General features: G+C 37.5%; 43 protein-coding genes, 1 tRNA gene and 1 pseudogene. 17 read left to right on the top strand and 28 right to left on the bottom strand.

Features of this window, described 5'->3' with window-relative positions:
- The first annotated feature begins 170 nt into the window (after window positions 1–170).
- Together ON15_RS05265 and ON15_RS05270 are read left to right on the top strand one after the other, a co-directional pair.
- Entirely contained in the window at window positions 171–452 is a 282-nt protein-coding gene (locus tag ON15_RS05265) for a DUF1827 family protein (protein ID WP_010580437.1), read from the top strand.
- 32 nt (window positions 453–484) lie between these two features.
- Window positions 485–1513: a MucBP domain-containing protein gene (locus ON15_RS05270; RefSeq protein WP_010580438.1), complete on the top strand. Its 1029-nt coding sequence runs from the start codon at window positions 485–487 to the stop codon at window positions 1511–1513.
- A gap of 105 nt (window positions 1514–1618) precedes the next feature.
- Here ON15_RS05270 and ON15_RS05275 read toward each other — a convergent pair.
- The 7 genes and pseudogenes from ON15_RS05275 to rlmD all read right to left on the bottom strand — a co-directional run bounded on the left by ON15_RS05275 (window position 1619) and on the right by rlmD (window position 9308).
- Window positions 1619–3195 (bottom strand): annotated as a pseudogene (locus ON15_RS05275) (peptide chain release factor 3).
- A 33-nt stretch (window positions 3196–3228) separates the two neighbouring features.
- The gene (locus tag ON15_RS05280) at window positions 3229–4206 is read right to left on the bottom strand and encodes a hemolysin family protein (protein WP_010580440.1); all 978 of its coding nucleotides are present in this window, start codon (window positions 4204–4206) and stop codon (window positions 3229–3231) included.
- 22 nt (window positions 4207–4228) lie between these two features.
- Window positions 4229–4486 (bottom strand): hypothetical protein, encoded by a 258-nt coding sequence (locus tag ON15_RS05285; RefSeq protein WP_010580441.1) that lies wholly within the window; start codon window positions 4484–4486, stop codon window positions 4229–4231.
- 76 nt (window positions 4487–4562) lie between these two features.
- Window positions 4563–5981 (bottom strand): ATP-binding cassette domain-containing protein, encoded by a 1419-nt coding sequence (locus tag ON15_RS05290; protein ID WP_010580442.1) that lies wholly within the window; start codon window positions 5979–5981, stop codon window positions 4563–4565.
- Window positions 5982–6060: 79 nt separating this feature from the next.
- Window positions 6061–7182, bottom strand: coding sequence for an AI-2E family transporter (locus ON15_RS05295; protein WP_026049501.1), 1122 nt, complete (start codon window positions 7180–7182; stop codon window positions 6061–6063).
- 79 nt (window positions 7183–7261) lie between these two features.
- Window positions 7262–7810 carry a DUF402 domain-containing protein gene (locus tag ON15_RS05300; protein WP_010580444.1) on the bottom strand — a complete coding sequence of 183 codons (549 nt, stop codon included), beginning with the start codon at window positions 7808–7810 and terminating at the stop codon, window positions 7262–7264.
- A 106-nt stretch (window positions 7811–7916) separates the two neighbouring features.
- Window positions 7917–9308 carry a 23S rRNA (uracil(1939)-C(5))-methyltransferase RlmD gene (rlmD, locus tag ON15_RS05305; protein WP_010580445.1) on the bottom strand — a complete coding sequence of 464 codons (1392 nt, stop codon included), beginning with the start codon at window positions 9306–9308 and terminating at the stop codon, window positions 7917–7919.
- 85 nt (window positions 9309–9393) lie between these two features.
- Here rlmD and ON15_RS05310 point away from each other — a divergent pair, with 85 nt between their 5' ends.
- Window positions 9394–10179: a RecX family transcriptional regulator gene (locus ON15_RS05310; RefSeq protein WP_010580446.1), complete on the top strand. Its 786-nt coding sequence runs from the start codon at window positions 9394–9396 to the stop codon at window positions 10177–10179.
- A gap of 6 nt (window positions 10180–10185) precedes the next feature.
- Here the strand turns inward: ON15_RS05310 and ON15_RS05315 are convergent, their stop codons facing one another.
- From ON15_RS05315 to map, 4 genes are all read right to left on the bottom strand, one after another.
- Window positions 10186–11091 (bottom strand): YihY/virulence factor BrkB family protein, encoded by a 906-nt coding sequence (locus tag ON15_RS05315; protein WP_010580447.1) that lies wholly within the window; start codon window positions 11089–11091, stop codon window positions 10186–10188.
- Window positions 11092–11116: 25 nt separating this feature from the next.
- A complete protein-coding gene (locus tag ON15_RS05320; protein ID WP_010580448.1) occupies window positions 11117–11659 on the bottom strand; it encodes a LysM peptidoglycan-binding domain-containing protein in 543 nt (180 codons plus the stop codon).
- Window positions 11660–11807: 148 nt separating this feature from the next.
- Entirely contained in the window at window positions 11808–12680 is an 873-nt protein-coding gene (galU, locus tag ON15_RS05325) for a UTP--glucose-1-phosphate uridylyltransferase GalU (protein ID WP_010580449.1), read from the bottom strand.
- A 74-nt stretch (window positions 12681–12754) separates the two neighbouring features.
- Window positions 12755–13543 carry a type I methionyl aminopeptidase gene (map, locus tag ON15_RS05330; protein ID WP_010580450.1) on the bottom strand — a complete coding sequence of 263 codons (789 nt, stop codon included), beginning with the start codon at window positions 13541–13543 and terminating at the stop codon, window positions 12755–12757.
- Window positions 13544–13686: 143 nt separating this feature from the next.
- Between map and ON15_RS05335 the strand changes: the two genes are divergently transcribed.
- Entirely contained in the window at window positions 13687–14148 is a 462-nt protein-coding gene (locus ON15_RS05335) for a flavodoxin (RefSeq protein ID WP_010580451.1), read from the top strand.
- 42 nt (window positions 14149–14190) lie between these two features.
- Here the strand turns inward: ON15_RS05335 and ON15_RS05340 are convergent, their stop codons facing one another.
- On the bottom strand, window positions 14191–15471 hold the full coding sequence (locus ON15_RS05340) for an O-acetylhomoserine aminocarboxypropyltransferase/cysteine synthase family protein (protein WP_010580452.1): 1281 nt from the start codon (window positions 15469–15471) through the stop codon (window positions 14191–14193).
- Between the two features lie 411 nt (window positions 15472–15882).
- Here ON15_RS05340 and ON15_RS05345 point away from each other — a divergent pair, with 411 nt between their 5' ends.
- From ON15_RS05345 to ON15_RS05355, 3 genes are all read left to right on the top strand, one after another.
- Window positions 15883–16722, top strand: coding sequence for a YitT family protein (locus tag ON15_RS05345; protein ID WP_010580453.1), 840 nt, complete (start codon window positions 15883–15885; stop codon window positions 16720–16722).
- Window positions 16723–16817: 95 nt separating this feature from the next.
- A complete protein-coding gene (locus ON15_RS05350; RefSeq protein ID WP_010580454.1) occupies window positions 16818–18494 on the top strand; it encodes a glycoside hydrolase family 13 protein in 1677 nt (558 codons plus the stop codon).
- A 10-nt stretch (window positions 18495–18504) separates the two neighbouring features.
- The gene (locus ON15_RS05355) at window positions 18505–19476 is read left to right on the top strand and encodes a LacI family DNA-binding transcriptional regulator (protein WP_010580455.1); all 972 of its coding nucleotides are present in this window, start codon (window positions 18505–18507) and stop codon (window positions 19474–19476) included.
- 75 nt (window positions 19477–19551) lie between these two features.
- Here the strand turns inward: ON15_RS05355 and icd are convergent, their stop codons facing one another.
- The 13 genes from icd to ON15_RS05420 form a co-directional block, all read right to left on the bottom strand.
- Window positions 19552–20826, bottom strand: coding sequence for an NADP-dependent isocitrate dehydrogenase (icd, locus tag ON15_RS05360; RefSeq protein ID WP_010580456.1), 1275 nt, complete (start codon window positions 20824–20826; stop codon window positions 19552–19554).
- A gap of 89 nt (window positions 20827–20915) precedes the next feature.
- Window positions 20916–21995, bottom strand: a complete 1080-nt coding sequence (locus ON15_RS05365) for a citrate/2-methylcitrate synthase (RefSeq protein WP_010580457.1) — start codon at window positions 21993–21995, stop codon at window positions 20916–20918.
- Window positions 21996–22018: 23 nt separating this feature from the next.
- Window positions 22019–24631 carry an aconitate hydratase AcnA gene (acnA, locus tag ON15_RS05370; RefSeq protein ID WP_010580458.1) on the bottom strand — a complete coding sequence of 871 codons (2613 nt, stop codon included), beginning with the start codon at window positions 24629–24631 and terminating at the stop codon, window positions 22019–22021.
- A gap of 281 nt (window positions 24632–24912) precedes the next feature.
- Window positions 24913–25824, bottom strand: a complete 912-nt coding sequence (locus ON15_RS05375) for a Gfo/Idh/MocA family protein (RefSeq protein WP_010580459.1) — start codon at window positions 25822–25824, stop codon at window positions 24913–24915.
- Window positions 25825–25945: 121 nt separating this feature from the next.
- Window positions 25946–27052: a histidinol-phosphate transaminase gene (gene hisC, locus ON15_RS05380; protein WP_010580460.1), complete on the bottom strand. Its 1107-nt coding sequence runs from the start codon at window positions 27050–27052 to the stop codon at window positions 25946–25948.
- 20 nt (window positions 27053–27072) lie between these two features.
- The gene (locus ON15_RS05385; protein WP_010580461.1) at window positions 27073–28344 is read right to left on the bottom strand and encodes an aspartate aminotransferase family protein; all 1272 of its coding nucleotides are present in this window, start codon (window positions 28342–28344) and stop codon (window positions 27073–27075) included.
- Window positions 28345–28373: 29 nt separating this feature from the next.
- Window positions 28374–29114 carry an amino acid ABC transporter ATP-binding protein gene (locus ON15_RS05390; protein ID WP_010580462.1) on the bottom strand — a complete coding sequence of 247 codons (741 nt, stop codon included), beginning with the start codon at window positions 29112–29114 and terminating at the stop codon, window positions 28374–28376.
- A gap of 14 nt (window positions 29115–29128) precedes the next feature.
- A complete protein-coding gene (locus tag ON15_RS05395) occupies window positions 29129–29815 on the bottom strand; it encodes an amino acid ABC transporter permease (RefSeq protein ID WP_010580463.1) in 687 nt (228 codons plus the stop codon).
- Window positions 29816–29839: 24 nt separating this feature from the next.
- Window positions 29840–30667: a transporter substrate-binding domain-containing protein gene (locus tag ON15_RS05400; RefSeq protein ID WP_010580464.1), complete on the bottom strand. Its 828-nt coding sequence runs from the start codon at window positions 30665–30667 to the stop codon at window positions 29840–29842.
- A gap of 15 nt (window positions 30668–30682) precedes the next feature.
- Entirely contained in the window at window positions 30683–31522 is an 840-nt protein-coding gene (locus ON15_RS05405) for a dimethylarginine dimethylaminohydrolase family protein (RefSeq protein WP_010580465.1), read from the bottom strand.
- Window positions 31523–31526: 4 nt separating this feature from the next.
- Window positions 31527–33170 carry a peptidase M20 gene (locus ON15_RS05410; RefSeq protein ID WP_010580466.1) on the bottom strand — a complete coding sequence of 548 codons (1644 nt, stop codon included), beginning with the start codon at window positions 33168–33170 and terminating at the stop codon, window positions 31527–31529.
- Window positions 33171–33516: 346 nt separating this feature from the next.
- On the bottom strand, window positions 33517–35304 hold the full coding sequence (locus tag ON15_RS05415) for an ABC transporter ATP-binding protein (protein ID WP_010580467.1): 1788 nt from the start codon (window positions 35302–35304) through the stop codon (window positions 33517–33519).
- Window positions 35297–37039, bottom strand: a complete 1743-nt coding sequence (locus tag ON15_RS05420) for an ABC transporter ATP-binding protein (RefSeq protein WP_010580468.1) — start codon at window positions 37037–37039, stop codon at window positions 35297–35299. The genes ON15_RS05415 and ON15_RS05420 overlap by 8 nt, the downstream gene beginning before the upstream one ends.
- A gap of 314 nt (window positions 37040–37353) precedes the next feature.
- Between ON15_RS05420 and ON15_RS05425 the strand changes: the two genes are divergently transcribed.
- The 8 genes from ON15_RS05425 to ON15_RS05460 all read left to right on the top strand — a co-directional run bounded on the left by ON15_RS05425 (window position 37354) and on the right by ON15_RS05460 (window position 46074).
- The gene (locus tag ON15_RS05425; protein WP_010580469.1) at window positions 37354–38775 is read left to right on the top strand and encodes a sugar porter family MFS transporter; all 1422 of its coding nucleotides are present in this window, start codon (window positions 37354–37356) and stop codon (window positions 38773–38775) included.
- Between the two features lie 53 nt (window positions 38776–38828).
- Window positions 38829–39941 carry a glycosyltransferase gene (locus tag ON15_RS05430; RefSeq protein ID WP_010580470.1) on the top strand — a complete coding sequence of 371 codons (1113 nt, stop codon included), beginning with the start codon at window positions 38829–38831 and terminating at the stop codon, window positions 39939–39941.
- 123 nt (window positions 39942–40064) lie between these two features.
- Window positions 40065–40772, top strand: coding sequence for a DUF554 domain-containing protein (locus ON15_RS05435; RefSeq protein WP_010580471.1), 708 nt, complete (start codon window positions 40065–40067; stop codon window positions 40770–40772).
- Window positions 40773–40920: 148 nt separating this feature from the next.
- Window positions 40921–41364: an Hsp20/alpha crystallin family protein gene (locus tag ON15_RS05440; protein ID WP_010580472.1), complete on the top strand. Its 444-nt coding sequence runs from the start codon at window positions 40921–40923 to the stop codon at window positions 41362–41364.
- Window positions 41365–41643: 279 nt separating this feature from the next.
- The gene (locus tag ON15_RS05445) at window positions 41644–42258 is read left to right on the top strand and encodes a TetR/AcrR family transcriptional regulator (protein WP_010580473.1); all 615 of its coding nucleotides are present in this window, start codon (window positions 41644–41646) and stop codon (window positions 42256–42258) included.
- Window positions 42259–42280: 22 nt separating this feature from the next.
- Window positions 42281–44008 carry an ABC transporter ATP-binding protein gene (locus tag ON15_RS05450; protein WP_010580474.1) on the top strand — a complete coding sequence of 576 codons (1728 nt, stop codon included), beginning with the start codon at window positions 42281–42283 and terminating at the stop codon, window positions 44006–44008.
- Window positions 44009–45853, top strand: a complete 1845-nt coding sequence (locus ON15_RS05455; protein WP_010580475.1) for an ABC transporter ATP-binding protein — start codon at window positions 44009–44011, stop codon at window positions 45851–45853.
- Between the two features lie 148 nt (window positions 45854–46001).
- Window positions 46002–46074: transfer RNA gene (locus tag ON15_RS05460), tRNA-Ala, on the top strand.
- 343 nt (window positions 46075–46417) lie between these two features.
- Here ON15_RS05460 and ON15_RS05465 read toward each other — a convergent pair.
- Complete coding sequence (locus ON15_RS05465; protein ID WP_010580476.1) at window positions 46418–46729, bottom strand: hypothetical protein; 312 nt, start codon at window positions 46727–46729, stop codon at window positions 46418–46420.
- Window positions 46730–47676: 947 nt separating this feature from the next.
- Here ON15_RS05465 and ON15_RS05470 point away from each other — a divergent pair.
- Entirely contained in the window at window positions 47677–48021 is a 345-nt protein-coding gene (locus ON15_RS05470; RefSeq protein ID WP_010580477.1) for a hypothetical protein, read from the top strand.
- A gap of 161 nt (window positions 48022–48182) precedes the next feature.
- Window positions 48183–49937 carry a thiamine pyrophosphate-dependent enzyme gene (locus ON15_RS05475; protein ID WP_010580478.1) on the top strand — a complete coding sequence of 585 codons (1755 nt, stop codon included), beginning with the start codon at window positions 48183–48185 and terminating at the stop codon, window positions 49935–49937.
- A 31-nt stretch (window positions 49938–49968) separates the two neighbouring features.
- On the opposite strand, the gene ON15_RS05480 is transcribed toward ON15_RS05475, so the two are convergent.
- Both ON15_RS05480 and ON15_RS05485 read right to left on the bottom strand, forming a co-directional pair.
- Window positions 49969–52584: an AAA family ATPase gene (locus ON15_RS05480; protein WP_010580479.1), complete on the bottom strand. Its 2616-nt coding sequence runs from the start codon at window positions 52582–52584 to the stop codon at window positions 49969–49971.
- The gene (locus tag ON15_RS05485) at window positions 52575–53693 is read right to left on the bottom strand and encodes a metallophosphoesterase family protein (protein ID WP_010580480.1); all 1119 of its coding nucleotides are present in this window, start codon (window positions 53691–53693) and stop codon (window positions 52575–52577) included. Before ON15_RS05485 ends, ON15_RS05480 begins: the two co-directional genes overlap by 10 nt.
- Window positions 53694–54088 lie beyond the last annotated feature (395 nt).

The raw sequence follows: 54088 nt of genomic DNA on the forward strand, positions 1-54088 counted from the left end.
CAGGAACTAAAATTTGAAGCTTTGTTTGTATTGGCTTGCTGCTTGATAATTACTTTCTCAAAAATTCCACTTTTAAAAAAATATCATTTATTACAAATATTCTTAACTTTTTAGTACAATCACCTGTTATTTTTAGCTATAATGAAACTAAGGAATGGAGGATGAGAATTATGCATTTAGTTGATGTTAGTAATAGTTATTCACGTAAAATCAAACGTGAGCTTGAAGTTTCCACGGCACATTTCATCAAGATTTATACTTTAGGCAATACTCGGGTTGTTTATAAACGAAAGGCTCAAACCGATGAATTGCTAGTTTCAAATCGTTTGCGTCCAGTTTCTGACCAGGAAATTGATTTTGTTTTAAAGAAATTGGTAAATTTGACGCAAAAAGATGTTCAAATTACTCGTACAAAGACACTGGTGGACATTCTACTACCAGCTAATCAGTAATTCCAGTCAATTTTTTAAAGTGGTGATGTTAATTGTCTTTTAAAGATTTTCTGCAGAAAATCTTTTCCTTTAGAGATCAAAATGATCAATTTCAAAATAAAGAAAGATTTTCAAACTCAGATACTTTTTTAACAACTCATCACGATCTAACTCCTCAAAAGGAAGCAGTTGCTGACTTGCAAGTTCAGCATAGCACTCAAGATGCTTTGGTTTTAGTTATTTATCAGGATGATCACCAAAGAGAAATTGCTCGCCCACAACTGATCAGTGGCAAGCTTGGAGAAATGATCAATTTCAAACTACGACCTTTACCAAATTATGATTTAATTAACATTCACGGCTTTAGTCGGACTTTTTTCTCACAATATGCTATTACCGTTTTCATCTATCGAAAACAAGACGGTGCACCAATTTTTGTCAACTTTATTGACTTTGAAAAAAGCTCTCAACTGCATAAGCCGTTATTCCTACGGGGAAAAATAGGTGAAGCTTTTCAAATTTATCCTCCTGAATTCAACGGCTACAAACTTGCTTCAGTTGCAGGCAAAATAAAGGGATTTTATACGTCAAGCATTCAGTTTACTACTATTTATTATCAAAAAAAAGATTGGGAGTCAGTTAAGGTATTTACTGCCTTTTTAAAAATTAAGAAGTTTACACCTGCTTTTAAACACGTGGAGGATCACAACTCTTTTTTAAATCTTCATCCCAAAACCACTTGGAAAGTTTTTAAACGTTTACTTAAAAATAATCATGAAATTTGGTTGGATTTAGGCTCATTTTGGGTCAAATATCAAAAGGATCAAATGTTTTTAGAAACTGAGCTGCTCTCAACAATTAAATTGCCTCAAAAAGCTAAGCTAATTGCCCTCAATCAAACGGCTAGGATTAGTTTTGTAGCAAATAAAAAGGTGAGTTTTTTCGATATTCCTAATGGCAACTTAATTGGTCGGCTCAAAGATGGTCAGCAAGTTATTGTTTCTGCAAAAATATTGGTTGATAAAACCGATTGGTATAAGCTTATTGGTTATGGTTGGATTCCCGGATATTATTTAAGCTAACTAGCCAAGCTCTCAATGAGTAATTAATTTCGAAGTGCAATAGAACTGCTAATAAAACATTATTAAGATGGTTGAAATAAAAAAGCTGGAATTTTCCAGCTTTTTTTATAATTTGGCAGTTAACGCAACGTGTGGATACTTATCCTTAAACCAGCGCTCAGAAAACTCATTTTCAAATAAAATAACGGTAGGCCTTGGCGGTCCTTAACTAAAAGATTCCGTGAAGATGACATTTTTTCATCAAGTTGCTCAGGGTTTATCCAACGGGCAATTTTATGTCCCATTGATGTCATAATCACATCAGAATGGTATTCATTTTTCATTCGAAATTGAAAAACTTCAAACTGAAGTTGTCCAACTGCCCCTAAAATATAATCTCCTGTGGAATAGCTTTGATACAACTGGACCGCGCCTTCTTGAACTAATTGTTTAATCCCCTTGTGAAAAGATTTTTGCTTCATAACATTCTTTGCCGAAACCTTGACAAAAAGTTCAGGTGTAAACTGCGGCAATTTTTCGAACTGTAAGGCCTGCTTGCCAGTATAAATCGTATCACCAATTTGAAAATTTCCCGTATCATATAGGCCAATAATGTCCCCTGCAACTGCTTTTTCAACAGTTTCACGCGTATCAGCCATAAATTGCGTTGAATTTGCTAGCCTGATTTTTTTACCTGTTCGTTTTAGATAAACATCCATGCCACGTTCAAATTTACCAGAACAAATTCTAACAAATGCAATTCGATCACGATGATTAGGATTCATGTTGGCTTGAATTTTAAAAATAAATCCCGAAAATTCTGGATTAACTGCCGAGATAGATTGACCATCAACTAATTGATGGCTGCCGGGAGCTGGGGCAAACTGAAGATAGGCATCTAGAAAAGTCTTGACACCAAAATTAGTTAAGGCTGAGCCAAAGAAAACTGGCGTCATTTCGCCAGCGGCAACTCTTTGGGGATCCAACTGATTGCCAGCCAGCTTCAACAACTCAATTTCCTCTAATACCTGACGATAAATGCTCTCTTCTTTTAACGGATGATCTTCGGCCAGCTTGCCAGTCTGATCTAATTTTAGGAAAGTTTCCTCATGATCTTCTTTCCGGTATAATTCGATGCGCTGATTATAAAGGTCATAGATTCCTTTTAATCCTTTGCCCATGCCAATTGGCCAATTCATTGCATAAGCATCAATCTTCAAAACCTCTTCTAATTCATTAATCAAATCTAATGGTGATCGTCCATCACGATCTAACTTATTCATAAAGGTAAAGATTGGGATTCCCCGCATACGACAAACCTGAAATAATTTTTTAGTTTGCGGCTCAATTCCTTTTGCTGAATCAATTACCATTACCGCTGAGTCGACTGCCATCAGTGTTCGGTAAGTATCTTCCGAAAAATCTTCATGTCCTGGAGTATCCAAAATATTGATCCGTTTGCCTTGATAATTAAATTGCATCACCGAACTAGTGACCGAAATTCCACGTTTTTTCTCAATTTCCATCCAATCTGATTTAGCAAAACTGCCAGATTTTTTTGCCTTGACTGTTCCTGCTTTGCGGACGACGCCACCAAATAAAAGCAATTGTTCCGTAATTGTCGTTTTCCCTGCATCTGGATGGGAAATAATTGCAAAAGTTCTTCGTTTATTAACTTCTTTGGCCAAATCTATGTCGCTCATCAATCATCTCTCACTTTCAAATAATTTAAATTTTTACTTCAGGTTAAGTTTATTCTTGGGAGGTAAAATCACTCTTATTTTTAAAATTCTTCCTTCGCTAACCTGCTCAGTAACCAGCTTCATATTAGTCATTTTAACTTCGACATGTGAATCATCTGCTGGGATCTCTCCATAGCAAGCTATTAAATACCCGGCAATTGTATCTATATCATCTTTTTGTAAGTTAGTTTTAAACTTTGCATTAAATTCATCCAACGGCAACCGTCCTTCTACCAAAAACTCATAATTAGAAATTTGTTGGTACTTAGGCTTAGGCTGATCAGATTCATCACTGATTTCACCAACAATTTCTTCAATCAAATCCTCCAAAGTAACCAAACCAACTACTCCGCCGTATTCGTCGAACAAAATTGCCATTTGATTACGTGTCTTTTTAAGCTTGATCAGAGCCTTATCAACCGGTAAGGTTTCTGGAATAAATAAAGCTGGTTGCATTACCCGTCTAATTTTAATATGTTCAAAGCCCTCTTCCCGGGCTGCATAAAGAAGATTTTTAATATGAACAATTCCCACAATATTGTCTTTACTCTCACTAAAAACTGGAACTCGGGAATATGGCAATTGTACAATGGCATCAATATTTCGATCATTGTCATTTTTTATATCGATCATAAAGGCATCTGTTCTGGCAACCATCACTTCTCGCACAATTTTCTGCTGAAGTGAAACTACACCCTTTAGCATTTGAAAAGTACCCTCATTAAATTTACCTTGTTGGTCAATGATTTCTTTTAAAAAAACCGCCGATGTTTTATTTTGCCCTTCTTCTGGTATTGATTTTAAACTTTTTCTCAAAAATATCTTGGATATCTTTTTGGTCAACCAAATTATCGGTCCAGAAAATTTTAAACTAAGTTTCGTCCATTTACCGCAATAAGTCAAAAATTTTTGAGGATCATTTTTAACTAATTGCTGAATGATCTCATTCAGAATTGCTAGCAAAAAGCCCACCAGTAGCAAAAACCACCACCAATTATTTTGCCAAAAAAATATGATTATTAAAAATTATTCCCAAAATTATCAGACCAACCGTGAAATTCCAAGTTGCTATAATCCGCAAATCAGTTGATCGTTCAGTAAAGTTAACCTGATCAAGTTGAGCTTTTTTAAGTAAGCTAACTGGTCGGTCCAGTAAATTAACAGCTACTGTCATTCCGCTACAAATTGCTGCATTAGTTAGTAAGCAAAGACTTAATAACACTAAAACAGCTGAAGCAGGATCTGGATTCATTAAACTTCAACTCCAATATTTAAATTTATCAATGCAAACCTGATACGCTTAAATAACTTTAGACACACCTCACTAATTATTTGGGAACCTTGATTATCGAACCAGCTTTTAGATCACTTTCCGAAGAAATATTATTTAACTGTTTAATTATATCAACTGTTGTTGCATATTTTTGTGCCAGTCCTTCTAAAGTATCACCTGAATTGACATTGATCGTCTGCGTTGCAATTGAAGACGAAGAAGCCGATGAGGATGATGAGGATGATGACGAGCTAGCAGATGAAACTGAGCTTGACTGCGAACTGTTTGAACTTAGTGAAGAACTATTTTTAGCTTGACTAGTTACTTTCTTTGCTTGACTTGAATGATGATTTTTCCCCTTCTTATTTTTGGTCGAAGTGGTCAAATGCTTGGTCGTTGAAGTTGTTTTAAAGGATGGCAATAAGGTGGTGAGCGATTCACCTGAAATTATTAAGTAGCCACCAAAGCCAATCACAATTAAACAAACCAAAGCTAATAAGAGCTTTAACCAGCCTTTTCTCTGAAAAGCACTTTGCTTTGGCTGCGGCTTACTAACCTGCTGATGAGGAACAGCAAGTGGATCAGCTCCTCGATCCTTAAAAAAGGCACGGCGCATTTTGGGCTCGTCTTTGCGCGTGAAACCATTTTTAAATTGCTCGACTTTAAACTCTTCATAGACTTTTTTGACATCAAACCGTAATTGTTCTGCCTGGCGGTCAGCTAAATATTGATTTTTTTCTGGCAAAGTCAGTTTCCTGATCCAATCTTGAAAATATTCAAATTGTAACATTACATCAGCAGTTGGTCCCAAAGCCTGGACGTGACCGAACTGTAACCAAAGCGTCCTTTCGCAAAAACGTTCAATATTAACTAAATTAGTATCAGCAATTACAAAAGCCACTCCGCTATCCTTCAAAGCTTGGATTTTACGATTTACGCGTTGACTAAAAGGAATATCAAGTACATTTAAAACACTATCAATTAAAACTAACTGGGGATTGGCAAAAAGTGCAATGGCTAATGATAAACGAGCGTAGAGACCGCTTGAGTATTCTGCAACCGGTCGACGAAGCCATTCTCCTAATTCACAGAAATCAGTAACACCATTGACCAAATGACTAACTTTAAATTCATCTGTCTCCCTTTTTTCAAGCAAGCGTTGGATATTTTCCAGACCAGTCGCTTTTTCATCAAGTCCTTTGCAACTGCTAGCATAGTTAACATTCCCATCGATTGTTCTGAAACCAGTTGTTTGCTTAAGTCGACCTGCCAAAATCTGCATTAACATACTTTTTCCCGCACCATTGATTCCGATCAGTCCAACTGCCTCACCTGGGATTAGTGACAATGAGATCCCACGTAAGGGCCAAAATGAGTCCGGCTTTTCGAGCGAACCGTTTTGAGAGCTTGGTTCTTTTTTTTCTTTAACCAGAGATAATTCTTTAGTTATATATTTAATCTCAATTTTTTCCATATATTAACACCTATCTATCAAAAACTTTCGAGTACCTAATTACTAAAACTAAGGCCTAATCTGCTAGACTAACAAGACATTAACTGTTTTTCTCATGCTGCAGTTGATAAATATCATAAATATACTTAAGTACCACCTTTAAAACCGCATAAACAGGCACCGCTAAGATCATGCCTAATAAACCCGCAAGATTTCCAGCTACCAATAACAGTAAAATAATCGTTAAAGGATGAATCTTCAAAGTTTTACCAATTACATTTGGATAAATCAAATTCCCATCAATCTGTTGAACAACAATGCAAACTACAATTACTAAAATCGCCATTTTAGTTGAGATAGTTGCCCCCAAGATCAATGCCGGAAAAATTCCAATATACGGCCCCAAATAAGGAATAATATTGGTCATCCCAGCAAAAACCCCTAATAGAAAAGCATATGGCATTCCAATGATCCAGTAGCCTAATGAAATAAAAGTTGCAACAAAAAGGCATTCGATCGCCTGCCCAGCAATATACTTTGATAAAGTCTGACTCATTTTGTTAAATAGATCTGCAACTTGGTCTTCATGTTTGGATGGAAAAATCTTTTGAATATTTGGAACAAGATGCTTACCATCCTTTAACATGTAAAATAAAATGAACGGAACTGTAACAATTGTAATTGTAATACTTGTGATTGTACTGATAAATGAACCAAGACTCATTGTTAAATTACCCGCCATCTTTTTTAACCAAGCTAAAAAATTGGTTTGCAGCTCTGTTAAATATTGATCAACTTTCAATTGTTTGAACCAACTCAATTGATCTACGCGCCGATAGTAATGATTCCCCAAATGCTGCAAGGTTTTTAAATAGTCAGGCATTTGCACGATCAATGCCCCAATTTGAGAAACTAATAAAGGAATAATAATTGCCCCTGCAATTGCTACCAAGGCTGTCAAAATTAAAAAAACAACCGCAATTGACCAAGTTCGTGATAAATTTTTTCCTCGCACTTTAATTCTCATCAGCAATCTAACAACTGGATCAAATAGATAAAATAAAAAGCCAGCAATTAAAACCGGTGCAAAAAGCGTGGAAATAAAAGTACCTAATGGAGTGAAGATAAAACCGATCTGCGAGCAAACCCAAATCAGCGTTGCCACTAGTAAGCATTCGATTGTCAACCACATAATTTTATTCTTAGAAATTTTTTCAAACATTTCAATCATCCTTTGAAAACAAGAGGCTGTCAGCAAAATAATTGCTGCAGCCCCAATTTGGTTATAAACATCGACTTTGTTACTGTACTCGGCGTGATAATTCAAGGTAACGACTATACCAAATATCTACGTATTTTTTTGAAAAAGGTCCTTTACCATTTTCAATCCAATCGACGAGAATCAAGACATTATGCTTTAGAATCCGATCAATGTCGCTTGAATAATGCCACTGGGCACTGTGTGATTTATATTCATCAACATCTAAAAGCTTCTTTTCACCATTTGGATAAACTTTAACATCTAGATCATAATCAATATACTTTAATGCCTCGCGATCCAAAATTGCTGGTGAAGCTAAGTTGCAATAGTATGAAATCCCATTATCACGGATCATCGTTACAATATTAAACCAATAGTGTTTATGAAAATAAACTAGAGCCGGTTCACGCGTTACCCATCGTCGACCATCATCTTCTGTAACGAGCGTATGATCATTGCAACCGATCAAAGAATTTTCACTTGTCTTTAACACCATTGTATCACGCCAGGTTCGGTGTAAACTTCCATCATGTTTATAACTTTTGATGGTGATAAAATCACCTTCTCTTGGTTCTTTAGACTGACGCATGGAAAAAACCTGCTTTCTAAACAAGACAGGTGTAACTTACACCGATATCATTTTTATTATAGCAAATTAATCCCCTAAAGCCCACGAATTTTTTGAATTAATCAACTTAATCATCAGTTCGTAAGCTTAACTTAACCAATACTTCAATTCGAGCAGTCTGTGGAAACATATCAATTGGCAGTAAATAAGCAATTCGATACTTCCTTGCCAGCCAAACTAAATCACGTGCTAAAGTTGAAGGATTGCAAGAAACGTAAACTAGCTTTTTAATTTTTGACTGGATGATACTAGAAATTAACTTTCGATCAAGCCCTGTACGCGGTGGGTCAACAACAATAGCATCAGCAGCAAATCCCATTTTTTGCCAGTGCGGAATGATTTGTTCTGCTTTGCCGCACTCATAATGTGTATTGAAACAATGATTCAATTTAGCATTTTGTCTGGCATCAGCAATTGCTGCCGGAATAATATCCATCCCTCTAACTTGCGCTACCTGATCAGCTAAATAAATTCCAATTGTTCCAGCTCCACAATAAGCATCGATCAGGTTTTCTTTCCCCGTTAAGTTAAGCGCATCAGCAATTGCTTGATACAGTTTCAGCGTTTGAGCCGAATTCAATTGGAAAAAAGCTTGGGCTGAAAGTTGGTATTTTTTATCAGCAATTTTTTCGGTTATCTGCTGCTGACCGTATAATCGTTTTGTCTTTTTTCCCCAAATCAGCGACGTCTTGCCTGGATTATAATTTTGCATTAATGAAACTACTTCCGGCAAATCATGAATAACACGTTCAACAAATGACCGCTGCTGAATAAACTTTTCAGAATTAGTCACAATCGTCACCTGGACTTGACCAGTCGCCATTGATTCACGAACAATCAAAGTTTTAATGATTCCAGCAGCTTGTTTTTCATCATAAACTGGCAGCTGTAACTCTTCAATTATCCGGCATAATTGGCGCATAACTTTCATGGTTGCCGGACGCTGAGTACTAAATGTTGGCAAATCAACTAACTGATGGCTTCCACGTCGATAAAGACCGGCTATGACCCGGTCGTTGACTTTTCTGACTTGAAATTGAGCCTTGTTTCGATAATAATAAGGTTCACTCATTCCCAGCATTGGCCTAAGTTGATAACTTTTATAACCCGTTGGACGATACTTTTTCAAAGCTTGCTTAACAATATCTCGTTTAAACTCTAATTGCTTAGGATAAGCCAAATGCTCTAATTCGATCCCACCAACATCATATTGATCTCTTTTAGTGACACGATCAGGGCTCTTTTGGCGAATTCGATGAATTTTTGCACTCGCAAAGCGCTTGGCAATTTGGGTTATTTCAGCTACTACCACTTCGCCTGGCAATGCACCAGTTACAAAAACAATTTTATGTTTGTAATATCCAATTCCCTCACCATTGATTCCCAAACGTTTGATTGTCAAAGGAATCCGCTGACCAACTGTTAATTTAACTAAATGTTGCGGCTGATTTTTAATCATGTTCGATACTCCTCAATAATTTCATTTCATAATGATTGCGTTATAATAAAAATCACAGACAAATAAATCACTGGAGGTGCTGTAGTTGATTATTACCAACATTCAAACGCAAAAGCAAAAAAATCGTTTTAATCTTTTTGTTGATCAAAAGTTCGTGATGGGAATCAGTGAAGATACTTTGATCGCTCACCAATTATACAAAGGTAAAAATATCACTGATAAAGAATTAACTCAGTTAGTTGTTAGTGAAGAGCTTGCGCAAGCCAAAAATTCTGCTTTAAACTATCTTTCATTTCAAATGCGCAGTTGCTTTGAAATCAAGCAATATTTACAAAAGAAGGGATTCAGCGAACAGGTCGCTACCGAAGCTGTTCAAAAGTTGCAGGCAATAAATCTTCTGAATGATTTGCAGCTAGCCAATAATTATCTCAAAACGATGCAGCAAACCTCTGACAAGGGACCACTGGTAATTAAAAAAAAGCTCCAGCAAAGAAAAATCTCCCCAGAGCTAATTGCGCAGGCCTTTGCCACTTATGATTTTCAATTAGACAAACAACGTCTCAGCAAACTTGTGATGAAGTATTTTCAGCATTATCATCGTGACTCCTTTAAACAACGCTTAAATAAAGTTAAGCAGCGTTTACTAACCAAGGGCTTCTCGGGCAATGCAATCGATGAAATTCTTAACACAATCCCGGCAACCGATGAACAAACTGAGCAAGCAATTTTAACACAACAACTTGATAAACTTTCAAAACGTTACTCGCAGCTACCGCTTAGTAAACGTCGCCAGAAATGTCTCCAAGCAATGATCCGCAAAGGATTTGCCTTTGCGGATGTTCAACAAGCTCTTAACGAACTTAAAGAATGAGCTTAATTATTTTCGAATTCTGTGCAATAAATAACGATTAATTCGATCCTTTCGCGGTCTGATTTGATGGTAAATTGTTTCTTCAAGTGCAGCATTTAAAACCGCACCTAACATAACGACCCAGGCGGAATAGTTTAACCAAAATAATAAAACGATGAAAGTTCCCAACGTCCCGTAACCAAGGACTGATTTAGTAAAATAGCGCACATAAAATGAAAATCCTTGAGCTAATAAAAGCCAGCTGGCCGAAGTAATCAGTGTTCCCGGAAGGATTAACCAAAAATGGACTTTAGCATTTGGTAAAAAATAATACATTGCTCCTAAAATCAGAACCAAAAAGGCCAAAGTAATTGGCCATTTAACTTTTCCAAAAATTCCATTTAAATCACGAGACAAGTTTAATATCGGTGTTAAATAATCTAAAACTGATTGTCCAAAACTGAATACCATAATGATGATTGCCAGCATAACAATAAACAAAAAAGTAACTAAAATCGAAATCATTCTCGTAACAAAAATATTTTGCACATTTTCGACCCCATAAGCTGTATTAAAAGCTAATTTGAGTGAATTAATACCGCGACTAACCGCCCATAATGCAACTAGCGCACTGATTGAAATTAGTCCTCCATTCCCATGATCAAGAAAAGACAAGATAATCGGTTTAAGCGTCTGATAAACAGTTTTAGGAACAGCTGTTTCCAAATAGGTTAAAATAGTTGATGCTTTCAAATTGATCAAAGGAAGTAAATTACCAATTAAAATAATCATTGGAACGATTGCCAGTAAAGCATAATAAGCAATTACGATAGCGGCATTATTAATATTAATTGCTGCTACTTTTTTTAAAATTTTAGCTACTAACCGTTTGACAAAAGCAAATTTATTTTTTTTCAGGTTCTGAGCCTCCATTTAAATAGACTAACTAAAATTCAATTTATCTGCTGCTTGAACTCGTCGAAGATGATGGAATCTTTAAAGTTGTTCCAGCTGAAATTGAATTACTTGACAAATCATTTGCTCTAATAATTGCTGAAGTCGTTGTTCCATATCGACTAGCAAGGCTCGAAAGCGTATCTCCCGATTCAACTACAACTCTGCGATACGACGATGTCGAGCCATTTGAGCTGCTTGTACTGCTATAATAACTGTCACTTGATCTTTTGCTATCTTTCGTTGAACCAGCAACCGAATTATCAACTGATGAAGTCGTTGTTTTACTACCAGCATGTTTCGAGCTTGAACTGGAAACTGTTTTTTTCTCCGTATCCGTTGCTGAACCATATTTTTGCTGGGCTAACTTACGCTGACGTTGATATTCGCTTTTTTGCGCTGATCGATTATCACCAAAAAAACTATGAATTCGACTTTGAACAGTACTACTTTTTAGTCCCAAAATAATTAGGAAACTAATGATAAATATTCCAACCATCCAGGTAATTGTTTTTTTTAAAATGCCGTTCTTTTTTCTCCGTGACATTTTTAAACCTCCAGAATTTACTTAAATTTATATCATAATTATCTGATAAGCTAAAGATAAATTCAAGCTATGTTTAATTTTTCATTTAATTGCCTAAAAAAAAGCCATGGCAAGTTTTCTTCAAGCCACAGCCACGTGAAATCAGCTATTATTTCAATGTTTTAGCTAGTTCCTTAATATAATTTTTTAAATCATCTTTGACTTCTGGATGATCCAAACCAAATTGAATCGAAGTCTTTAAGAAACCAAATTTGTAGCCCACATCAAATCTTTCACCTTTAAACTCATGAGCAAAAACTCGTTGAATCTTATTCAAACGATCAATTGCATCAGTTAATTGGATCTCATGACCAGCGCCTGGTTTTTGTGTTTCCAACATATCAAAAATCTCAGGTGTTAACAAGTAGCGACCGATAATTGCCAGGTCACTAGGTGCCTTATCAACTGCCGGCTTCTCAACGAACTTCTTAACGTCGTAAAGTCCTTGGCTAACCTCAGTTCCAGGATCAATTACCCCATACTTATAAACCTGATCATGTGGTACTCGCATAACTGCTAAGGTTGAAGCATGAGTTTGATCATAACGATTAATCAACTGTTTAGTCAACGGAACTTTATCACGCATCAAATCATCACCAAGCATAACCACAAATGGTTCATTGCCCACAAAATCCTTAGCCATCAAAACAGCATCACCAAGGCCACGAGGATGCGACTGACGAATGAAATACAAATTAATATCAGTCGTTTGTTGAACTAATTTCAACAAATCATTCTTGCCTTTTTCTTTTAAATTCTGTTCCAATTCAGGAACTGAATCAAAGTGATCTTCAATCGGTCGCTTGCCTTTACCTGTCACAACTAAAATATCTTCAATTCCAGACTTTTTTGCTTCTTCAACAATGAACTGAATCGTTGGTTTATCAATAATCGGAAACATTTCTTTAGCTAAAGCTTTAGTTGCTGGAAGAAATCTTGTCCCTAATCCAGCAGCTGGAATAACTGCTTTTCTTACTCTCATTTTTAAGCTCCTTTAAACAATAACGATTTAACAAAATTATTGTACCATGAATTCGATTTCCTGAAAAATTTTTATCACGATAACAAATATTTTTGATCTGAAATTGGATCCTGCGACGTTAAAATTTTAGGACCATCATTCGTAATTGCCAGTGTATGTTCATACTGACAAGATAAACTGCCATCAGCCGTCCGCGCTGTCCAGCCATTTGGATCGTCCATTTCAGCCTTCCAAGTTCCCATATTGATCATTGGTTCAATCGTAATTGTCATCCCGGCTCTTAAACGCAACCCGTGACCAGCTTGACCATAATGCGGCACATTGGGGCTCTCGTGCATAGTTGGCCCAATACCGTGACCGATAAACTCACGAACATCGCCATATCCATGCTCATCTTCTGTATAATGCTGAATTGCCGCACCAATATCTCCAATTCGATTACCGACCTGAGCTTGATCAATCCCTAAATAGAGCGCTTTTTTGGTAACTTTCATCAGTTTATCAATTGCTGGAGTTGACTTACCAACCACATAACTCCAGCAAGAATCGCTCATCGCACCATGGTAATCAACGACTGTATCGACTTTAATCAAATCGCCATCTTTTAAAATTAAATTCTTTCTCGGAAATCCATGACAGATTTCATCATTAACGCTGACGCAGGTCGCATATTTATACCCCTCAAAACCAATTTGCGCAGCGATTGCATCATGCTCCTTAAAATATTTCTTAGCAAAAGTTTCAATTTCCCAGCTTGAAATACCTGGCTTAATAACTTCTCTCAGCCCAATATGCATTCCAGCCAAAATTGCCCCTGATTTTGCCATTGCTTGAATTTCTCTCGATGATTTTAAAGTAATCATTCATAATGCCTCCAATTAACATACAGTATTATTATACCTTAAAGGATTAGGAAAAATCTATCTCTTAGATTTTTTTTGCAAAATCTTGATTTTAATTTGCTATAATACTAATGTTAACTGACGCAAAGAAAGGAAGCTAAATTATGGTAAAAGCCAAAGTTGTTTTTGCATCAATCACTGGAAACAATGAAGATGTTGCTGATATTATTTCTGAAGCACTTGAAAAAAGGGGGGTTGAAGTTGAAACAGATGAAATCTCACAATGTGATGCAGCTGATTTTGAAGATGTCGATTTGTGTATTGTAACTCCTTATACTTATGATGAAGGTGCATTGCCCGACGAAGGAATGGATTTCTATGATGATCTTAATGAAATGGATCTAGCCGGAAAAATTTATGGCGTGGCTGGATCCGGAGATACATTTTATGGAGAATACTATTGCACAGCCGTTGACGATTTTGCTAACGCTTTTGAAAAAGCCGGTGCAACTCAAGGGGCTGAAAAAGTAAAGATTAACTTAGCCCCAGATTCTGATGAAGATGTCCAAAAACTTGAAAAATTTGCTGATCAATTATTAGCAACCTATCAAAAACAAAATGCCTAAAAAAATTCCAAGGTTTCCCTTGGAATTTTTTATTTGAAATCCTTAATCAATTGCTGCAAGTGCCTGCTGCAAATCTGCAATTAAATCAGCAGCATTCTCAATGCCAATTGAAACTCGAATCAGATCAGGCGTAATCCCTGCTTGCTTTAATTCAGCGGCATTTAATTGCGCATGGGTCGTTGAAGCCGGATGAATAATCAACGATTTTGCATCACCAACATTTGCCAATAAAGAAAAAATTTGCAAATGTTCAATTAATTCCTTACCCGCTTTTTCACCACCTTTAAGTCCTAAAGTAAAGATAGAACCCACACCTTGCGGAAAATCACGTTTGGCTAGTTCATAATATGGACTGTTTGGCAATTCTGGGTATTTAATCCAAGCAACTTTCGGATGATCATTTAAAAAGTCAATTATCTTACGCGTATTGGCAACATGCCGCTGCACCCTTAGTGAGAGCGTTTCTAATCCTTGAAGCAATAAAAATGAATTAAATGGACTAATTGCTGCCCCTAGATCTCGTAAAGCACTTGAGCGAACTTTGGAAGTAAAAGCAGCTCCTTGTAAATCAGCAAAAACTAAGCCATCATATTGAGGATCAGGCATCGTAAACTCTGAATAACGCCCGCTAGCACGATAATCGAATTGACCATTTTCAACAATCACCCCACCCATAGTCGTTCCATGGCCACCAATAAATTTGGTCGCTGACTCGATCACAATGTCAGCACCGTGATCTAATGGCCGATAGAGATATGGTGATGCAAATGTATTATCAGAGATCAGGAGAATGCCATGCTGATGTGCAATCACAGCAATTTTTTCTAAATCTACTAAATTAATATCAGGATTGCCAATTGTTTCAACGTAAAAAGCTTTGGTATGTTCATTAATTTGATCGGCAAAGTTTTTAGGGTCATTAGAATTGACAAAATGTGTCTTAATTCCAAGTTTTGCAAGGGTAACATTAAATAAATTATAAGTTCCTCCATACAAGGTACTGGCAGCGACGATTTCATCGCCTGCTTTAGCAATGCTGGTAATTGCAGCCGCAATCGCAGCAGCACCACTAGCGAGTGTCACCCCACTACTTCCATGTTCTAAAGCTGCCACCCGCTGATCTACAACGGCTGTCGTTGGGTTTGTTAAACGAGTATAAATATTTCCCGGTTCCTTGAGACTAAAGCGATCAGCTGCCTGTTTAGCGTCTTTAAAAACATATGAAGTTGTCTGATAAATTGGAACGGCTCTGGCACCAGTTTCGTCAACCGTTTGTCCAGCATGAACTTGTAATGTTTCAAAATGCAAATCTTGCTTTGTCATTAATAATTCCTCCTATAAAATATTTTTGAAGATAATAAAAAACATCCCGGCAGCATAACTTAATATACTGCCGGGACGTTTAACCGTGGTACCACCCAGTTTCATTTGAATATTACTATCCAAATCTCATCGGCACAAACTATGCCAGGGATTATATCGTATCCTCACGAATCCAAAGCTTTCACCAGGGATTAAAAACTCCGAGCTCATCTTCAACCTGATCCAAACATCCATTTTCATCTAACAGGACTCGCTAATGAATGAAATTCAGCCTACTCTTCTCATCAACGTTTAATATTATCTTTGTTAGAAGACTAACACTAAAAATTTTTACCGTCAACAGTTTTTTATTTTGCCGAATAAATTTTTTATTGTTAAAATTAAACAGAATACAATAGAGGAAGTGACTTAATGTCTGCAGTAAAAATTAAAAAAAATCTTAGTCAATGGTTTTGGTTATTTATTGGCTTAGAATTGATCACACTTTCAATCAACTTTTTCTTTGCACCAATCGACGTAGCTGCTGGTGGTGCAACTGGAATTGCTATTTTATTAAATGCCGTTTGGGGGATTAACCGAGCAGCTACCGTCTTAGTAATCAATTTAGCAATGATCATTCTCGCAGCTTTTTTTCTAGATACCAAAATCATTCGCAAAATTTCAGCTGGGAGTTTTATTTTGCCGGGCCTGCTTTATTTAAATCCCAGTTTTAAGTTAGTCGATGACCCCTTGCTAGCAGTTACAATTGGCGGAACAGTTTTTGCTGCCGGAATTGCTATGCTTTACCGGATTAATGCTTCCAGTGGTGGTACAACTGTTCCACCATTAATTTTAAAAAAATATTTTCATCTTAATCCAGCGATTTCCTTATTGGCGCTTGATTTGCTGGTTACTTTATTTAATATTCCGGTTGCCGGAGTTAACTCTTTTTTCCTCGCAGCCTTTTCTCTAGTAATTACTTCACTAGTTATGCGCTATATTGAAGCTGGCTTAGATCATAAATATCAAATTCAAATCGTAAGTCAAAACAAAATCGATCAGATTCGACAAATGTTGTTAGCCAATCAAGAGAGTGTCACCATTTATCAGGCTGAAGGCGGCTTCAGCGCTCAAAGCAAGGAAGTCTTACTGGTAGTGACCGATGATTTAAATTACGGCAACCTAATCCATCAAATCCATCAAATTGATCCAGACGCATTTATTATCACCTCAAATGTTGTTAAAGTCCACGGCGGTCGCTGGGGAATGTAATTAAAGGAAGCCCTTGCAAATTTTTCTTTTTTAAAATATAATCATTTACAGGATTACTTGGAACGTTCCAAATATAGTTTGATGGAGGAAAAATTATGACCAAATGGTGGCAAAAAGCAGTTGTTTATCAAGTTTATCCACGAAGTTTTCAAGATAGCAATGGAGATGGAATCGGTGATTTACCAGGAATTATTCAACGCCTTCCTTATATCAAAAAATTAGGGGTCGACGTAATCTGGCTAAATCCAATTTACAAAACTTCGAATGTTGATGGAGGCTACGACATTTCGGATTATCAGGCGATTAATCCAGATTTCGGCACTATGACTGACTTTAAGAAATTATTAGCCCAAGCACATCAAATGGGACTTAAAATCATGCTCGACTTAGTTGTCAATCATAGTTCCTCAGAACATCCGTGGTTTATTGAATCACGTCAAAGTAAGGATAATCCTCATCGCGACTTTTATATTTGGCGTGATCCAGTTAATGGACATGAGCCAAATAACTGGGGATCGTTCTTTTCTGGACCTGCTTGGACCTATGATACAAAAACTCAGCAGTATTATTTACATTTGTTTGCCAAAGAACAACCCGATTTAAACTGGGCAAATCCGCAAGTTCGCCAAGCTGTATTTAAAATGATGAATTGGTGGGCTAAACAAGGAATTGATGGCTTCAGAATGGACGTTATTTCCTTACTTTCTAAACCTGATGGACTGCCTGACGGACCACAAGCTCCCAATGCTCCTTATGGTGATGGTGGTTCATTAGTAGCTAACGGAAAGCATGAACACGAATACCTACGAGAAATGAATCAGCAAGTCTTAAGTAAATATGACTGGATCACTGTTGGTGAAACAGCTGGTGTAACCATTGATCAAGCTGCTAAATATGCCAACCTTGATGGTAACGAGTTAAATATGGTTTTTCAATTTGAGCATATGGGATTAGATAATAATCGTGATCCGCGTTTAGGAAAATGGAGTGATCAAAAAGCCACCTTAACTGCTTTGCGTGCTAACTTAACTAAATGGCAGCAAAAATTAGCTAATCGTGCTTGGAACAGTTTATATTGGAATAATCATGATCAGCCGCGGGTCGTTTCCCGCTTTGGCAATGATTCACCGCAATACCGCGTTTTATCTGCCAAAATGTTAGCCACCATGCTGCATTGTATGCAAGGTACACCTTATATTTATCAAGGTGAGGAACTTGGTATGACCAATACTCATTTTGCAACGCTGGATGATGTTGTTGACGTTGAGGCACGCAATGCCTATCATGAATTAGTTGACCAAGAAAAAATCATTTCCGGTCAGAAGCTTTTGCGCTACTTTGATGCTAAATCTCGCGATAATGCCCGGACACCGATGCAGTGGAATGATCAAAAAAATGCTGGTTTTTCTAGTGGTAAACCTTGGCTACAGCTCAATGCAAATTATCAGCAGATCAATGCGGCGGCTGCCTTAGCTGATCCAAATTCTATTTTCTACTTTTATCAGCAATTAATTAAACTGCGTCATAACTTAGCAGTCATTACTGATGGTGACTTTCAATTAGTCAAAGACAACGACCAAGATCCAGCTGTTTTTGCTTATACTCGGCGTAACTCTGATCAGCAATTATTAGTGATCTGTAACTTTACTGATCAAACCTTAGAACGTGATTACTCGCTTGTTCCCGAGGCAAAACTGATCTTGCAAAACTATCAAGGTAAAATGACAACTAGCTTACGACCTTATGAAGCTCGAGTTTATTTGACTGATTGAGGGACCAACTATGACTGATATTAATGATGTTGCAAAATTAGCCGGGGTTTCGCGTGGATCAGTCTCAAACTATCTAAATGGCGCCAAAATGCGGCCAGCAACGCGTGCTAAAATTGTTTCCGCCATTGACCAGCTCCATTATTTGCCTAATGGTACCGCTCAAGCCTTAAAGAGGCGGCAAACTAATTATATTGTTTTAATCTTGCCTAAAATTACAACTCCTTTTTTTGCCAAATTAGCTGAACAAATTCAACTTGAAGCTAAAAAAAGGCAATTAAAACTTATTTTAGGTATTTCTGGCAGTCAAGCAAAAAACGAACTTGAATATTTACAAATGGCCCAAGTCCAAAAAGTTGCTGGCATTATTACCATGTCATATTCTGATATCACACCTTGGCTGAATGTTAAGATTCCACTGATTACTCTGGAACATCGGCTTACTGAAGAAGTACCACTGATCTCAGCCGATAATTATGCTGGTGGCAAGTTAGCAGCAGCTCGGCTAATTGCTACAGGTTGTCAAAAATTAGCCTTTGTTGGTTATCAACCGCTTGAAAATTCGGCTTTTCAACGTTACCAGGGATTTCTGGATCAATGTTTGCAGCAAAATATTGAATGTGAAAAAATCTTGTTGCCCAACCATATTAATACTCGATTTTTAGGCAAATGGCTGAAACTTAATTTTAATTCAACTAATTTTAAATACGATGGAATTTTTGCGGTTTCTGATGCCCTAGCTTTACAAATTTGGCTTGGATTGCAACAGCAACAAGTTATGGTGCCACAAAATGTCCAATTGATTGGTTTTGATGGCGTCCCTGCTTATTCAGGAACTCAATTGAAGCTTTCATCGATCAAACAACCGGTTGAGCAAATGGCCCAAGCAGCGGTTGTCGCTCTTGTTAACTTGATCAATGGTCAAGTACCGTCTTCACCACAGATTTTGCCGGTGAGTTTTCATGCTGGTTTAACTACTAAATAAAATATTTATTTGCCGATAAAAAATCAAAAAGTCGCTAATCAACTGATTAGTGACTTTTTTTATCTAAGCTAAGTTTTAATTTTGCTCAATCAATGCAGCTAAATAACTTGCAAAACCACTCGTTGACAACTCAACAGCATCTGGCAGTGCTTTAGCAAAATCAACCGTGACATGCTGATCAGCAATTGCCTGACTAACTGCTTTTTTTATTAAATCAGCGGCTTGTTGCCAACCAAGATATTCAAACATCATAACTCCAGACAAAATCATCGAGGTCGGATTTAATTTGTTTTGTCCGGCAAACTGTGGTGCAGTACCATGCGTGGCCTCAAAAATTGCTCGTTTGGTTTGATAGTTGATGTTAGCTCCGGGAGCAATCCCAATGCCTCCAACTTGAGCCGCCAAAGCATCAGAAATATAATCACCATTCAAATTCAAAGTTGCCACCACGTCAAACTTCTCGGGATGCAATAAAGATTGCTGAAAGAAATTATCGGTTATCAGATCATTAACAATAATTTTTCCTGCTTTAACTGCTCTCGCTTGGGCTACTTGTGCTTCATCATATCCTGCCTGTCGTAATACATCGGTATACTCTTCCATCGTAAAGACTTGATCCTTGAATTCTTGAGCTGCTTGATAACCCCAGTTTTTAAAACCGCCTTCTGTTTTTTTCATAATATTTCCCTTATGAACTAACGTAACAGTCTGCAAATGGTGATCAATTGCATACTGAATAGCAGCTTTAACTAGGCGCTTTGATCCTTCACTTGAAACGGGTTTGATTGCAAAAGCCGAAGTATCTGGAAAACGAACTTTTGCAAATTGATGATACTTTTTTAAGAACGCTAACAACTCATCTGCTGCAGGTGTTTGTGCAGCAAAGTCGATTCCAGCGTAAATATCTTCAGTATTTTCCCGAAAAACAGTAATAGAAACTTTCCCCGGATATTTGACCGGTGATGGACTGCCAGCAAAATACTCAACCGGTCGGACGCAGGCAAATAAATCAAGTTCTTGCCTTAAAGTCACATTTAATGAACGATGTCCCTTACCAATTGGCGTTGTCAGTGGTCCCTTGATTGAAACCAGATAGTCCTTTAATGCCGCTATCGTTTTCGCCGGCAGCCATTCTCCTGTTCGATCATAGGCTGCCTGTCCAGCTAAATATTGCTTCCAAATCACTTGCTTAGTCCCTTGATATGCTTTGTCAACTGCAGCATCAAAAACTTTTTTAGCTGCCGTCCAAATTTCTGGCCCGATTCCATCACCAGCGATAAAGGGAATGATGGGGAAATCTGGCACTTGCAGTTGATTGTGTTGAACTGAAATCTTTTCTGGTTTTGTCACTGCTGATTCCTCCTCAGATGGCTTGATAAACTGCCCTTTGATTCCAGGCTTTTTTCAGTTTCAGCAAAAATAACAGATTACTATTTTATTTAAATTTTATAATGACGATTTTGGGGCCCAACATATTCAGAAGATGGGCGGATCAAAATATTCTCTTGACGCTGTTCCATAATATGTGCCAACCAACCCACTGTCCGACAAGCAGCAAAAATCATTGTATAAGTTTCCTTTTTTAACCCAATGCAGTGATAAATTAACGCGGTATAATAATCAACATTTGGATGAAGTTTATATTTCTTTAACATATAATCAGCTAATTGTTGCTGAATTTGATAATAAGCTTGATTATTAGTCTCAACAGCTAATTTTTGGGCAATTTTTTTCAAAATAAAAGCACGGGGATCGCCACTTTTATATATTCGATGACCGAATCCCATAATTTTACGTTTTTGTGCCAACTGATCCTTAATATATTCAACTGGATCTAACTGCTGATTTTTGATTTTCTGCAGCATTTCAAAAACTCTTTCATTAGCGCCACCATGCAGCGGACCTTTTAGCGCACAAACTGCCGCTGTTAAACAAGAATAATAATCCGATAAAGTCGAAGCTACCACTCGCGCTGTAAAGGTTGAAGCGTTAAATTCATGATCGGCATGCAAAATCATCACCGTCGAAAACATACGCGTAAGTTCGCTTGATGGTCGTTTACCAGTTATCATATAAAGAAAGTTTTCCACAACACTCAGTTGAGGATCAACATCGATTAATGGCTCATTATCTCGAATTCGGATAATTGCTGCAATGGCCGTCAGCATTTTTGAGAGAATCTTAGGTGGCTCATCGTGCTCGACATCGTTGGTTGTCCCTAACAGAGAAGTTGTTGTCCGGAGAATACTCATAGGATGTTGTGGTTCTTTAGCTATATATAATAGCAATCTGATCGTTTCTGCTGGCAAAATCATTTTATTGACTAATTGTTGTCGAAATTTTTTCAATTTCTGCTGATCAGGCAATTGCTTGTACCACAAGAGAAAAACAACTTCTTCAAACGTTGCACTAGCAATTTCTTCAATCGGATAGCCTACGTACGTTAAATGAGCATTCGCCGTTGAACTAATTTTTGTTTGATCAACAACAACTCCGTCTAAGCCCTTTTGACAATCCATTAAATTCCCTCCTCAAAAATAAATTAATTCTCGGCCATTTTCTTGGTTAAGACATATGGCAGAATTCCTTGTGACCGATAATATTGATTATCGATTGGCGCATCAAACCGAACCCGCACATCAAATTCAATTTGATGTGCTTGATTCTGGGCTTTAACATGAGCAGTCTGTCCAGTCAACTTAATGGTAAATGTTTCACTGCCATCTAATCCCAAACTGTCAGTATTTTGCCCCGACAAATACTGTAGTGGCAGGACACCCATCATAACTAGATTTGAGCGATGAATTCGTTCAAAACTTTCCGCAATGACCGCTTTGACACCTAGCATTTGAACACCTTTGGCTGCCCAATCACGCGATGAACCCATCCCATAATCCTTACCAGCTAAAATGACCGTTCCAATCTTCTGTTTTTTGTAATCCATTGCTGCCGCGTAAATTGTCGTTTCTTTACCAGTTAACCAAGATTTAGTAAAGCCGCCATGTTTTTGCGGAGTAAGTTGGTTTTGCAACCGAATATTAGCTAAGGTGCCCCGAATCATAACTTCATGATTACCGCGCCGCGAACCATAAGAATTAAAGTCCTCAGGTTTCACACCACAGCTTAACAAATATTGACCGGCCGGAGTATCCTGCCCAATGAAGCCAGCTGGTGAAATATGGTCGGTGGTAATTGAATCGCCCAACTTAGCTAACACCCTCAGATCAGCTAACTGCTTTGTTTGCGGTTCAAACAACGGCGGTAAAGCCAGATAAGTTGAATTCTGATTCCAGTGATAAGTCACAGATTTAGTAACTGGCAGAGCATTCCAAGTTGCATTTTGCTCAAAAATATTTTGGTAATTGTCAGAAAATAATTTCGGCTTGACATAATCATGAATGATTTTAGTAACCTCTTCACTCGATGGCCAAAGATCCTTTAGATAAACTGGGGTGCCGGTCTGATCTTGACCAAGTTCTTGTTTAGTCAAATCAATATCTAAGGTCCCAGCTAAAGCATAAGCAATTACTAAGGGCGGAGAAGCCAGATAAGTATCTTTAATCAAAGGATTAACGCGCCCTTCAAAATTACGATTGCCACTCTCAATTGCAGCTAAAGGATAATTAGTTTGCGCAACAACCTCTTGAACACCTGCATTTAATTTACCTGAATTACCGATACAAGTTGTACAACCATAACCGACAATATTAAATCCTAACTGATCGAGGTAAGGCTGGAGACGTGAAGCTTTGAGATAGTCGGCAACAACACGCGAACCTGGAGCAAACGAAGTCTTAACATACGCTGGAATCTGAAGACCCTTTTCGATAGCTTTTTTGGCAATTAAAGCCGCTGTGATTAAAATTTCTGGATTTGACGTATTAGTGCAGCTCGTAATTGCTGCAATTCCTAAAGCACCCGGCTGCAAAGCAAATTTTTGTTCATTAATCTCGACCTGACAATCTGGCAGATCATAACCAGCAAAATACTTTGGCAATTGAGCTAAATTCACTAAGTCTTGTGGGCGTTTTGGTCCAGCAACGCTACTTTTAACCGTCCGCAAATCTAATTCGACGTTTTCAGAATAATGCCGCTGATTATCTTCGACTTGCCGATAAAACAAATGATTAGTTTGAGCGTACGTTTTGATCAGCTCAATTTGATCAACTGAGCGATCCGTTAATTTCAAATAAGCTAACGTTTGCTCATCAATTGGGAAAAAACCACAAGTTGCGCCATATTCAGGGGCCATATTAGAAATAGTTGCCCGATTTGCCAGCGGTAAGTTCTGCAAACCTGGGCCATAAAACTCAACAAATTTACCAACAACATTGTGCTGACGCAACAGATGAGTCAAGGTCAAAGCCAAATCCGTTGCCGTCGCCGTCACCGGCAATTTACCAGTTAACCGCACCCCAACTACTCGCGGCATTGGAAAATATGACTCTTGTCCTAGCATGCTGGCTTCAGCTTCGATTCCACCAACACCCCAGCCTAAAACACCTAAGGCATTAATCATTGTTGTATGTGAATCGGTTCCAACCAAAGTGTCAGGAAATAAGATCGGAACCTGAGCTTGGCTGAAACGAACAACTGACGATAAATATTCTAGATTTACTTGATGAATAATTCCGGTATCAGGTGGAATAACAGTCAAATTTGAAAAACTGGCCTGAGCCCACTTTAAGAAAGTATATCTTTCGCGATTACGTTTAAACTCCTGTTTAACATTATAGTCAAATGCTGCTGGTGTGCCTGCCATGTCAACTTGGACTGAATGATCAATAATCAAATGCACTGGCACATCTGGATTAATCATCGCTGGGTCGCCCCCTCGCTGTTTAACAGCTTCGCGCATTGCAGCTAAATCAACTAAAGCGGGAACTCCTGTAAAATCTTGTAGAACTACTCGTTCAGGCTTATAAGGCACATCATGATCATGTTGTTGGTCCCAATTAATAAATGCAGGTAAAAATTTTTTTAAATCCGTCCGCTCTTGACTGTGTCGCAGTGTTAGCTCTAATAAAATTCTAATCGAGTATGGCAGACTAGCTATATTCTGATCATGATCAGCCAAAAAGTCTGCTATATCAAAATACGAATATTTTTTTTGTCCAATCGTTAATTGCCGCTGATAATCTGGATTTGTCGCCATTTGCTAAAGCATCTCCATTCATCACCACGTCATGAATTTTTAAATTTTCTAACGTGGTCTAATTTCTAATCATTCTAACATACTTCTAATCACCTGCAAATTACACCTAATGTTAAGTCTCACTAAAAAAGATTCTTTTCAAATAAAAAGTGTAAAAATTTCTCTTTTTGCAATTAAGTAAGCGGATACAAATTTGTAAACAAAAAAATATTGCCGTTTTACCTTCCAAGTTTTTAACTCCTGAGTCAATTTGAAAGTTTTAGCAATATTGGCAAGTAAATTTACTTTTGTTTTGCTGACTTTAGCATTTGCGCACACAGTCGATGACTCAAACAAATATTTTTCTGTTTGAGTTTGGTTGAAGTTTTTGATTCCACAGCTTGAATGAATGATCTTACCATTTGATAAAAGCCACAGAGCTCCGCTGGTTCTGACCATTTTTTAGAAGTGCTGACTTGTTTGATTAATTGATTTTGAATTTCTAATTCCTGTAAGTCATTTAAAATATAATGTCCACGATCACTAGTTAACTGAATCTGTTCATCATCAGCATTTGAATGAGCATCTAGCGCCAGCCAAGCAGTTGAATATTCTGTTTCCAATTGCATAACGGCCGTATCCAACATTCCATTTTGGTTTTTTCTGATTTGACTATTGCATTGTTTAATGGGCTCGTCAATCAGATAAATCGCTGTATCAATCAAATGAATAAAAATCTCATCAATCGCCGTGGCTGTCCCCAATTTTAAATTATTATAATTTTTAGTTATCATCAATAATCTTTTATGCTTGACTTGCTTAAGATCGTCAACTAAAGGCGCAAACCGACGATTAAAGCCCAGCATCAAAATTTGACGATGATTTAACGCCAAATTTTGTAATTGACGCAACTCAGTCAAGGATTCACCTACCGGCCGATCAATAAAAACATGCACACCATTTTCCAAACATTTTCTAGCTAATTCAAAATGAGCTGGGGTTGAGCCATGAATAAAGCAAGCATCAATTCCCAGATCCAGTAATTGCTGCAAGTTATGATATAAGTGGCTTAAACGATATTTTTGCATTAATGCTTGTTCAATTTTTTCATCTTGAACTGCAAAATAAAAATCGCCTGAGTCACGCATTGAAAAGTATAATGGTAAATATTCCTTCAAGGCCCGTTTTTCAATTCCGACTACTCCAAATTTCATCTATTCTTCTCCTTTGACAATTTTGCAAACAAACCATCTGAGAACAATTTAAAACACTTTGCGAAAATTGTCCATAAAAATCCAGCAGCGGAAACACTCAGATTTCTTTAACTGCTGAATTTCATTTAAGACATTCAGAGATTTTTTTGACTAGGTATTGATTTTCTTCCGGCTTACCAATTGTGATTCGAACATCTGCGGGTAAATTCCAACCACTTGCTGATCGAATAATAACACCTTTTTCCATTAAACGCATCGCCAATTGATCCGCCGTTCCCAGATTTTGGGGAATTTTGACTAAAATAAAATTAGCCTGTGATGCAATTGGATCAAAGCCAAGTTGCTTCAACTGGTGAAACAAATCTGAGCGTTGCAGTGAAATTTGCTTTTTTACTTTTTGGGCTTCGGCTTGATCTTTGGTCAAAGTTGCTAACGCGGCAAACAATCCGGTCCGGTTAACGCAAAATGGCTCTGTGATTGTATTGTACATTTTAATGACCGTAGAGTTAGCTACCAAATAGCCGACGCGGGCCCCTGCTAAACCAAAAAATTTTGAGAAGGTTCGAATAATAATAACTTTTTTATGCGTTATTTTGGAAACTAAATCTGGCCGCATACCAGCTTCAATAAAATCTGCATAAGCTTCATCAACCACTACCCAAACATCATCTGCTACTTGATCGATCAATTCTTCGATTTCTGCTGCTGAATTGATCAAACCTGTCGGATTATTCGGATTGCAAAGCCAGATCAACTTGGTTTGCGGTGTAACTTTGCTTTTAAAATCAGCTAAATTAAAAGATAAATTAGTTTGAGCCTTGACTAGAACAATTTTTGCTCCCATTAACCGCGATACTTCGCGATATAAACGATAAGAAGGCTCACCAATTAAAACCTCATCACCTTCGTCTAACAATAACCGAGCAACTGTTTCAATTATGTTGCCTGCTCCACTGCCTAAAGCAACATTTTCGGTCTTTACCTGATTTAATTTAGCCAGTTGTGCTGTTAAGGTCCGATATTCATCTTCAGGATAGCGATTTAAATACTTAGTGCTCGCAATAATCGCCTGACGCGCATGCTGATAAGGGCCATAAGGATTTTCATTAGAACCCAACTTGACAACAAAATCCAATCCATAACGTTTTAAAACCGTTGCTTCGCTTTCACCAGGGATATAAGGTTGGCAATCAGCAGCATACTTTCTAAAATCAAAATTTTTAATCAAATAACTTCACCCTTCAGAATTTAAAGACTAGCGGCAAGACTCTCATCAAGGATCTTGAGAGCTTGCTGCAATTGATTCTTTTCAACAATTAATGGTGGAATAAAGCGAATCACATTATGCTCAACTCCGCAGTTTAGTAAAATCAATTTGCGTTTCAAGGCTTCTTGTCTAATTTTAGCAACCAGCTCAGTTAACGGTTGCTTTTGGTCAACTGAGCGAAACTCTACCCCAATCATTAGGCCCAAGCCTCGGACACTGCTGATCACTGGATATTTTTGCTGCAACTGGCGCAACCCTTGCTTAAAGAATTCACCTTTCTGGCGAACAGTCGTTAAAAATTCTTCGTCCATTATATCTAAGACTGCCACTCCTGCGGCACAAGCCAGTGGATTTCCGCCAAATGTCCCACCATGAGCTCCTGGCAGCCATTGATCCATATACTTTGTCTTCCCTAGCACAGCACTCAAGGGCAAGCCATTCGCAATTCCTTTGGCAGCAGTCAAAATATCTGGTTCAATCCCATAATAATCCTTGGCAAACAAGTAGCCCGTTCGACCATAACCAGATTGGATTTCGTCAAAAATCAGCAGAATTCCATATTGATCGCAGATTCGCCGCAATTCAGCTAAAAACGACTTAGGAGCTGGTAAATAGCCGCCTTCCCCTTGAACTGGCTCAACGATAATACAAGCTGTTTGTTGTGGAGTTAAAATATTAGTAAATAATTGCTGCAGCTGATCCAAACACCGTTGAATTTCTTGCTGTTCATTCAATTTAGAATTATCAATGTCTGGAAAATCAACATGATAAACCGGTGGCAAAACACCTTCATAGTTTTGACGATAACGAGCATTGGAAGCCGTCAAAGCTGCTGTTAACAAAGTCCGACCATGAAATGAACGAGAAAAAGCAATAATTCCATTGCGCTTTGTCACACTCAATGCTAGTTTGACAGCTCCTTCATTAGCTTCAGCTCCACTGTTTGAAAAATAGGCCTTATAATCCTGACCCACACGCTTGGTCAACTTTTCAGCCAACTCAATGTAAGAAGGATAATAAACTACATTATGTCCACCATGAATCAATTGCTGCAATTGTTCTTCAATCGCAGTCACAATTTTAGGATGATTATGACCGCAATTGACGACCCCCACTCCGGCAGCAAAATCCAAGTAACGTTGACCATCCTCACCCAGCAAATAAATTCCTCGACCCTTAGTAACCCCAAGTTCAGTTGCACGAGCAGCCACTGGTGGTAAGACTGCTAAGGATCTTTCATATAAAGTTTTCATTTTCACCGTCTCCTAAAACTGGTCTAATCCTACATAACTTTTGAAATAAACTCTTTGGTCCGCGGATTAGCTGTTTCTTTGAAAATATATGCTGGACTACCGCTATCAGCAATTTGGCCTTGATCCATAAATATGACCTTGTCAGCTACTTCCTGAGCAAAGCCCATTTCATGCGTAACAATAATCATGGTCATTCCCTCGGTAGCCAGTTTTTCCATAACTTGCAGAACATCGCCGACCATTTCGGGATCCAGTGCTGAAGTCGGCTCATCAAACAACATTACTTCTGGATCCATCGCCAATGCCCGGGCAATTGCCACCCGTTGTTGCTGCCCACCAGAAAGCGATTGCGGATAAGCATTGGCTTTGTTCTTCAAACCAACTTGTTCCAACAAATCAAGTGCCTTTTTCTGGGCAGCTTGTAGCGAGGAAATCTTTAATTTAATTGGTGCAAAAGTAATGTTTTCCAAAACTGTCTTATGCGGAAAAAGATTGAACTGTTGGAAAACCATTCCCATCTTTTGTCGCAAAGCACGCAATTTTTCTTTACTAGCGGCGCTGAGGTCCTGGTTTTCAAAAATTACCTGTCCAGAAAAGTCCTCTAAGCGATTCAAGCAACGTAATAAGGTACTTTTTCCGCCACCAGATGGTCCAATTAAAACGACTTTTTCGCTTTTTTTAACGGTGAAGGAGATGTCTTTTAAAACGACATTTTCCCCGTATGCTTTCTTTAAATTTTTGACTTCAATAATATTTGGCTCAACTGTCATCTTATAAACTCTCCTTAATTGCTTTGGATATATTTACGGCCCATTTTTTTCTCAATGAATTGCATCAACTGCGACAACAAAAATGTCAGTACAAAATAAATTGAAGCAGCAACAATCAGTGGTGGGACAAAATTGTACAGTGTCCCACCAACTCCTAACGCTTGGGCAGTGACTTCTTGAACACCGATATAAAATAAAACCGATGACTCTTTAATCAGTGAAATAAATTCATTACCCAAAGCAGGCAAGATATTACGCACCGCTTGCGGCAAAACAATCGAAAACATCGTCGTTTTTTCGCTTAACCCTAATGACAAGCCGGCTTCAGTCTGACCGCGTGAAATCGAAATAATCCCTGAGCGGAAAATTTCAGCTGTATAAGCCCCAGAATTAATCCCTAAAGCAATCGAACCAGGAATCACGCGATCAAGTCCCGACCCTAGAAACTGAACTTGGGGTACAGAAATTACTTTTGATAAAGTATAATAAATCAGCATTACCTGAATCATTGAAGGTGTTCCACGAACGATTGCAATATAAACACGTGCTAGATACTCAAAAACTTTTAACTTTGAAAGCCGCATCATAACAAATAATAAACCTAATAAAATACCGATCAGGATGCCAATAATTGAAATTATAATCGTTTGGGCCGTTCCTTCAAGAAATACTGGATAATACTGTTTCATGAAACCGAACATGAACTTCCTCCTTAAAAATCAAACTCATTTACCATATTTGTCTTGTAAAACCTGTGCTTGCTTTAACATTTTAGCCATTTTTCCATTATTTTGCAATTTTATTAAGACTTTATTAATTCTTTTGAGCAAAGCCTTATCCGACTTTCTGACTGCTATATTAACTGAACGTTGATCTTTAGGAGTTGTCAGTTTAACTTTAGCAACTGCATATTTATTAGGAAACTGTCTTAAATAATTATCAGCAATTTCATTCTCAACAACGACGCCAGCTAATTTTCCTTGCGAAAGTTCAGTGGTTAAACTGGTCAAAACTGATTCCGTGACCACATTCGCACCTTTGATCTGCTGTTTAGCAATGGATTCTTGCGTTGTTGTTTGCTGGGCACCAATTTGTTTACCTTTTAATGAAGCAATTGTATTGTAGGTATTAGCATCCTTTTTTTGAACCAATAAAACATTTTTAACTGTATAATATGACCGCGAGAAAGCTACTACTTTGCGCCGTTGTTTAGTTGAAACCATGCCAGCCAAAATCATGTCGATTTTATTATTTTTTAACTCTGAAATCAGTGAAGGAAATTCGGTATTTTCAATTTTTAATTTGACGCCTAAGTTATCAGCAATTTTTTCGGCAATCAGCATATCATAACCAACGATCTTCTTTTGCCCATTTTTAACAATTGGAAATTCAAATGGTGCATAATCAGCTGAAGTCCCAACTGTAATTGTTTTTTTATCCTGAATTTTTTTGACACTATTATCTTTGCTGCTGCTCGAACAACCAGCTAAAATTAGACTGGTAATTAAGCCCGTCCCAACAATTGCTAAAACTTTTTTCCATCCCTTTTTCATAGCTTGCTCCCTCCGTTATCCGCGACTCAGCGGAAAAGTCATGCAGTGTGGCCCCCCACCTGCTTTAAGCGTTTCTGTAATATCCAATTCAATAACATCAATTCCATGAGCTTCCAATTGACGATTAACAGTTTTATTTTGTGCTAATGATAAAACCCGCTTTTCTCCAAGACTCTCTAAATTACAGCCATGTTGAAAAATAGCTGCTTCTTTTACTGGGATAATCTCAATTTCTAATCGATTAAGCAATTGCAAAAAAGTAGCCGGTAAGCCTTGACGATAGGCAACTGCTAAGTGATCTGCGACTAAATTGAAACACATATCTAAATGCAAGTAACGCGCATCAGCAGGAACTGGATAAACGTGATAGCCATATTTAGCTAATCCAGCTTGAACCTCAGAAAAACCTTTCTGATCGGTCCTGGCAATCATCCCTAAAGCGATTGTCTTTTCATTTAAAAAAGCAAAGTCACCTCCTTCAAAAAAGCCATTTTTAACTTCAACAATTTTAGGAATTCCTAGTTCCGCCATCTTTTTTTCATATGCTTGACGTTCAAAAAATCGCAAGCTTTCCTTAAAACGTCCTAAAATATAGCCTTCTTTAACACAACCGCCAAAATCACGGGCAAAAACCGAATTTGTCATTGACGGGTCAGTAGTCAGTTCTTCAACTTCAACTCCTGCTTCAGCATATGCATCCAGTAATTGTTGATACTCAGCCATTAACTTGGACTGGTTTAATGGCTGATCAGCATACTTTTTTGAAATTTCGTTAATTGGTGCAGCCATTTGCAAAAAAGTTGGTGGACAAGTTAGGACACGGTTTAATTTACTAGTTCCATCTTTAACAAACATTTGATCACTCCTTAGTTGCTTGCCAAACTTGCTGGGAAAATTTGCGAATCAAGGTTGGCAAAATGTTGAATGAATATGGTTTATAAACTCTTTCTTTCCAAGTATGGGCACCTTTTCCATAGACACCGATATCTATAGCTGGAATTGCTAGCTTGCGCATTTGAGCAAAAGGCAGCGGATAGATTTGCTCTGCCAACGGAAAGTTTGCTTGCAAACGACTCAACTCTTCGCTGGTTTCATCAATCGCTAAATAACTACTGTCCGATAAATAAGGGAAAAATTCCTTAAGTTTGATTTCAGCTTGATTTTGTGATTCCTCTAAAACCTTGAGCAACTGTTGGTAAACCGTCGTTGTTTTTTTAACACTGTTGTGCGGACAAAATGGTGGTGCAATAAATAAAACAACCTTTGCGTGATTATCATTAAGATGCTGATCTAAAAAATCAATCAATTTAAAACCAACTTGACGCCGATCAAATTGATCCGCTTGTTGAGCAAACTCCGCAACTAAAGCTGCTGAATTCAAACCCTGCCTTTCTAAATAAGCCAAATACTCAACCAGGGTGTAAACAAACAGCTGCTTATTTTCCGCAACTGCTGGCATCCCTAAGGCAGAGAAAAATTTCTGTTGCCGCTCTGCCAGTTTTTTAAGCAGCTGTTGGCCAGCTTTCTCAATTGCATTTTTGAATAATCTTAAAGTATCAGCTGCTGGCCGTTGGTAAGTAAAAGTATTGAAATACATTTCAGTTACTTTGGCAGTTTGAACATTATAAAAATCTTTTTGGTCTCGCAGTTGCAAACAAGCTGACGGTAAGACTTCTTCATTGGGAATTCTTTCAACAAATTTGGGATTATTATTGAGCAGTAAATTGATTTGACTAGCAATTAAGGTTGAATCAATCCCAGAATAAGTATTGCCAACGTGGGTTTCGATTCCTTTGATGTAACAGCAAGTCAGCATCTTGCCTGCTGCTCCATAATAAACGTACTTGTTGTTATCTCCAGCATATTTAGGACTGTTAAAATCCGTGTTAATGGCAGTCACATACTTCAAACCCTGCTCGATCTGCAAACGATGCAGTTCACTTAAGCCTGCAATCACCCCACTGTGATCATTTTCCTCAACACAATTTCCCATGAACAAAAGATTACCAGCAAGTTCAGCAGGATGTTCGCTAAAATATAATAAATTAGCTAAATTTACTGCATCACCACTTTTCATATCTAACGCCCCACGCCCAAATAACCAATCACCTGACTGAGCGTCAGCTTGCACTTCATGATCAGCTTGATAACTTGCAAAATACTTCTCCAAAGCAGTTGGATCAAAGGCTGAAGCTTCAAGAGAACCAAAATCCTCGATCCCAACAGTATCAAAATGAGAATGGTAAATGATCGTTCGACAGCAACCCGGCTTTTTTAACAACGCAAAAACATTTTTGCGGTTTAACTGATCATGCGGCAAGGATTGCGTCCAAACCCAATCTGGATGTTGCTGAAAGATTGGAAAGCTTTGTAAAATCTTCACTAATTCATCAGCTAAATCAATTTCACCAGTTGTTCCGTTAACACTGTTAATTGAAACTAAATGTCGTGTTAATAATTCTATTTGCTCCGCTTGTGGTAAAGCATGTAATTGCTGATACATGAATTGATCCCCCTGACTCTCTTTAAATTTAGTCGAATTATAATTTATGCAAAAGCTAATGTCAATTTATATAACACAAACCTAAAAGCTGGCATTTTTATGCTTTCACATGAATTTTCACTTAAATATTTCGTATCTGAATAAAAAATTGCTTTCTTGTTTTAAAAAATTAATTTATAAGATGTATAGGTCTTCTAACATGGCTTGCAAGTTATTTAAAAACAAATTTTTTGGGGTGCCCAATTATTGATTCTTAATTTCTTAGCGTCCATAATTCAAATAGGCAAAACAAAAAAGTTGTGATCAACTATTGCTAATCACAACTTTTTTGTTTTTTATTTATTTGTTATTTGTTTTGCTGATGCTGCAGTTGATACATTTTAAAGTATTGTCCGCGTAATTCCAGTAACTGCTGATGAGTCCCACGTTCAACAATCTGGCCATGATCCAAGACTAAAATTAAATCAGCATCTTCAATCGTCGATAAGCGGTGGGCCACAATGAGCGTTGTCCGATTTTTGCGCATTTTGGCTAGACTTTTTTGAATTAGTTTTTCAGTTTGCGTATCTAAATTAGCAGTTGCTTCATCAAGAATCAATATTTTAGGATCCCGGACAATTGTTCGTGCAAATGCCAGCAGTTGGCGTTGCCCTGCTGAATAAGTCATCCCTCTTTCGGAAACCGGCTGGTGATAAGTTTCTGGAAGATCCGCAATAAATTTATCTGCTTGAACAAATTCAGCGGCTTGCTTAATTTGCAAATCAGTCATTTTTTGATCAAACATACGAATGTTTGATGCAATATCTCCATAAAATAGATATGGTTCCTGCAAAACTAAGCCAATTTTTTTTCGTAGCTCTTGTTGACGATATTCTCGAATATTATGATCATCAATTTCAATCGAACCTTTTTGAAATTCATAAAACCGCATTAATGTATTAATTGTTGAACTTTTACCACTTCCAGTCTGACCGACAAAAGCAATTGTCTGACCAGGATAAGCAACAAATGAAATATCTTTTAAAATCGGTTTACCAGGCTGGTAAGCAAACCAAACATGCTTAAATTCAATTTTTCCATTAGTGATCTTAAAAGCTGACTCTTCATTTTGTATTGGAATTTTAAGTGGTTCATCAATTATTTTAATAATTCGACTGCCGGCAACCATTCCATCTTGAAAAAAAGTCAAATAATTCATTACATCGCTCATTGGATTAAAAAAGGCCTGCAAGTAGGAAATAAAAGCATAAATCAAACCCGCTTGCACAAAAATTGTTTGACTTTTAAAACCAAAATGAGCCAAGGTTATCCCTTCGGCTAATAGAAACATCAATGTTACCACCGGATAAAGCAGTAAAGACTCAACTTTGATCATTGCCAAGCGGCTTTGAAAATATTTTTGATTGGTCTTTTCAAAATCCTTTTGAATTCTAACTTGCTGGCGAAATTGCTGAATTATGTCGATTCCAATCAAATCTTCATTAAGTTTCGCATTCAAATGGCTTAATAATTCCCGCATTTGTCGATATATTTTTGAACTAAATTTTTGATAATAAATGATCACTAAACATAATACCGGCAAAAATAATAGCATCCAGCTAGTCAACATTTGATCAGTCAACCACATCGCAATCACTGCCGAAATAATTGAAAAACTGGCTACCAATAGCGACAAAAACAACATCCAAAAATTATACAGCGTTTTAGTATCGTTAGTAACTCGGGAAATAATGGCTCCAGCCGGCGTCTGATCAAAGAATGTCATTCCAACCTGCTGCAGCTTAGCAAATAAATCCACCCGAATCTTTTCAAGCGAACGTTCCGCACCCATTGAGTAGGAAAACGATTGAATAAATTGTAATCCCGCTTTCAGTAAGGTTCCTAAAAAATACAAGCCGGCAAACGCTAATAAGATTTGTAAACTAGCAGATTTGTTAGTTAAAACATGATCCATATAAAATTGCAGCAGCCTTGGCAGCAGAACATTCAAAACACTTAAACCAGCAGCTGCCAAAATTGCAATCACAAATTGCCATTTAAATTGTAGAGCATATGGCCATAGTCTTTTAATGATCAGCCATTGTTCTTTGAAAGTAAATGATTTACTCCAAACTGACTTGCCTTTTTCAGTCACCGCTTAACACCTTCTTTTGCTGGATTTGAAATGTTCTTTGGTACCAACCAGCTTGGCTGATCAGTGCTTGGTGCTGACCTTGCTGGACAATCCTCCCGTGATCCAAAACAATAATTTTATCTGCGGCAGCAACACTGCTTAGACGGCTAGCCGCAATAATCGTTGTTTTGTTTTGCCGAATTGACTTTAAGTTTTGCAAAATTTGTTGTTCAGTTTTAGCATCAACGGCAGAAAGTGCATCATCCAAGATCAACAATTCAGGATTCAATAAGATTGCTCGTGCAATTGATAAGCGCTGTTTTTGACCGCCTGACAGTGTAATTCCCTGTTCGCCAACTTGCGTTTTAAAACCTGCTGGAAATGATAAAATATCAGTTTGTAAACCAGCCAACGAACTAGCCCTTTCAATTTCCGCTTGGGAAGCTGTCGGTTTGGCAAAACGAATGTTATCAGCAATCGACATGGAAAACAACAAACTAATTTGGGGAACATATCCAATCGCTGGTAAGTAACTGTCCAATGAATAGTCACGAATATCAATACCACCATAGGTTATTTTGCCATGATAATTATCAAATCTACGAACCAGCAATTGCAGCAACGTGCTTTTCCCAGCACCAGTTGGCCCAACAATCCCTAGAGTTTGGCCATTTTTTAAACTGAAGGCAAGATCAATCAAAGCTGGTTGTTTGGCCCGCGAATAACTAAACTCACTAATTGCAAATTTCAGCTCTCCTTGTGGCGGAGTTGTAATTGCCCCCTGCAATTCCGTAATTTGACTTTTAATTCGCAACAGTCTCTCAATCCGATCGTAACTGGCACTCCCAAGTTCAATTACGTTGAACAAGCCACCAATCGCAAACATTGGCCAAATCAAATTACCAATATATGCAATAAAAGACACTAATTGCCCAATTGAAATAGTTTGTTTTAAAACCATCATTCCACCAATGATGATCGTCATGACATAAGCTAAACCAATAATCAAACTTGTCAGCGGATCGAAAAGTGCATCCAAGCGATAAGCTTTTTGATTTGTTTGAATTACTTCATTAACTTGCTTTTTAAAATCCGCTAAATCTTCTTTTTCCTGTCCGAGAGTGCGAATCACTTGGATCCCCTGAATACTTTCTTGTGTTTTATTATTGATTCTGGAAAAAGCAGCTTGCGAATCATCATAAGCTTGATGAATTTTACCACCTAATTTGCTTGATAATAATGTCAATAATGGCAAAGGCAAAATCGCAATTAAAGTTAAGCGCCAGTCCACAAGAAAAATCATCGCAGCTAAAGTCGTTCCACCAGTAATTAAAGAATCAGCCAGCGTCAAGATTCCATAACCAGCTACTTCTTGAACCGCATTGACATCATTGGTTGCATGTGCCATTAAATCGCCGATTCGATGCTGCTGATAAAAATTTTCGTCCATTTTTAAATAATGGTCCATCAACCGTCCCCGCAACTTCTTTTCAAGCAAGGCCGCACTGCCCCAAATATACTTGCGCCATGAGAAACGACAAAGATATTGAAAAACTGCCACGATAATTAGCAGCAGCAGCCAGCCTGACAAGGTAGTCGGCTTTAATTGATGATGCTGGATCAAATCAATGATAATTCCAACTACTTTTGGTGGAATAATATTGGCCAAAGCTACCATTAATAAAAAAAAGATGCCTTTAAAATATGATTGCTTTTGTTCTTTGAAAAACCATGATAGCTTTTTAAAAATCGTCAATGTTTCTCACCTCCATAATTATCAATACATATAATTTGAATTATACACTAATAAATTAAAAACACCATTTAATATATTTTTTTAATTTTAAAGCAGTTTACTCAATTATAAGAAAACCTAATAATAATAAAAAAGTACGTTTTATTTAACATATCAAAATTGCTTGTATATAATAGATTATCGAAGGAGTTTTGAACTATCAAAGGCTAATTCTAACTTCTGCTTATAATGCAGTTGCTCAAAAACAAGTGGGATTTTTCACTGAGTGAGCTAAAAAATTTAAAAAAGGATTTTTAAATGAGGAGGTTTAGAATTTGAAAAGAAACTTTTCAAGCTTTTTTAAGCAAATTTCAGCGATGCATGCCGAACGCAAAATGCGGATTATCGCCTGCATCGCAACGCTTGGTGGTTTGCTGTTTGGAATCGATACTGGAGTCATTAATGGTGCCTTGCCTTATATGGCAGCCCAATCTGAACTAAACCTTTCACCACTACAACAGGGTCTAGTCACTAGCAGCTTAACACTTGGAGCAGCTTTTGGGGCATTAATTGCCGGACAACTAGCTGATCGCTACGGTCGCAGAAAGCTGCTTTTTTATTTATCATTCATTTTCTTGGGTGGGACATTTTGCTGTTCAATCGCTTCAAATGCGCCTCTGTTAATTGTTTTTCGCTTCATTTTAGGTTTGGCTGTCGGTGGTGCATCAGGAGTTGTCCCAACTTACCTTTCTGAAATTGCAACGGAGAAGTTACGGGGACAGCTAGTCGCCCAGAACGATTTAATGATCACAAGTGGTCAATTATTAGCTTTTATGGTCAATGCAATTATAGGAAATCTTTTGGTTAATACAAATGGTATTTGGCGTTGGATGATTGCATTTGGTATGATTCCTGCAATGCTGCTGCTAATTGGTGTTTTTTTTATACCTGAATCGCCCAGATGGCTTATTCAAAACCAGCGGCTTCCAATGGCTATCAAAATACTGCGTTCCTTACGAGACAATCGAATACAAATCAAGACCGAAATTAGTGCAATTCAAAAAAGTCTTGTCCAGCAGCAACCACAATCTTTTGATTGGCAATTATTAAAATCACCAGTTGTGCGAAAAACGTTCTTAATTGGCATCGGATTGGGAATCGTTCAGCAAATCATTGGAATTAACCTAATTATGTATTATGGGACGACTATCTTGCTCAAAACTGGACTTGATCATCATGCAGCTTTAATTGCCAATATTGGCAATGGTGTTATCTCGGTAATTGCTGCGGATATAGGTCTGAGGTTAATGGATCATTGGACACGGCGCAAGATGCTCTTAAGCGGAATTGGCATAACAACTTGTTCACTAGCCGGAATTACTTGGTGCTCAGTTCAGCTAAGCAATTTGAAAATTTTTCCTTTTTTAATCATTGGTCTTTCAATGATTTTCTTGTTCTTTTTCCAAAGCTTAGTTTCCCCAACCACTTGGGTTATAATGTCAGAAATCTTTCCCCAACAAATTAGAGGTGTCGGTATGGGAATCGCCACCTTTTGCTTATGGCTGGGTAATTTTTCAGTTGGTTTAGTTTTCCCAGTCCTGTTAAGCTCAATTGGTTTAGCAAAGACTTTCTTGATTTTTGTATTAACCAATATTTTGGCGTTTATCTTTTGTGATCAAGTCGTTCCAGAAACCAGTGGCAAATCATTAGAAAAAGTTCAATTTGAGTTACGCAGACAAGCAAAAAAGGAATCTTGATTATTCATTTAATCAATTATCAAGTCAGCAATTTTTTAAGGAGGAATTTAAGAATGAAAATTACTTTGATTACACAATTTTTGGAAGGTCATGGTGGAACCGAACGCGTAATTTCTGAATTAATCAACCATGATTTGAAAAATACTTACCAAGTCCTTGTCCCAGCTAGTGGTAAACCCGACTGGCTGCAATGGATTCAACGTTCAACAAACTATATAGTTAAAATTTGTCAGCAAAAGTCACCAGCAAGCCAAGTTAACTTTATTACCAATAATATCCGGAGTTTTAAACCTGAGATAGTTTTAGGACTTGAAGGAAAAGCTAATCGTTTAGCCTTTAAAATCCGCCAAAAATTTGCTTTAAATTATAAAATTATCTCGTGGGGACATACTTCAATTTTGGAAACCAATTACTTCGCTAAACAAGATCTAACCTTTTCAGACTACCATTTAGCTATTAGCTCTGGTATCCAGCATCAGCTAATCCAGCTAGGTGTCGATCCAGCAAAGATTTTTTTAATCTACAATCCAATTAATGTCAAAAATTCAAAGCCAATTCCAGTACCACAAGATCCAGTTTTTCGGCCAATCTTTATTGGTCGAATCCTGTTAGATGGTCAAAAAAATTTGCGAATGCTCTTAGAAACTTTAAAACGATTAAAGTTTCCATGGCAAATCGATATTTTCGGCCAAGGCGTCGATTTGCCAGCTGCTAAAGAGTTAGCCATCAAACTAGGAATTAATAAAAAAATCATTTGGCATGGATGGGTTCCAGATCCCTGGCAAGCTATTAACCAAGCTGATTGTTTATTGCTTTGTTCAAAATATGAAGGCTTTCCGATGGTGGTCGTTGAAGCACTTTCTCGTGGCTTGCCAGTAATTTCCACTGATTGTCCAACTGGCCCGCGCGATCTTATTGATCAATCGAATGGTATCTTAACCCCAATGAATGATCAACTTGCTTTTGCCAAAGCTTGTCAAATCCTTTACCAGCAACGCAACCAAATTCAACGTCAAAAGATTCAAGCTTCAATCAAAAAATTCGATATTAAGCATTACATTAAACAGTTACAGAATATTTATCAATTTGTTGCTGCAGCTCCGACTAAAGTCACTTTGCAACTAACAAAAGAAACAGACAATGATCCGACCGCAACCACTTACTGAATTTCCAATGAGTTGTTTAACTAATTTTTCTAAGAAAAAAGCCCTTTAAACTTAAATTAATTAATTTTTTCTTCCAAATAGATGCTAAAATAAATTTAAATCAGATTTAAGCGGGGGAAGTAAATGTTTACTGGAATTGGAACTTTAGCGAATACTGGATCGGTGATTTTAGGCGGTGCCGTTGGCTATCTTTTTCAACGAATTTTAACCAAGAAAATGCAGACCACCTTAATGCAAGCTTTAGGAACTGCCGTTATTTTTATTGGCATTGCCGGTGCTCTCAGTAAAATCCTCGTCATCAAGCAGGAGACAATTAGTACACAAGGCTTGATGATGGCTGCTGTTTCACTTGCATTAGGGGCTTTTTTAGGGGAATTGCTCAAGATTGAAGAACAATTTAAATCTTTGGGTAATTGGCTACGCATCAGCGATGATTCTCATTTCATTGAAGGATTCGTAGCGGCCACTTTGACAACTTGTGTCGGTGCAATGGCCATAATTGGTCCTTTACAAGATGCTCTGTTGCATGATCCGACAATGCTGTTTACTAAATCTATTTTAGACGGAGTGATTGTTGCACTTTACACTTCAGCACTTGGAATCGGAGCAGCTTTTAGCGCTTTACCAATTTTCATTTTTGAAGGCAGCATTACCCTTTTAGCTACTTTGATTTCACCTTATTTAACAACAGCTATGACTAACGGGCTATCACTAGTCGGTTCAATGCTGATTTTTTGTATTGGCTTAAATTTATTGCTTGATTGTAAGATCAAAGTAGCTAATCTGCTACCGTCTTTAGTAGTCGTTTTAGTCTATGCCATTTTAGCTTAAGCTTAGGTCTTACGAGATTACGTTATAAAAACATTTATATTTTTAACTTATTAGCAATCGCAAAATTCGAGTGCTAAATATTTGCATTTATTTAGGAAATGTTTATTATGGAAGATGAAGCAAGGAATTAAAGAAAGGATGATTTTAGATGGCTAATGATTTAAACCGTTACAATGGATTTTTAGGAAACTTAGGCAGCTGGATGAATGATGATTTCTTTAAGGACTTTGGCAAAAATGTATTTAGTAAGTTACCAGTAAAATCCGATTTAAAAACTGATATCAAAGAAACCAAAGATGCCTATCAAGTAAAAATTGATATGCCAGGATTTGATAAAAAGAACATTCACGTCAACTATGATAATGATACTCTATCAATTGTCGGCAGTCGTGACAGCTTCAATGATGAAAGTGATAAAGAAGGCAACGTTGTATACAGTGAACGTTCTTATGGGCAGTTTGCTCGTCAGTATCATTTACCAGACGTTGATCGTAATAAAGTTTCGGCTAAGTACGATAATGGCGTATTAAGTCTGAATTTGCCAAAGCTGGAGGAAGTCGAAGACAGTTCAACTCATATTGAAATTGATTAATTCGGTTTTGATCAATTTTAAATAATTGTTTTCATTTGAAGCTTAAGTAATGTAATTTTAGTTCTGAGAATAGTTAATTTAACTGTTCTCAGAATTTTTTTGCTTTCCGACAGATTTTGAGAATACAGCGCTTATTTAGCAATTTTATTTATCCATAAAATCCCCTCTTAATTCAAGTAAAAGTTCAAAATTATTGACTTGCTAAAAAAATATTTTTAGCTTATAATGACATATTGTCACATGACAGATTGTCATATAAACTTTAGAAAGGAGTTTAAAATGCCCACAACAACTTTTTATCATTTAGATCCGCAAAAAAAACAGCGACTCTTTGAAGCGGCTCTGGCCGAATTTTCACAAAAAAGCTTTGCCGATTCAGCCATTAGCGAAATTATTCGCAGAGCCAAAATCCCGCGCGGCAGTTTCTATCAATACTTTGAAGATAAATTAGATTGTTATCTTTACTTTGTCAGCCAAATTCAAACTGAACGCAATCAAACTTTTTTAAAAGCCCTTAATGAATCAGATGGAAATTTGTTGTTAGCAACTAGAAAGTTTTATCAAATTAGTATCAATGAAATAATCAATGGTCCTTATGCTACTTATTTTCAGATCATGATTCAGGCTCATGATTTTCGCCTTCATCGCAGGTTGCCTCATGGTGGTCAGCAACAGCTAATTAATCAGCTCTATGAAAATACTAATTTGCAACTTTTAAAAGTTAATGGTATTGATCAATTTCGCTGTTTAATTGAAATGATCTTAAATATTTTTTTTCGATCGGTTGGCCGTTACTTTTATTGTCAACAAGCAGGTAACTTTCAACCAGTTGAAACAATCAAAAAGCAATGCCTGACAATGCTAAGCTGGTTGGAAAATGGCGTTGTAAAATAATTACAGAAATTGGAGTGAATTTATGTTCAATTTAGCACGTAAAAGATTATCCCCTTGGGCAGTTTTAAGTGCACTAATATTCATGATCATTCAAGTATTTTGTGATCTTAATTTACCAACCTTGACTTCAAATATGATCAACAAAGGTGTTATAACTGGCGATATTGATTATATTTGGCGGATCGGCGGCAAGATGCTTATCTTTGCATTATTTAGTCTGCTAGCTGCGAGTGGCAATGTCTTTTTTGCTTCGACACAAGCCCAAAAATTTGGCACCAAATTACGAGAAGAATTATTTACCAAAGTTTTAAGTTTTGGCAGTCATGAAATCGATCAATTTGGAGCCTCTTCTTTGATCACTCGGACAACTAATGATGTTTTACAAATCCAAAATGTCACGATTATGGCTTTGCGCATGATGATCCAGTCACCAACCATGTTAGTTGGTGCCGGAATCATGGCTTATTTAAACGAGCCAAGATTAACAACTGTTTTTTTAATTTCTTTACCGCTCCTAGCGCTGGCCGTCGGTTGTGTCATGTACTTTGCTGTCCCACTCTTTAAAAGTTTGCAACAAAAAACTGATCGGATTAATTTGGTCTTTCGTGAAGGTTTAACTGGTGTCCGCGTTATTCGAGCATTCAGACGTGACCAATTTGAACAAGACCGTTTTAAAGTTGCTAATAAATCGTATACTGATACCGCGATTAAGGCTTTTAGTTTAGTTTCAATCATGTTTCCAATCATGACCTTAGTCTTAAATGGTACTAATATTGGAATCATTTGGATCGGCGGTAAATTAATTTCAACGCGCTCAATGGAAGTTGGAAATCTAGTTTCTTTTATGAACTATGCTGCGATGATTCTTTTTAGTTTTATGATGCTTTCAATGGTTTTCGTTTTCATTCCACGTGCTCAAGCTGCTGCAAGTCGGATCCAAGATGTTTTGCAGACTCCTGATTCGGTCAAAGATCTAGCTGCTGCTGATCTGCAAACCCAAGCAACCCATGAACTTGCCTTCAAGCAGGTGAACTATCGCTATGATCACGCTGAAAAATTGGCACTTCAAAATATCAATTTTTCCTTAAAGTCTGGCCAGACCTTAGCGATTATTGGCGGTACTGGTTCAGGAAAATCAACGTTGGTCAACCTTTTACCGCGTTTATATGATATTGAAAAAGGCAAAATTACTTTAGACGGGACTAATATTGCTAAAATCACTCAAAATAGCCTGCATCGCGAAATTTCCTTTGTTCAGCAACGCGCCTTTCTATTCCACGGTACTATCAGGAGCAATTTAAAATATGGCAAGCCTGATGCAACTAATGATCAAATGTGGCACGCTTTAGAAATTGCTCAAGCCCAAGGCTTCGTGAGCGCATTGCCTGGCGGACTTGATGCACCAGTTGAACACGGTGGCGCAAACTTTTCTGGCGGTCAGCGTCAGCGGCTGGCAATCGCCCGAGCGGTTATTAAGCCGGCTGCTGTTTATGTTTTTGACGACTCATTTTCGGCACTTGACTTTAAAACTGATGCTCAGCTGCGACAAGCACTTAAAGCTGATTCGCAAATCAATCAGGGAATTGTCATTATCGTGGCCCAAAGGATTGCAACTGTTACCCAAGCGGATGAGATCTTAGTTCTTGATGGTGGTCAAGTCGTTGGCCAGGGTACCCATGAATACTTAAAAGCTACTAATTCGACTTATCAGGAAATTATGCATTCGCAGTTGCGAGAGGGGGAGATATAAATGCCAGGAAGAGGTCCAGCTGCTCATATTGGTCGACAAGTTGACAAATCAGAAAACTTTTGGAAAACCACCTGGCGTCTATGCAGATATATGGCGCCTTGGAAATGGCTTTTCCTAATGGTTTTGGTTTTTGCGATTGGTTCAACGATTTTTCAAATAATTACGCCTAAGATTTTAGGCCAAGCAACGACTACAATTTTTAATGGCGTTTTAAAAGGCTATCGTGAAATTAAACTTGGTCAACATCTCACTAAATTCCCAATTAACTTTACCAAAATTGGTCAAATTTTGATTTCTGTTGCGATTATGTACGCAATTTCTGCTGCGTTAGCCTTTTTCCAACAAATCATTATGGCAAATGTCTCACAAAAGATTGTTTATCGTCTGCGAGCTGATTTAAAGGCTAAACTTCAGCGCCTGCCAGTTAATTATTACGATTCACATTCTAACGGTGATATTATGTCACGGGCAGTCAATGATATGGATAATATTGCCGGAACTTTGCAGCAAAGTTTAGCCCAAATGGTAACCAGTGCTGTAACCTTTGTTGGCGTCTTAATCATGATGTTGACGATCAGTTGGCAACTAACATTAATTGCCTGCGTAACCGTTCCACTTGGTTTGGTAGTTGTTGCGATCATCGCTCCTCAATCACAGCGATTTTTTGCCCGTCAGCAAAAAAGTCTTGGCTTGCTAAATGATCAAGTAGAGGAAAGTTTTTCTGGACATGCAATTGTTAAGACTTTCAATCGCGAACAGCCTAGTATCAAACGTTTCAAAAAGCAAAATGACATTTATTACCGAGCTTCTTGGAAAGCCCAGATGATTTCTGGTTTGATTATGCCGATGATGAATTTCGTTAAAAATTTTGGTTATGTCCTAGTAGCAATTGCTGGGGGAATCAAAGTTGCTCACCGACAAATTACGTTAGGAAACGTCCAAGCATTTTTGCAGTATGTCAATCAGTTTACCCAACCGATCACCCAACTAGCGAACTTAGCAAATACGATTCAAGCTGCTGTTGCCTCTGGGGAACGGATTTTCGAAATTCTTGATGAACCGGAAATGAAAGAAACCCAAGTAGCAATCAACGACCAGCCTGCTAATGGCAGCAAAATCAAATTTGATCAAGTTGATTTTGGCTATTCTGCAGATAATATTTTGATCAAAAATATGAACTTGGACGTTAAATCTGGTGAAAAAGTCGCTATCGTCGGTCCGACCGGCGCTGGCAAGACAACGATGATCAATCTGCTAGAACGCTTTTACGACATTAACAGTGGTTCTTTAAAACTCAAAGGCCAAGACACTCGCAATTTAACGCGCGAAGAAGTTCGAAAACACTTTGCCATGGTTTTACAAGACACTTGGCTTTTCACTGGGACAATTTTCGATAATATTAAGTATGGCCGGGAGGATGCCAGTGAACAGGCTGTCTATCAAGCTGCTAAAGCTGCTCATGCCGATACTTTCATTCGCCAGCTGCCTGATGGTTACCAAACTGTTTTAAACGAAGATGCTTCTAATATTTCACAGGGACAACGGCAATTATTAACAATTGCCCGAGCATTTTTGGCCGATCCGGAAATTTTGATTTTGGATGAAGCTACCAGTTCTGTAGATACTCGAACTGAAATTTTGATTCAACAAGCTATGGACCGGCTTTTAAAGGGAAGAACCAGCTTTGTCGTTGCTCACCGCTTATCAACTGTCCGGGATGCTGATGAAATTTTAGTTATGAATCATGGCATGATCATTGAAACAGGTACCCATGATTCATTAATGAAGAAAAATGGCTTTTATGCTGACTTGTATAATAGTCAGTTTGCCGCTCCAATCAATTAACTTTAAATTTTGTTAAAATCAAAAAATCCTTTTCCAAAAATGAAACTGGAAAGGGATTTTTTAGTTTCAGCTCTTAATTACTCAACTACTTTTTATTAAATTCTCCATTTGAAATTTTCCTTTTTTTAAGTTATAATTTTATTGCATTGGGTTATTAGCTCAGTTGGGAGAGCGCCTGCTTCGCATGTAGGAGGTCGCCGGTTCAAGTCCGGCATGATCCATTAAATGAGTTTCAACTAATTGTAAATGTGTTTAAATTCCCAGCATTATGAGATTTATGTATTATGTGGTGTTTAACTAATTTCAATAAATCGTAAAAAAAGAGAATCAAAAATCTTCTGGCAGTGAGTGGCTGTTACTCAATTGAGTAGCAGTTTTTTTAATTTAGTATTTTAAAATTGTAAAGGCGTTAACTAAGTAGAATTATTTCAAAAATATGGGTCACTTTTACGGTAGAACTTTTTTAATTGTAAAATCAAGAAGTCCTCTATTCAGAGGACTTCTTGATTCCAACAATATATAGTTTAATTTCATGCCTACTTGCTTCTTCAATTTAAACTTAATTTATTCTTCCGGCGTCTTTTGATGTGCATCATTAGCAGCTTGCAAGTCATCCTGAATATCAGCAAATTTTACATCTGTTATTAAGTATGAATAATTAATATCCAGCTTTGATAGTTTGCCACTAAATGGTTGGCCATTCTGATGGTGAACCATAGCTAAGCTAAACTTTGGATCATAAGAAACAACGATCACATGGCCTTGACCACTAACGGTGTTACTACCATCAAGTGCTAATTCTTCTGAGCCAATATAAGCACCAAAATCAGGTTGATCAGCAACTATTAACTTTATCTCTCGAATTATTTTACTCATAAGTTCCCCACTAAGTTGACAAAAGCACTGCTTAAACAGTGCTTTCTAATTAAAACAGTTATACTAAATTGTTCCGACATTCTATCACAAAAAAACAAATCAAATTCTAACTCTTACCAGCACTATCCCTACCTCTATAGTGCTCTTACAGTTCCATGGCTGCGCCATCTTTGTAAAAGATCAGCAAATTTAACCCGATCTGCAAATTAAATAACGTTTAATATAGACATATTATACCACACTTATCTTGATAATAAAAATAAGCCCTGCACAACGCAAAGCTTATCTGTCTGTTTTAATTATTGTTTCAATATGAAATTCTAATATAAGTTGCCAATATTTTCAAACTATTTAACTCTTAATTAGCAATTTTTTTCAAATTATTGCGTTTATTCAAATTTATTCAATTTGTCTACTAAACAAAACCTATAACCATTATTTAGTTTCAGATTAGCAGCATTATCGATCAAGATTAAATTTAATTAGCTTTCAAAAATCACTTTAGCATTTTTAAAATTTTATTAACTAATCGATTGATTTTGACTCAAAGTGTTAAAATATTATCAAAATGAATTTTACGAAAGGAACTGGCAAATGATATTTAAGAAAAAATCAACTTGATGGTATCTTAGAAGATCGCGGCTTAGCTAAGCTTAATAACAACGAGCTATTTCAAGTCAAAAATATTCTAAGCGAACTTAATGATCAACAGTTACTCAAAAATAGCAAAAAAATTTTTTCTGGCAACTCGCCGACTGAAAAAGCCACTGCTAATTATTTAAGAGCAATCGTTGAACAAAATTGGGTAATCATGGCACAAAATGATCAAATCATCAAAGAATTAGCAACCAAAAAGTAATTTTTTATTTAAGCCATTATTCCTCCCATTTTTTCTTAACGATTATATGGTATCATTATTGCTAATAACGTACAAAGGGTGACAATACATGAACAATTCTGATTCAAGAACAAAATACCTACAAAATTATTACTATGAGCTGATTCAGCAAAAAGAAACTCTTAAAAAATCGCTATCAAGGTTCTGGTTCCTATTTTTAATTGCCGTTATCTTGATCGTGTTTTACCCCTTTATCAGCAAGTTTCATCTTCTGTTGGATCTGCTTTTAGTGCTTCTCTTTGGTTTTGTTTTTGCTTTGGCTTTTTATCGATTAGTTGTTTTGAATAAAATTGATTTAAAGCTAACACAAATTGAAGCAGAATTTTATTCTTTGACAGATCAACATCTGGAAAAACCAGCATCGGCTCGCAAAAAGAACCAAGCAAAAAAATAAGCACTTAATTCATATTCCGCCAATCAATTTTTGATTGGCTTTTTTATTTTTATATTTGTTACAAAAAAAATCACAGAAACTATTGTATTTCTAAAAAATACGTGTTAAAGTAACTGTTGTAATAAAAAAAGTAACATTAAATTTGAAATGGAGGATTTAATATGACAAAGATAAAAGCAGGCCAGGCATTAGCCAAAGTTCTAGTCGATTGGAAGATTGATCACCTTTATGGGATCACTGCTGATTCCATCAACAATACAGTTGATGGACTTTATCAAGAAAGAGAAAATCTTAAATATATTCAAGTTCGTCATGAAGAAATCGGAGCATTAGCCGCAGCTGCTGATGCTAAACTAACTGGAACAATCGGTGTTAGTTTTGGTTCAGCCGGCCCAGGAGCTGTTCATCTTCTAAATGGTCTTTACGACGCCAAGATGGATCATGTTCCTGTTTTAGCAATCGTCGGTCAATCAGCAACAGCGATAATGAATACCAACTTCTTCCAGGAAATGAATCAAGATCCGATTTTCGCCGATGTGGCAGAGTTCCACAAGCAGGTTACCAATGCTGAACAAATCCCTTATGTCGTCGATGAAGCTATCCGTTCAGCTTACGCAACTCATTCAGTTTCAGTTGTGATTATCCCTGACGACCTTTCAGGGCAAGAAATCGAATTTAACAATTTTAAGACCGCTTCCATCAAAGCTATTAAACAAGCAATTGCTCCGAAAGCTGAGGATCTTCACGCAGTTGAACAAGCTTTGAAAGCTGCCAAGCAGCCGATTCTTTGGGTTGGTAAAGGCGCCTTCAATGCTCGTCAAGAAGTCGTCGCCGTTGCTGAAAAATTCAGTTTGCCAGTTTTATCAACTGCGCCGGCAACTGGCGTGATGCCAACTGATCATCCAAGCTTCATGGGCTCTCGCGGTCGGTTAGGAACTAAACCAGCCTTTGAAGTCTCACAAGCTGCCGATCTGGTTCTCTTTGTTGGTACTAACTTCCCATTTGCCCGCTATTTGCCAGCAGATATTAAATTTGTCCAAGTCAACAACAATTTAGCTGATCTTGGCAAACAGCGTGACGCTGATTTGACAGTTTTGTCAGATGCTAAACTTTTCTTGCAGGCTTTGCTCAAATTAGATTATAGTGTTGCTCCAACGCCATTTCTAAAAGCAGCCCAAGCTGATAAGCATAACTGGGACAAATGGCTGCAAGCTCTTGCTCAAGATGATCATGCTGGTTTACGGGCAGAAAGTGTGATGGCAGCAATTAAAAAAAATGCTGCCGCTGATGCCGTCTTTGGTTTAGATGTCGGGAATAATACCGAATGGGCCATTCGCCAGCTGCCATTAAATCAACAACAACGTTTCAGCATGTCAGCTTGGTACGGGACAATGGGCTTCGGATTACCTGCTGGTTTGGCTGGTAAATTAAGTTTTCCTGATAAGCAGAATTGGACCATTTCCGGTGACGGTGGCTTCGCAATGGTTATGCCTGACCTGTTAACTGAGGTCAAGTATCAATTGCCAGTCATTAATATCGTCTTAGAAAATCAAGTCTTTGGTTTTATTCAGCACGAAAAATTATTGGCACATCAAGCACCTTATGGAATTGACTTGCAAGGTGCTGATTGGGCTAAAGCTGCTGAAGGTCTTGGTGCGATCGGTTTACGAGCAACCAACTTAGCTGAATTAAAAACAGCAATGCAAAAAATTAATCAGTTACAAGCTGCCGACAATCGGTTGCCAATCGTTCTTGCTGCCAAAATTAAGAATGTTGACCCAATTGATACTAGCTTTGTTCCAGTTGAACGGGCAATTTTTGGTGATCAAATGGTCGATCAATATCGTCAGCAATATGCTATAGCCGAGGATCAACAACCAGCTTTCAGTCAATTATTAGCAAAATTTAACGCCTAGATTTAATCAGCAAAAACAGCAGAACTGACAATCAGTTCTGCTGTTTTTGCCTGGGAATTCGACTTGGATAACAGGTCAGATAAATCAACTGACGATGCTGACCAAGTTCTTGCAATAGTTTCAAGCCACCCTGTAGTTTTGCTTGATCAAGATTGACAAATGGATCATCAAAAATAATCAATGGCTGTTGATTTGGATACATGGCATCAATCAATGCCATCCGCCGACAAATTCCAATCAGATCTTGGTAACCCTCACTTAAAAACTCGATTTCATGTCTGGTTCCCGCTTCTTTGGCAGTCATATTTAATTTTGAATCCAGTTGATATTCACGCTGATCATCGATTGCTAATAAAGCATGGTAATGATCAAAAGCTTGTTTCAGCGGCTGCATATAACGCGCTGAGAAATTATCTTTAGCTTTAGTTAAGTATTTATCAGTAGCTTTGACGATTTGATAACGCTTGGTTAATGTTTGCAGCTGAGCTTGCAATTGTTGCAGCTGATCTTCAAGCTGTTCCAGGCCTTCTAACTGTTGCTGTAGTTTTGTTTGCTGGTCCAACAAATCTTTGAAATGTTCATTTTCATCATTAAGTTGCTGCTGGTTAGCCTCAAATAATTCATTTAATGCTGCTAAAGATCTAGTTTGACTAACTTTTGTTAAAAGCGGTTGTGAAGATCTATTTTTTTGCTGAAAATCTTTAAGCTGAACTATTTGCTGCTGTAATGTTTGTTCAAGTTCTTGAATTTTAAGAACACTATCTCGCAAAGTCTGCAAGTCAATTTCTTGTGGCAAAGCAGCTTGAGTTAAGAAAGTTTGTTGCTGATTTTGGAGAGTTTGCAGTTCTTGCTGAGCTGCTTTTAATTTAATTGCTTGCTGCTTTAATCTACGAGCATGCTGCCAGTTGAAGCTTAGCGCTTGCAGGCAAGTTGGAATTTCGGCTGGCTCAGCAGGTCTCAAGTGATAAATGTCTAAAAAGTCTTTGATTTCTTGAAGTAACTGCTGGTTTTGAAAAATTACGGGATCCTGTTGCAAAGTTTGCTCTCGCTGTAAGAGTTTTTGATACTGTTGATATCTAACTTTAACTAATGGCAATTGCGTTGCAACTTCTGGCAACGGCCAATCAAACCGCAAGTACTGCAATTTTTTTTGCAAATTATCAGCGGCTCGTTGATTTAATTCCTGTAGTTGAACAAGTTGCGCTGACAAAGCATCAGTTTTCGGGTTGCCAGACTGTTTTGCTCGTTTTTTAACCTGCTGACTAAACCAGAATCCTCCCAAAGCTGCCAGCAATAAAAAAATCATTCCCATCACCAATTGCTGATTAGCTAGGCCGATGAATGCAAGTAAAATATTCCCCAGGGCAATCCACAATCCCCAATTAGTTGGTATTAACTGAGCAGACTGTTGCGGCTGAGCTGCCAAGATTGCTTGGATCTTTTGAATTTGATCTAAGCTAGTTTGATACTGTTGCCAATTTTTTCCAACTTGCTGCAATTGATCAGTCGATAATTGATGCTGGGCAAAATACTGCTGATCAGTTTGTAATTGCTGTTGCTCTTGCTGAGAAAGTTGCTGCTGAGCAAGTTGTTGCTGCTGCTGTTGCCAAATTTGATACTTCTGTTGATGATCAGTTAGTTGCTTTTCTGTCAGCTCATGAGCAGTAAACAATTCTTGCCAAGTTCGATAATCCGCCGCTTCTTGAGTTGAAAACTGTAACTGGCTAACCACTTGCTGTAAGACTTTAAGCCGATCGTGCCTAGTCTGAAGTTGCTGAATATCAGTCAGTTTTGGCACTCCTGCCGGAAATTGTTGCTTGATTTCGGCTAACTGCTGTTTAGTATTTGCTAATTGATCGTTAAGAGCTTGATATTTATTTTGGATCAGCTGTTGATCTTTAAGCTGACTCGCTTGGTGAATTTCTAGTTGAATAGCAGCTTGTTTCATTTGCAATTGCTGTTGAGTGTCCTTTTCTTTTTTTAATTCATCACGAATAACCGCCGCTTGCTGCAGCAAAGTCGGTTTATTTGCTAAGCGCGACTTAATCTCAGCAGTCTGGTTCAGCAACTGGTTAATCTTGCCAGTCTTACGTTTGGGCGTTAAATGATTCAAAACTTGTTTTAAATTATCTTTAACAAGCTGATAACTGTTGAGATCTGCCTGTTCATCAGCTAGATTGCCGATCTTAGCACTGATTCCTGGAGTAACATTCGTTTGACAGTTCTGTTGAGCAATATACAAAGTACGGGTAAAAGATTCACGATCAATTCCAAACAATTTTTCTCCCAACTGATTAGGAAAATCCGCTGATGGTAAATTGGTCAAAGCATCAACCAACGTCACCGTATCCTGACTTGGTTTGCTGCCAAAAGTTTTTTCCAGCCGATACTTTTTCCCTTGTTGCTCAAAAATTATTTGTCCACCATAAACGCCCTTTTGCCATGGAGCATAGCGTTTTCGTTCATTGTCAATTTTTTTTCGCTTATGTTCATTGATAAAACCATAAAACATCACTGTCAAAAAAGCTGTCAAAGTTGACTTGCCCCAGCCATTTTTCTCAAAAAAAACATTTAATCCCGGTTGAAAAGCTGCTTGAAAATCGTGCAAACGGCCAAAGTTTTCAATCTGGCAACTGATCAATCGCATTCTTCCAACTCCTCTCCGTTTAAAGCCCGTAAACCGCAGTGAATTATTTTTGCTCTTTGCTGTTCATCTAAGGTCTGATCCTGCTGCAATAAACGGACAAATTCACCCTTTAAAGAAATATCGTTCAAATATTGATGATAGTCGACAGCAATTTTGCTCTGATCAACAACTTTGACAAAATAATAATCCGCTTGCAGATCTTGCTGCAGTTGCAGCAAACTGTGCTCACTTGTTTCACTAATACTGCCAGTTAAAACAATTTTTAATAAATCACGTGCTGAGCAAGAACTTGACTGCAGTTGTTGTTGAATCTGCTTTTCAACCGCCATGGTCGTTTGACAATTTGTAATGTCAACCCCAATTTCAAACAAGCGGCGCTGAGCAAAAGGAACAAACTCCGATTGCCATTGATGTGTCTGCTCATTGATCGTTAATTCAACAAAACCATGTTCACCCAACTCATCAAAACCCCGACCCTCAAGACAGCCGGCATAGCAATATTTCCCCCTTGGTGGTAGTGAACCACTTTGATATTGATGCAGATGGCCTAAAGCCAGATAATCAATTGCCTGGTTTGCTAGCTGATTCAAAGCAATATTATCAGCTAAATTTCTGTTTTGATATTGCGAAATTTGACCATGCAAAACAACTAGATTAAAATCAGCTGTTTCTAGCTTAGGAGTTGTTAACGGCGGTTGAAACTGTGGATCGTTGATATTCAAACCAGACACCATTATTCGCCAATTATTCAAATTAGCTAATTCATAACTTTGCCATTTAGTTCCAAAGGTCAACAAATTATCCGGCAAATGATCGACCGCTTCCAAAAAGCTATCAGTTTCATGATTCCCAGGCAGATAATAAAATTTAATTTGAGAATGACTTTGAATTTCGTCAAGTACCAGATTTCGCGCAGTGGCGGAAATGATTGGCGTATCAAATAAATCCCCCGCAATAATCAAAGCTGCAACTCGCTTGTTTTGAGCATAATCAACCAAACGTTTAAAATTTCTCAATAATTCAGTTTTACGCTGGCGGGCAAGTTGCGGGGTTAAATGCGTCGTTAATCGCGAATCTAAATGCAGATCCGCACAGTGAATAATTTTCATCTTGCTCTCCTTTCCAATTTACCATCTTAATTTGATTGTACTACAAAATGGTCGACAACATTTTACGAGGTCCTCAAGTTTTTTATTTGAATATTCTTATCGCAAAATTAAAATTAAAGTTGATTTTTATAATTTAGCCGTTATAATATTAGTTATAATTTAATCATAATATTAATTGATTAAATAAAAGAGCTTTTAAGTTTGAAAATTAAGCTCTAACTTAAAAGTTCTTAATGACCAGAATTAATATAAGGTCAACGTAAAATCATAGGGGGAATTTTTATGAAGTTCAAACAGGTTGCAGCTTTAGCGGCCGCAGCATTAGTTAGTCTGACTTTTTTATCAGCTTGCGGCAGTAAAAAAGCTAACTCTACCAAGCAGGTTTTGCATTGGTC

This window comes from Liquorilactobacillus vini DSM 20605 (genome assembly GCF_000255495.1).
GTDB classification, from domain to species: domain Bacteria; phylum Bacillota; class Bacilli; order Lactobacillales; family Lactobacillaceae; genus Liquorilactobacillus; species Liquorilactobacillus vini.

Excerpts from the sequence above, each read along its gene's own strand:
- ON15_RS05440 (WP_010580472.1), top strand. The coding sequence starts at position 40,921 with ATGGCTAATGATTTAAACCGTTACAATGGATTTTTAGGAAACTTAGGC.
- ON15_RS05365 (WP_010580457.1), bottom strand. The coding sequence starts at position 21,995 with ATGGATTGTCAAAAGGGCTTAGACGGAGTTGTTGTTGATCAAACAAAA.
- ON15_RS05335 (WP_010580451.1), top strand. The coding sequence starts at position 13,687 with ATGGTAAAAGCCAAAGTTGTTTTTGCATCAATCACTGGAAACAATGAA.
- ON15_RS05390 (WP_010580462.1), bottom strand. The coding sequence starts at position 29,114 with ATGACAGTTGAGCCAAATATTATTGAAGTCAAAAATTTAAAGAAAGCA.
- ON15_RS05350 (WP_010580454.1), top strand. The coding sequence starts at position 16,818 with ATGACCAAATGGTGGCAAAAAGCAGTTGTTTATCAAGTTTATCCACGA.
- ON15_RS05290 (WP_010580442.1), bottom strand. The coding sequence starts at position 5,981 with ATGGAAAAAATTGAGATTAAATATATAACTAAAGAATTATCTCTGGTT.
- ON15_RS05385 (WP_010580461.1), bottom strand. The coding sequence starts at position 28,344 with ATGAAAACTTTATATGAAAGATCCTTAGCAGTCTTACCACCAGTGGCT.
- ON15_RS05450 (WP_010580474.1), top strand. The coding sequence starts at position 42,281 with ATGTTCAATTTAGCACGTAAAAGATTATCCCCTTGGGCAGTTTTAAGT.
- ON15_RS05465 (WP_010580476.1), bottom strand. The coding sequence starts at position 46,729 with ATGAGTAAAATAATTCGAGAGATAAAGTTAATAGTTGCTGATCAACCT.
- ON15_RS05445 (WP_010580473.1), top strand. The coding sequence starts at position 41,644 with ATGCCCACAACAACTTTTTATCATTTAGATCCGCAAAAAAAACAGCGA.
- ON15_RS05475 (WP_010580478.1), top strand. The coding sequence starts at position 48,183 with ATGACAAAGATAAAAGCAGGCCAGGCATTAGCCAAAGTTCTAGTCGAT.
- ON15_RS05410 (WP_010580466.1), bottom strand. The coding sequence starts at position 33,170 with ATGTATCAGCAATTACATGCTTTACCACAAGCGGAGCAAATAGAATTA.
- ON15_RS05485 (WP_010580480.1), bottom strand. The coding sequence starts at position 53,693 with ATGAAAATTATTCACTGTGCGGATCTGCATTTAGATTCGCGATTAACG.
- galU (WP_010580449.1), bottom strand. The coding sequence starts at position 12,680 with ATGAGAGTAAGAAAAGCAGTTATTCCAGCTGCTGGATTAGGGACAAGA.
- ON15_RS05455 (WP_010580475.1), top strand. The coding sequence starts at position 44,009 with ATGCCAGGAAGAGGTCCAGCTGCTCATATTGGTCGACAAGTTGACAAA.
- ON15_RS05285 (WP_010580441.1), bottom strand. The coding sequence starts at position 4,486 with ATGAATCCAGATCCTGCTTCAGCTGTTTTAGTGTTATTAAGTCTTTGC.
- ON15_RS05480 (WP_010580479.1), bottom strand. The coding sequence starts at position 52,584 with ATGCGATTGATCAGTTGCCAGATTGAAAACTTTGGCCGTTTGCACGAT.
- ON15_RS05320 (WP_010580448.1), bottom strand. The coding sequence starts at position 11,659 with ATGTCACGGAGAAAAAAGAACGGCATTTTAAAAAAAACAATTACCTGG.
- ON15_RS05470 (WP_010580477.1), top strand. The coding sequence starts at position 47,677 with ATGAACAATTCTGATTCAAGAACAAAATACCTACAAAATTATTACTAT.
- acnA (WP_010580458.1), bottom strand. The coding sequence starts at position 24,631 with ATGGCGACAAATCCAGATTATCAGCGGCAATTAACGATTGGACAAAAA.
- ON15_RS05395 (WP_010580463.1), bottom strand. The coding sequence starts at position 29,815 with ATGTTCGGTTTCATGAAACAGTATTATCCAGTATTTCTTGAAGGAACG.
- rlmD (WP_010580445.1), bottom strand. The coding sequence starts at position 9,308 with ATGATTAAAAATCAGCCGCAACATTTAGTTAAATTAACAGTTGGTCAG.
- ON15_RS05375 (WP_010580459.1), bottom strand. The coding sequence starts at position 25,824 with ATGAAATTTGGAGTAGTCGGAATTGAAAAACGGGCCTTGAAGGAATAT.
- ON15_RS05340 (WP_010580452.1), bottom strand. The coding sequence starts at position 15,471 with ATGACAAAGCAAGATTTGCATTTTGAAACATTACAAGTTCATGCTGGA.
- ON15_RS05355 (WP_010580455.1), top strand. The coding sequence starts at position 18,505 with ATGACTGATATTAATGATGTTGCAAAATTAGCCGGGGTTTCGCGTGGA.
- ON15_RS05265 (WP_010580437.1), top strand. The coding sequence starts at position 171 with ATGCATTTAGTTGATGTTAGTAATAGTTATTCACGTAAAATCAAACGT.
- ON15_RS05405 (WP_010580465.1), bottom strand. The coding sequence starts at position 31,522 with ATGTTTGTTAAAGATGGAACTAGTAAATTAAACCGTGTCCTAACTTGT.
- ON15_RS05315 (WP_010580447.1), bottom strand. The coding sequence starts at position 11,091 with ATGGAGGCTCAGAACCTGAAAAAAAATAAATTTGCTTTTGTCAAACGG.
- ON15_RS05400 (WP_010580464.1), bottom strand. The coding sequence starts at position 30,667 with ATGAAAAAGGGATGGAAAAAAGTTTTAGCAATTGTTGGGACGGGCTTA.
- ON15_RS05295 (WP_026049501.1), bottom strand. The coding sequence starts at position 7,182 with ATGTTTGAAAAAATTTCTAAGAATAAAATTATGTGGTTGACAATCGAA.
- ON15_RS05430 (WP_010580470.1), top strand. The coding sequence starts at position 38,829 with ATGAAAATTACTTTGATTACACAATTTTTGGAAGGTCATGGTGGAACC.
- ON15_RS05345 (WP_010580453.1), top strand. The coding sequence starts at position 15,883 with ATGTCTGCAGTAAAAATTAAAAAAAATCTTAGTCAATGGTTTTGGTTA.
- ON15_RS05300 (WP_010580444.1), bottom strand. The coding sequence starts at position 7,810 with ATGCGTCAGTCTAAAGAACCAAGAGAAGGTGATTTTATCACCATCAAA.
- map (WP_010580450.1), bottom strand. The coding sequence starts at position 13,543 with ATGATTACTTTAAAATCATCGAGAGAAATTCAAGCAATGGCAAAATCA.
- ON15_RS05435 (WP_010580471.1), top strand. The coding sequence starts at position 40,065 with ATGTTTACTGGAATTGGAACTTTAGCGAATACTGGATCGGTGATTTTA.